General features: G+C 48.6%; 53 protein-coding genes and 2 tRNA genes (2 of these 55 cut by a window edge). 27 read left to right on the top strand and 28 right to left on the bottom strand.

The window, feature by feature from the left end:
- Positions 1 to 909: the 5' portion of an acetyl-CoA carboxylase carboxyltransferase subunit alpha gene (locus HF324_RS06715; protein WP_192023237.1), read on the bottom strand. The gene continues 45 nt to the left of window position 1, outside the view; 909 of the gene's 954 nt are visible here — the first part of the coding sequence; its start codon is at positions 907 to 909; its stop codon lies off the left edge, out of view.
- Positions 910 to 1081: 172 nt separating this feature from the next.
- On the opposite strand from HF324_RS06715, the gene HF324_RS06710 reads away from it, so the two are divergent.
- The 12 genes from HF324_RS06710 to HF324_RS06655 all read left to right on the top strand — a co-directional run bounded on the left by HF324_RS06710 (position 1082) and on the right by HF324_RS06655 (position 12848).
- A tRNA-Asp gene (locus HF324_RS06710) sits at positions 1082 to 1155 on the top strand.
- A 154-nt stretch (positions 1156 to 1309) separates the two neighbouring features.
- Positions 1310 to 2077, top strand: coding sequence for an AraC family transcriptional regulator (locus HF324_RS06705; RefSeq protein ID WP_168862168.1), 768 nt, complete (start codon positions 1310 to 1312; stop codon positions 2075 to 2077).
- Between the two features lie 39 nt (positions 2078 to 2116).
- Positions 2117 to 2755, top strand: a complete 639-nt coding sequence (locus HF324_RS06700) for a hypothetical protein (protein WP_168862167.1) — start codon at positions 2117 to 2119, stop codon at positions 2753 to 2755.
- Between the two features lie 87 nt (positions 2756 to 2842).
- Positions 2843 to 3442, top strand: coding sequence for a SpaA isopeptide-forming pilin-related protein (locus HF324_RS06695; protein WP_168810680.1), 600 nt, complete (start codon positions 2843 to 2845; stop codon positions 3440 to 3442).
- Between the two features lie 9 nt (positions 3443 to 3451).
- Positions 3452 to 4210 carry a leucine-rich repeat domain-containing protein gene (locus HF324_RS06690; RefSeq protein ID WP_168810678.1) on the top strand — a complete coding sequence of 253 codons (759 nt, stop codon included), beginning with the start codon at positions 3452 to 3454 and terminating at the stop codon, positions 4208 to 4210.
- Positions 4211 to 4417: 207 nt separating this feature from the next.
- Positions 4418 to 4615, top strand: a complete 198-nt coding sequence (locus HF324_RS06685; protein ID WP_168810676.1) for a hypothetical protein — start codon at positions 4418 to 4420, stop codon at positions 4613 to 4615.
- A gap of 115 nt (positions 4616 to 4730) precedes the next feature.
- Entirely contained in the window at positions 4731 to 5285 is a 555-nt protein-coding gene (locus HF324_RS06680) for an RNA polymerase sigma-70 factor (RefSeq protein WP_168810674.1), read from the top strand.
- A gap of 89 nt (positions 5286 to 5374) precedes the next feature.
- Positions 5375 to 6388: a FecR domain-containing protein gene (locus HF324_RS06675; RefSeq protein ID WP_168862166.1), complete on the top strand. Its 1014-nt coding sequence runs from the start codon at positions 5375 to 5377 to the stop codon at positions 6386 to 6388.
- A 110-nt stretch (positions 6389 to 6498) separates the two neighbouring features.
- Complete coding sequence (locus tag HF324_RS06670; protein ID WP_220100691.1) at positions 6499 to 9966, top strand: TonB-dependent receptor; 3468 nt, start codon at positions 6499 to 6501, stop codon at positions 9964 to 9966.
- Positions 9967 to 9994: 28 nt separating this feature from the next.
- Positions 9995 to 10780: a hypothetical protein gene (locus HF324_RS06665; protein ID WP_168810670.1), complete on the top strand. Its 786-nt coding sequence runs from the start codon at positions 9995 to 9997 to the stop codon at positions 10778 to 10780.
- 13 nt (positions 10781 to 10793) lie between these two features.
- Positions 10794 to 11588, top strand: coding sequence for a hypothetical protein (locus HF324_RS06660; protein ID WP_168810668.1), 795 nt, complete (start codon positions 10794 to 10796; stop codon positions 11586 to 11588).
- Positions 11589 to 11756: 168 nt separating this feature from the next.
- Entirely contained in the window at positions 11757 to 12848 is a 1092-nt protein-coding gene (locus HF324_RS06655; RefSeq protein ID WP_220100690.1) for a serine hydrolase domain-containing protein, read from the top strand.
- 55 nt (positions 12849 to 12903) lie between these two features.
- Here the strand turns inward: HF324_RS06655 and HF324_RS06650 are convergent, their stop codons facing one another.
- From HF324_RS06650 to HF324_RS06635, 4 genes are all read right to left on the bottom strand, one after another.
- Positions 12904 to 13731 (bottom strand): hypothetical protein, encoded by an 828-nt coding sequence (locus HF324_RS06650; protein WP_168810666.1) that lies wholly within the window; start codon positions 13729 to 13731, stop codon positions 12904 to 12906.
- Between the two features lie 174 nt (positions 13732 to 13905).
- Complete coding sequence (locus HF324_RS06645; protein ID WP_168810664.1) at positions 13906 to 14499, bottom strand: HI_0983 family protein; 594 nt, start codon at positions 14497 to 14499, stop codon at positions 13906 to 13908.
- Entirely contained in the window at positions 14489 to 14935 is a 447-nt protein-coding gene (locus tag HF324_RS06640) for a DMP19 family protein (protein WP_168862165.1), read from the bottom strand. Before HF324_RS06640 ends, HF324_RS06645 begins: the two co-directional genes overlap by 11 nt.
- On the bottom strand, positions 14928 to 16025 hold the full coding sequence (locus tag HF324_RS06635; protein ID WP_168810660.1) for a hypothetical protein: 1098 nt from the start codon (positions 16023 to 16025) through the stop codon (positions 14928 to 14930). Before HF324_RS06635 ends, HF324_RS06640 begins: the two co-directional genes overlap by 8 nt.
- Positions 16026 to 16216: 191 nt before the next feature.
- Here HF324_RS06635 and HF324_RS06630 point away from each other — a divergent pair, with 191 nt between their 5' ends.
- Positions 16217 to 16768 carry a carboxymuconolactone decarboxylase family protein gene (locus HF324_RS06630; protein WP_168862164.1) on the top strand — a complete coding sequence of 184 codons (552 nt, stop codon included), beginning with the start codon at positions 16217 to 16219 and terminating at the stop codon, positions 16766 to 16768.
- 103 nt (positions 16769 to 16871) lie between these two features.
- Here HF324_RS06630 and HF324_RS06625 read toward each other — a convergent pair whose 3' ends face one another.
- The 4 genes from HF324_RS06625 to HF324_RS06610 all read right to left on the bottom strand — a co-directional run bounded on the left by HF324_RS06625 (position 16872) and on the right by HF324_RS06610 (position 22612).
- Positions 16872 to 17210, bottom strand: coding sequence for a hypothetical protein (locus HF324_RS06625; protein WP_168810656.1), 339 nt, complete (start codon positions 17208 to 17210; stop codon positions 16872 to 16874).
- Positions 17211 to 17212: 2 nt separating this feature from the next.
- Entirely contained in the window at positions 17213 to 21325 is a 4113-nt protein-coding gene (locus HF324_RS06620; protein ID WP_168810654.1) for a DUF6531 domain-containing protein, read from the bottom strand.
- 114 nt (positions 21326 to 21439) lie between these two features.
- Entirely contained in the window at positions 21440 to 22180 is a 741-nt protein-coding gene (locus tag HF324_RS06615) for a c-type cytochrome (protein ID WP_168862163.1), read from the bottom strand.
- 168 nt (positions 22181 to 22348) lie between these two features.
- On the bottom strand, positions 22349 to 22612 hold the full coding sequence (locus tag HF324_RS06610; RefSeq protein WP_168862162.1) for a UBP-type zinc finger domain-containing protein: 264 nt from the start codon (positions 22610 to 22612) through the stop codon (positions 22349 to 22351).
- Between the two features lie 81 nt (positions 22613 to 22693).
- On the opposite strand from HF324_RS06610, the gene nfi reads away from it, so the two are divergent.
- Both nfi and HF324_RS06600 read left to right on the top strand, forming a co-directional pair.
- Complete coding sequence (nfi, locus tag HF324_RS06605) at positions 22694 to 23383, top strand: deoxyribonuclease V (RefSeq protein WP_168810648.1); 690 nt, start codon at positions 22694 to 22696, stop codon at positions 23381 to 23383.
- Positions 23384 to 23494: 111 nt separating this feature from the next.
- Positions 23495 to 23568, top strand: a tRNA-Asp gene (locus tag HF324_RS06600).
- A 332-nt stretch (positions 23569 to 23900) separates the two neighbouring features.
- Here the strand turns inward: HF324_RS06600 and HF324_RS06595 are convergent.
- From HF324_RS06595 to HF324_RS06560, 8 genes are all read right to left on the bottom strand, one after another.
- Positions 23901 to 24917 carry a serine/threonine-protein kinase gene (locus HF324_RS06595; RefSeq protein ID WP_168810646.1) on the bottom strand — a complete coding sequence of 339 codons (1017 nt, stop codon included), beginning with the start codon at positions 24915 to 24917 and terminating at the stop codon, positions 23901 to 23903.
- Positions 24914 to 25369, bottom strand: coding sequence for a hypothetical protein (locus tag HF324_RS06590; protein ID WP_168810644.1), 456 nt, complete (start codon positions 25367 to 25369; stop codon positions 24914 to 24916). Before HF324_RS06590 ends, HF324_RS06595 begins: the two co-directional genes overlap by 4 nt.
- Positions 25370 to 25459: 90 nt before the next feature.
- Positions 25460 to 26452 carry a DUF4407 domain-containing protein gene (locus HF324_RS06585; protein WP_168810642.1) on the bottom strand — a complete coding sequence of 331 codons (993 nt, stop codon included), beginning with the start codon at positions 26450 to 26452 and terminating at the stop codon, positions 25460 to 25462.
- Positions 26453 to 26463: 11 nt separating this feature from the next.
- On the bottom strand, positions 26464 to 27030 hold the full coding sequence (locus tag HF324_RS06580) for a hypothetical protein (RefSeq protein ID WP_168810640.1): 567 nt from the start codon (positions 27028 to 27030) through the stop codon (positions 26464 to 26466).
- Positions 27031 to 27037: 7 nt separating this feature from the next.
- A complete protein-coding gene (locus HF324_RS06575; protein ID WP_168862161.1) occupies positions 27038 to 27442 on the bottom strand; it encodes an HNH endonuclease in 405 nt (134 codons plus the stop codon).
- A gap of 306 nt (positions 27443 to 27748) precedes the next feature.
- The gene (locus tag HF324_RS06570) at positions 27749 to 28414 is read right to left on the bottom strand and encodes a response regulator (RefSeq protein WP_168810636.1); all 666 of its coding nucleotides are present in this window, start codon (positions 28412 to 28414) and stop codon (positions 27749 to 27751) included.
- A complete protein-coding gene (locus HF324_RS06565; RefSeq protein WP_168862160.1) occupies positions 28411 to 30087 on the bottom strand; it encodes a tetratricopeptide repeat-containing sensor histidine kinase in 1677 nt (558 codons plus the stop codon). The genes HF324_RS06570 and HF324_RS06565 overlap by 4 nt, the downstream gene beginning before the upstream one ends.
- Positions 30088 to 30185: 98 nt before the next feature.
- Positions 30186 to 30335 (bottom strand): hypothetical protein, encoded by a 150-nt coding sequence (locus HF324_RS06560; protein WP_168810631.1) that lies wholly within the window; start codon positions 30333 to 30335, stop codon positions 30186 to 30188.
- A gap of 361 nt (positions 30336 to 30696) precedes the next feature.
- Here HF324_RS06560 and HF324_RS06555 point away from each other — a divergent pair, with 361 nt between their 5' ends.
- Positions 30697 to 31617, top strand: coding sequence for a flagellar basal body-associated FliL family protein (locus tag HF324_RS06555; RefSeq protein ID WP_168810629.1), 921 nt, complete (start codon positions 30697 to 30699; stop codon positions 31615 to 31617).
- A 148-nt stretch (positions 31618 to 31765) separates the two neighbouring features.
- Here HF324_RS06555 and HF324_RS06550 read toward each other — a convergent pair whose 3' ends face one another.
- Together HF324_RS06550 and HF324_RS06545 are read right to left on the bottom strand one after the other, a co-directional pair.
- Positions 31766 to 32995 (bottom strand): DUF4236 domain-containing protein, encoded by a 1230-nt coding sequence (locus HF324_RS06550; RefSeq protein WP_168862159.1) that lies wholly within the window; start codon positions 32993 to 32995, stop codon positions 31766 to 31768.
- A 6-nt stretch (positions 32996 to 33001) separates the two neighbouring features.
- A complete protein-coding gene (locus HF324_RS06545; protein ID WP_168810625.1) occupies positions 33002 to 33211 on the bottom strand; it encodes a hypothetical protein in 210 nt (69 codons plus the stop codon).
- 185 nt (positions 33212 to 33396) lie between these two features.
- On the opposite strand from HF324_RS06545, the gene HF324_RS06540 reads away from it, so the two are divergent.
- The 4 genes from HF324_RS06540 to HF324_RS06525 all read left to right on the top strand — a co-directional run bounded on the left by HF324_RS06540 (position 33397) and on the right by HF324_RS06525 (position 38759).
- Positions 33397 to 35139: a hypothetical protein gene (locus tag HF324_RS06540; RefSeq protein WP_168810623.1), complete on the top strand. Its 1743-nt coding sequence runs from the start codon at positions 33397 to 33399 to the stop codon at positions 35137 to 35139.
- 436 nt (positions 35140 to 35575) lie between these two features.
- The gene (locus HF324_RS06535) at positions 35576 to 36778 is read left to right on the top strand and encodes a hypothetical protein (RefSeq protein ID WP_168810621.1); all 1203 of its coding nucleotides are present in this window, start codon (positions 35576 to 35578) and stop codon (positions 36776 to 36778) included.
- Between the two features lie 166 nt (positions 36779 to 36944).
- Positions 36945 to 37664: a P-loop NTPase family protein gene (locus HF324_RS06530; RefSeq protein ID WP_220100689.1), complete on the top strand. Its 720-nt coding sequence runs from the start codon at positions 36945 to 36947 to the stop codon at positions 37662 to 37664.
- Between the two features lie 45 nt (positions 37665 to 37709).
- A complete protein-coding gene (locus HF324_RS06525; protein ID WP_168810619.1) occupies positions 37710 to 38759 on the top strand; it encodes a PDDEXK nuclease domain-containing protein in 1050 nt (349 codons plus the stop codon).
- A gap of 68 nt (positions 38760 to 38827) precedes the next feature.
- Here HF324_RS06525 and HF324_RS06520 read toward each other — a convergent pair whose 3' ends face one another.
- Together HF324_RS06520 and HF324_RS06515 are read right to left on the bottom strand one after the other, a co-directional pair.
- Positions 38828 to 39847: an endo alpha-1,4 polygalactosaminidase gene (locus HF324_RS06520; protein WP_168810617.1), complete on the bottom strand. Its 1020-nt coding sequence runs from the start codon at positions 39845 to 39847 to the stop codon at positions 38828 to 38830.
- A gap of 144 nt (positions 39848 to 39991) precedes the next feature.
- Complete coding sequence (locus HF324_RS06515) at positions 39992 to 42085, bottom strand: tetratricopeptide repeat-containing sensor histidine kinase (protein WP_168862158.1); 2094 nt, start codon at positions 42083 to 42085, stop codon at positions 39992 to 39994.
- 368 nt (positions 42086 to 42453) lie between these two features.
- Between HF324_RS06515 and HF324_RS06510 the strand changes: the two genes are divergently transcribed.
- Positions 42454 to 43566 carry a TIGR03118 family protein gene (locus tag HF324_RS06510; protein WP_168862157.1) on the top strand — a complete coding sequence of 371 codons (1113 nt, stop codon included), beginning with the start codon at positions 42454 to 42456 and terminating at the stop codon, positions 43564 to 43566.
- Between the two features lie 122 nt (positions 43567 to 43688).
- Here the strand turns inward: HF324_RS06510 and HF324_RS06505 are convergent, their stop codons facing one another.
- The 5 genes from HF324_RS06505 to HF324_RS06485 form a co-directional block, all read right to left on the bottom strand.
- Positions 43689 to 44171, bottom strand: coding sequence for an anthrone oxygenase family protein (locus tag HF324_RS06505; RefSeq protein ID WP_168810611.1), 483 nt, complete (start codon positions 44169 to 44171; stop codon positions 43689 to 43691).
- Positions 44172 to 44285: 114 nt separating this feature from the next.
- A complete protein-coding gene (locus tag HF324_RS06500) occupies positions 44286 to 45884 on the bottom strand; it encodes a RagB/SusD family nutrient uptake outer membrane protein (protein ID WP_168810609.1) in 1599 nt (532 codons plus the stop codon).
- 14 nt (positions 45885 to 45898) lie between these two features.
- Entirely contained in the window at positions 45899 to 49291 is a 3393-nt protein-coding gene (locus HF324_RS06495; RefSeq protein WP_246269438.1) for a SusC/RagA family TonB-linked outer membrane protein, read from the bottom strand.
- Positions 49292 to 49321: 30 nt separating this feature from the next.
- Positions 49322 to 50323, bottom strand: a complete 1002-nt coding sequence (locus tag HF324_RS06490) for a FecR family protein (RefSeq protein ID WP_168862156.1) — start codon at positions 50321 to 50323, stop codon at positions 49322 to 49324.
- Positions 50324 to 50369: 46 nt separating this feature from the next.
- Entirely contained in the window at positions 50370 to 50960 is a 591-nt protein-coding gene (locus tag HF324_RS06485; protein WP_168810605.1) for an RNA polymerase sigma factor, read from the bottom strand.
- Positions 50961 to 51165: 205 nt separating this feature from the next.
- Between HF324_RS06485 and HF324_RS06480 the strand changes: the two genes are divergently transcribed.
- Complete coding sequence (locus HF324_RS06480; protein ID WP_168810603.1) at positions 51166 to 52230, top strand: ArsO family NAD(P)H-dependent flavin-containing monooxygenase; 1065 nt, start codon at positions 51166 to 51168, stop codon at positions 52228 to 52230.
- Between the two features lie 46 nt (positions 52231 to 52276).
- Here HF324_RS06480 and HF324_RS06475 read toward each other — a convergent pair whose 3' ends face one another.
- Positions 52277 to 52654, bottom strand: coding sequence for a c-type cytochrome (locus HF324_RS06475; protein WP_168810601.1), 378 nt, complete (start codon positions 52652 to 52654; stop codon positions 52277 to 52279).
- 157 nt (positions 52655 to 52811) lie between these two features.
- On the opposite strand from HF324_RS06475, the gene HF324_RS06470 reads away from it, so the two are divergent.
- Positions 52812 to 53237: an SRPBCC family protein gene (locus tag HF324_RS06470; protein WP_168810598.1), complete on the top strand. Its 426-nt coding sequence runs from the start codon at positions 52812 to 52814 to the stop codon at positions 53235 to 53237.
- Positions 53238 to 53281: 44 nt separating this feature from the next.
- On the opposite strand, the gene HF324_RS06465 is transcribed toward HF324_RS06470, so the two are convergent.
- Positions 53282 to 54040, bottom strand: coding sequence for a patatin-like phospholipase family protein (locus tag HF324_RS06465; RefSeq protein ID WP_168810596.1), 759 nt, complete (start codon positions 54038 to 54040; stop codon positions 53282 to 53284).
- A gap of 134 nt (positions 54041 to 54174) precedes the next feature.
- On the opposite strand from HF324_RS06465, the gene HF324_RS06460 reads away from it, so the two are divergent.
- From HF324_RS06460 to HF324_RS06445, 4 genes are all read left to right on the top strand, one after another.
- On the top strand, positions 54175 to 54891 hold the full coding sequence (locus HF324_RS06460; RefSeq protein WP_168862155.1) for a response regulator transcription factor: 717 nt from the start codon (positions 54175 to 54177) through the stop codon (positions 54889 to 54891).
- A complete protein-coding gene (locus HF324_RS06455) occupies positions 54875 to 56233 on the top strand; it encodes a sensor histidine kinase (RefSeq protein WP_168810592.1) in 1359 nt (452 codons plus the stop codon). Before HF324_RS06460 ends, HF324_RS06455 begins: the two co-directional genes overlap by 17 nt.
- Positions 56234 to 56342: 109 nt before the next feature.
- Positions 56343 to 56831 carry a hypothetical protein gene (locus HF324_RS06450; RefSeq protein WP_168810590.1) on the top strand — a complete coding sequence of 163 codons (489 nt, stop codon included), beginning with the start codon at positions 56343 to 56345 and terminating at the stop codon, positions 56829 to 56831.
- A gap of 19 nt (positions 56832 to 56850) precedes the next feature.
- Positions 56851 to 57671, top strand: partial view of a bestrophin family protein gene (locus HF324_RS06445; protein ID WP_168810588.1) — the 5' portion only. Its footprint extends 97 nt past the window's final position; the window shows 821 of its 918 coding nt (coding positions 1-821); the start codon lies at positions 56851 to 56853; its stop codon lies off the right edge, out of view.

Below are 57671 nucleotides of genomic sequence, written 5' to 3'. Positions count from 1 at the left end.
CTGTTCTATGCGTACATCAGGATCTATTTTCTTCAGTTCAGCCAGTGTTTCTTTGATTTTAGTCTTCAGAATGGCGGCCATTTCGTCCGGGTTTACGTGGGCGCCGCCCAGCGGTTCACGGACAAGGCCGTCTACCAGGCCAAACTGGCTCATGTAGTCGGAAGTGAGTTTCAGCTCTTCTGCCGCTTTCTCTTTGAAGTTCCAGCTACGCCAGAGGATGGTGGAGCAGTTTTCCGGCGAAATAACGGTATACCAGCTGTTTTCCAGCATTAACACGCGGTCGCCGATACCGATGCCCAGTGCGCCACCAGAGGCGCCTTCACCGATGATAATGCAGATAACCGGCACGCGGAGTTTCACCATTTCGAAGAGGTTGCGGGCGATAGCCTCTGCCTGGCCTCTTTCTTCCGCTTCCAGCCCCGGATAAGCGCCGGGAGTATCAATGAGGGTTACAATGGGCTTGTTGAATCTTTCCGCCAGTTTCATGAGGCGGAGCGCTTTGCGGTAGCCTTCAGGGTTGGCCATACCAAAGTTCCTGAGCTGGCGCATTTTAGTGTTCACCCCTTTCTGCTGACCGATAAACATCACGGTTTCTCCATCCAGGTCAGCAAAGCCACCGACCATGGCTTTGTCGTCTCTCACATTCCGGTCGCCGTGCAGTTCCATAAAATTGGTGCACATTTTTTCGATATACGCCAAAGTATAGGGCCTATCCGGATGGCGGCTGAGCTGCACACGCTGCCAGGCGGTGAGATGGGTGTAGATGTTGAGACGGGTGTCTTCAATTTTCTGCTCGTATTCCTTTACAGTAGCAGAAACATCTACCCCGGATTTTTCACCATTCTCCTTCAGCTTCGCCAGCTGCTCATATAAATCCGCGATAGGTTTTTCGAAATCCAGGAATTGCATAATTAGTTTAATTGGTTAAAGATCGGGTGTAAAGATAGTGCTGAAAATTTTTTTTAAAAAAGATTTGCTTAATTGGGAACTTTGTTGCTATCTTTGCAATCCCAAAACGGAACAACACAACGTCTTGGGACACAAAAAGATAGCTGGTCAACAGCAGTTTTTTCTTTGGAAAGGATTGGTAGTTCAGTCGGTTAGAATGCCGCCCTGTCACGGCGGAGGTCGCGGGTTCGAGTCCCGTCCAGTCCGCAGAAATGCAAAAAAGCCTGCTCTATGAGCAGGCTTTTCTTTTTTAGCCAATTCCCGGGCGTACCCCGGTACGGCCTGGGTAGAGATGTTACCGCTGTTTGCCTGATTCCTGTACTTTTATCGCAAGTTGTCCATTCAGCTTAACTTTCACCACATGAACCAGCCCCTGTTATTTTTTTCCACCGGATACTTTATTTACATAGGCCGTGCTGTCGATACCGTTGTTCATGAACACCATGCGCTTCAGATTGCCATCAGTTTTGAAGACGAAATAGAAATCGTCTCACCGGGCTCAATGATCAAACACAGGGCTGTTATCATCGGCTCCGACGAACCACACGAATGCAGGACTTACAACAATACCTTTTTGCTGATCAACATCGATCCGGAATGTACCATAGGAGCCGGTCTTAAAAAGATCTGCCTGTCCGGCAAAAAAATAGCAGCCTTGCCTGATGCCATCGTGGAAGAATTGCTGGAAAAGATAAAACCACTGCTATCCGACATTACAGCCGCCGACAGCATTTTTAACAATATGCTCCGGTTTCTCCGGGAACTTTCGCATACGGGAGGACATAAAGATATGGACGACCGGATCGCCAGGGTCCTGGAAATGCTTAAACAGCCGGGAGAAGCACCATTCAAGATCAAGGATTTAGCCGCTATCGCCTATCTTTCTCCCAGCCGGCTTATCCACCTGTTCACCACACAGGTCGGTATTCCTGTAAGGAAATATATCCTATGGGCCAGGCTTCTGAAAGCACTGCAATATATCATTGATGCCAGGGACCTCACAGATGCCGCTCTCGAAGCGGGCTTCTCCGACGCCCCGCACTTTAACCGGACGTTCAAACGGATGTTCGGGATAGCACCTTCTTATTTATTGAAGAATAGCCAATTCATTCAAGCCTTCGTAAAGTAACAGCGGGATCTTTGCATAAAATAATCCAAACTTTATTTTATGTATGCCATTAATCACGCCGCAACAGCCTTATTATTAAGAAAAAAGGAATCAAAGCTGCCACTGCTTCCCCTGCTGATATCCGTGCAGTTTGTAGAAATATTATGGGTGCTTTTCAACTACCTGGGCTGGGAGCATTTCTCTGTTTCCAACGGCAGCATTCATCTCGACTATCTGCCTTATTCACATTCCATTTTTTCCGGTGTTGCTGCTGCCGCGCTTTCCTTTTGTGTGATCAACCTGGGCTATCATAACAGAAAACTCGCGGTCGCTTTTGCTATCGGCGTTTTGTCCCATGTGGTCATTGATCTGATCTTCCATGAAAAGGACATCCGGTTGTCGCCGTTCTTCCCTACTCCTGTCTGGGGATTTGGTATTATTGACTACCCTATGCTGAATTTCGTTATTGAGTTTGCCTACGGTATAGGCTGCTGGTGGTATTTTAAGGGAAACAAGGCATTACTTTGGGTGATCATTATATTCAATATAGTTGATCTGCCGATCATGTTAGCACACGGGGATATGCTGACTCCTTTTGTACATTATCCGTTTCTTTTGCCATCGGTTATATTGTTCCAGATACTTATTACCTGGTACTTCGTTTACCGTTATGCAAATCCAAAGAGAAACAAAAAGTGATTGAATCCGGGTCCTACCTAAAATAGCTGTTTTCAGCCAGCTGTATCTCGCCAAATAATATCTATTTTTAACCGGAAATCCGATGTCATGAGAAACAAATTTTTTGTACTGTCGGCCTGCTGCCTGCTCTGCTCCGGCGTTCTTCTCCGCGCACAGGAACCTGTACCCGTTTTCCCTGCTGCTACCTTTAACAGCCAGCAGGCAGATGAGATGCTGAATAATGGTACCGCCACGTTGCGTGGTGTTGTCAAAAAGAAACAACGAAACCCCGACAACACCTACCTGGGTATTGTGGTAACGCTTTTCCCCTGTACGCCTTATTTTAACGAATGGTATGAGCTGCAAAAAAAGAACAAAAAAGGGAAATCTATAGCCATGATGTCTCCGCAAGCCTACTCCTATCGCATAGTTACCAAAGCCTCTGATAAGGACGGCACGTTTGAATTCCGGAACTTAAAACCCGGGAAATACTACCTGCAGACCATGGTACGCCAGGGAAAAATGAAAGAGATGTGGAACCAGGTGGGCACCGCCACCTCCGTTGGCTATAACGTCTACGGGCAAGCCGTTACCTCCTACTCCCGGCCTATCTACGAAGATTTTAAGTTGTTCTACGAAACCAATGACCTTGTAAAAGACTTTGTGGAAATTACTTCAGAAGGTCAGACTGTAAACGTTAAGCTTTAAACTATCCCCATGTTATATAAATTCTTGTTGGGCTGCGTCTTGCTATTGCTCGGCCTTTCCTGCGCGGAAGCCCAGGTCATACATTTCCCCGATCCCAATTTCAAGGAAGCGCTTCTCAGAAAGAAAATAGACACCAACAACGACGGGGAGATACAGGTAACGGAAGCGCAGAAGGTTACCAAATTGTACCTGGAGGAAACCGCCTTTTCTTCTATGGAAGGCTTGAAAAGCTTCAGCCACCTGGAGGAATTCGGCACCTATAAAAACAGGATCAGGCAGGTGGACCTGCAGGGGATGCTGAGCCTTAAACGCCTGTATCTTGTGGGTAGCGATATCGAAAGCCTGAACATTAAAGGCTGTTCGAATCTTGAACATTTGTCCCTCACGGGAAACAGGCTTACCGGTATCGATATTTCCGAGTTCAGAAAACTGACCATGTTAAGCCTCAATTACAACCAGCTTACCAAAATAGAGATCAATAACTATCCGGAACTAAAAGAACTCAATCTCTCAGACAACAATATTACCGATTTTAAGATCAGCGGTTGTCCGAAACTGGAATCGCTGCTTCTCAGGAAAAACAGGATAGCGGGAAGCTTAAATCTCACGGAATTTCCGCAGCTGGTTGCTTTCTCCGCGGATAACAACCCGCTTTCTGCCGTAAACATCCGCGGGCTCAGGAAGCTGGAATCTTTCTCCTGCCTGTATTGCAACATCACCACGCTGAACCTGAGCGGCGCCGAAAGCCTGGCAGACCTGATATGGTGATGAACTTCTTAAAATATTGCTGGTTTTGCGGGTGATCATTCCGGGAAACAGGTATTAATAGTACAAATGCATTCACTCATTTGTCAACTATTAATATTTATCACCATGAAAAAACAAACAAAAATTATTCTGTGCCTCGTTTCCGTCACGCTGATGGGCTTCTGCCTGTATCATTTTCTAGGTTAATCCAGGTCAAAATCAGTCACCATGAAGGAAAGCATCAATGTATGGGGCATTAAGGAATATGAAGGGGATGGCGCCAGTTGCCCCATTGTACCTGTCAACCTGCCCTGGTATAAAAAAGCGGCGCTTACTTTTTTCAGGTTTGGGGTGTGCCCGGCCTGTGTTATTATGAGCCTGAGTTATAGTGTCCGTAAACGTTTCAGTGACAAAAAAACAAGATAACCAGATTTTACCTTGTAAAACGGGTAATGCCTCTCACGAAAGGCATTACCCCTATTTCTTAATACTCCCTTAACACAAATTCTTTTTCTTTGCAGCCAACAGCATCATGTACAACATGCCTCATGAGGACATTTCAGGCCCGGTAGAACGTTGGCTGCAGGGAGATGATACCGCTTTCGAAGCGGTATTCCACTATTACCGGCAAAGACTGCTGCGTTACACTTTCCGTTACCTCAAAAATGAGACGGACGCAGAAGACCTCACCACGGAAATACTGGTCAAAGTCTGGCAATGCAGGCAGTCCGTCACCAATCCCGCCACTTTCGAGAACTATTTATTCACCATCGCCCGCAACCGGGTGATTAAATCCTGGCAGAGAAAAGTAGACAGCCTCTTGTCTTTTGAACCGGGCAACGAGCCCGCTGTTCCTGCTGAAACGAACGATCCCGTATTATATGGTGAACTGGTACGTCATTACCAGGAAAGCCTCGCCGGCCTTCCCGAACAGCGCCGCCGGATATTCCTGCTGCACCGGGAACAAAACCTCACTTACAAGGAAATCGCCCGGCAGTTAAATATCTCCCCCAAAACAGTAGAGAACCAGATCTCCGCCACACTCAAACAGCTACGCACCCGGCTCGCCCAACATCTGGCCTCCCTGGTCCTGTAACCGCAGTCAGTATTAACAAATTGTTACGCCATAGGGGAATACCGCAGCAGAAGGATATACAACAGTAAAAGCATTAAACTCCTGTCTGTATGCGGCAACTACCCGTTGACCAAACACTTATCGAACTATATATTAACGGCCGCTGCACGGCAGCACAACTGGCCGAGGTACGGCAGTACCTGCATGATCCTGCCTACCGGGAAAGCCTGCAGGAATGGCTGCACCAGGACTGGCAGCAGCTCTCCCGTGAAAGTTATGCTCCCGAAACCGGCGCCGGCGACAAATACCGGCAATTCCTGGCGCTGGTACAGCCTGCGCCTGCCACACCTGTAAAGCAGCTACCTACCGTTCGCTGGTGGAAAGTGGCCATTGCCGCGGCATTCACCGGCATGATCGCCTTTGCCGGATGGCGCTGGCAGCAAAGTCTCCGCCAAAGGGCTTTACAGGAACAGCAGTGGGTACAGCTGCATAATGAAGCCGGCAAAAGAACCAGGATCACCTTGCCGGACAGCTCGCAGGTATACCTCGATGCCGCCAGCAGCTTGCAATACAACAAAAACTACGGTATTACCAACCGCAATATCGTCCTGGAAGGAGAAGCCTACTTTGAAGTAAAACACGGCGGCGCCCATCCTTTCAGCGTACAAACCGGAAGCCTCACTACCGTTGATGTCGGTACCGCTTTCAACATCCGGTACCGCCATACCGAACCTTCCATTAAGGTAACCGTTGCCGAAGGCATTGTAAACGTCATGGACCCTACGCGGCCACAAACGGGCGTGCTGGCACGCCTGACCCAGCAGCAACAACTGCACTTTGACAAGGCCACCGGCAAAACCATCGTTCAAACGCTGCCCGATGCCGAAAGCATCGGCGCATGGCGGCATGGCATACTGATATTCCGGCAGCAACCGCTGAAAGCCGTAGCGGCAGAGCTGGAACGGCACTATGGCATCAGCATCCGCTTTGCCAGCCAGGAAGCCTCCCGGGGAGTCATCACCACCATTCTTCATCATTCAACAGTAGACGAAGCGCTGGATATCGTTGCCATGACAGCTGGCGTCAGCGTGAAGCGATCCGGGAAAGATGTATTGATCAAATAAAAAACCGCTCCTGCAACGAGGAGCGGCAATGAGTAATGTGCGCTATGAAGCCGCCGGGGACGGGAATCCAGATGGCGGCCATTTCCATAACACAAACAACAATTAAAAGTATGAAAAAAAACCGAACGGGGCATTTGAGACGAATGCTGCCCGGAAAAACGTTGCGTACCATTTTACTTGGATGCCTGCTGCTATTCAACGCTATGGCCTCCGGACAGGATGCCCGTAAAATGATATCCGTACAATTCAGGAACACCCCGTTACGGGAGGCATGTACCAATCTTGAACGACAAACAGGTTTTAGCTTTTCCTATTCTGAAAATGCACTGTCTGCCTATGGCAAAAATGTTACACTCTCTTTATCAGATGCGGCATTAACGACCGTGCTGACCAGGATCTTCGATAAAAGTCCCGTTACCTATACCATCAAAGGCAAACTGATTTTCCTGGTCCCGGACCCTGCTTACAGAGCAGCGTCCGACCCAGCTAAAAAAGGCCCGGGGCGTGTCACCGGGAAAGTCATCGACGAAGCCAACGGCGACCCGCTGCCCGACGTGACCATCCGCATTGGCGACAAAGGCACTACTACCGCGAAAGACGGTTCTTTCAACATTCCGCTGCCGAAAGGCACCTACCAGGCGGAAGTATCTTCTATCGGCTATCTTGCCAAACTGGTCACAGACATTGAAATAAAGGACGATCAGACTTTCGAGGTAAGCATCACCCTGAAAAGAGAGAAAAAAACACTGGCAGGCGTAGTGGTCACATCCTCCGTAAAAAGAGAAAGCGTAAATGCGCTCTATACCCGTCAGAAAAATGAAGCAGGCATCTCCAACGGCATCAGCAGGGAACAGATTGCCGCACTGCCTGACAAAAACGTGGGCGAAACCTTAAAAAGAATTTCCGGTATCAGCACCAACGACAACCGTCGTGTAGTCGTACGCGGTATCGCAGAGCGCTACAACCTCGCCATGATGGACGGCGCCATCTTACCCAGTACAGATGTGCAGGTGCGCGACTTCGAATTCGACATCATCCCCAGCAACCTGATCGACAACGTGATTGTTTCCAAAACCTCTACCCCCGACATGAGCTTTGGCTTTGGCGGCGGCCTGATACAGGTAAATACCTTCGCTATTCCCCATCAGAACTTTATCACCATCGGCGTTGGCAGCAAATATACTTCCGGCAGCACCGGCAAGGAATTTTTGGGCTATGGCCGCGGCAGCAAGGATTACCTGGGCTTCGACGACGGTATCCGCGAACATTTTCCCGATGAGCTGATAACGTTTAACAATCAAAACTATAACCCTAAAAACCCCAACGCCGCTCCCTCTCCGGGCGTTACCATGATAACACCCGCGATGATCGCCGAACAAAATAAAAGAATAGGCGGGCTGGAGAGAATGGGCACCAGGGTTTACCGCGCCGCCCCCGGCCAGAGTTACCAGTTTAGCCTCGGACGTAATTACCAGCTGAAGAACCATCGCCTGGGCTTTGTAGGATCTGTCAGCTATCGTAATGAACAGTCAATCGACGACATCCCTCATTTTGAACGGGGCGACTGGGAAAAAATAGGCACACCGCGCTATAACGCAGAAACAGGGGAAGAAATAGACCCTACTTCCGCCAAACAATATAACTTCAATACTACATGGGGCGCACTGCTTAATATGGGCTGGAGCACCCAAAACCATAAACTCACCTTCCGTAATTTTTATTCCCGTGTGTTTAACAACCAGTTTTCACGCATCGTAGGCTGGGGCAACGAAATTGGTTTTGAACAGCATCCCGCCGTCAGGGAATATGACCGCCCCAAATTTATCGACCTGCTGCAAAACCGCCTCAACGGAGAACACACCTTCGGCGCTTTTAAGTTCGACTGGAGCCTCTCCCGCAACAAACTGACCAACCTGGAAAAAGACGCCGTGGAAGCCTGGCTGGCTCCAACCACTACGCTCAACAGCACCACCTATAACGTAGTGCCCAGCGGCGTTACCAACCCGGGCAACGGTACCTTCAACAGAGCACAGTACCGGTATGATGAAACCAATAAAATAGCAGAAGCAGCACTCAGCTATCAGTTCAAATTACTCGGACAAAAACAAACAGCCAAAGGCGGTTACCAGTTTATGGAACGCCGCGGCGCATACGACTGGATGGTGCTGCCCATTGGTACCGTGGAAACAATCGGTAACGTTTATCCTTTTGTGCCGGTACAGGAATGGAACAAATACCTGGAATTCAACAACCCGCTGAGAGACCTTATGTACTATCCCGCCTCTTTCTCCCGGAACAGCTACGAAGGGAAAAATACCAATCAGGCGGTTTATGGCATGCTGGACAACCGCTTTACCAGCTGGCTTCGCCTGGTATGGGGTATCAGGGCGGAATACTATCAGTATGAAAGGCTGAAAAACGGCTCCAACGATCTTGCTATCACCACCATGATGGAACAGGGAGAAAGGATCAAATACGTTGATCCGGAAACGGGGAAGATAGTATCCCCTTTTGCAGATCCTACCTCAGAAGAAAAAAAATGGCGTTATCTGCCCTCCGCCAGCCTTACCGTTACCCCGCTGAGAGATTTCAACATCAGAGCCGCCTATGCACAGTCTGTGGTGAGGCCCGCGCTGATTGAAAACTCCCGCATGATCCGTTACGACCCTGCCATCGGCGCGTACCGCCGCAATGAAGGCGTATTGTCCACACTTATCGATCACTATGATTTCCGCCTGGAATGGTATCCCCAACCAGGTGAAGTGCTCTCCGCAGGATTCTTCTATAAATATTTCGACAAACCGGTAGAGTTGTACCGTATACAACCAGATGCAAGCGGAAGGGTATATGTGGTCACCCAAAACTCAGAATGGGCAAAGGTTACCGGCTGGGAGTTTGATGTGCGCAAGCGTCTCGGATTCATCAACCCCGGTATAAAATGGCTGAATAATATCTTCCTGAGCGGCAACCTCACCCTGCAAAGCTCGGAAGTACAGGCCAGCACCTTCCTGGGAAAAAGCATGACGGAAGACAAATACGGCAAACAATACGAATACCGCACCAAAGTACTGCAAAAAGAAAAAAGACCTTTATACGGACAGGTGCCCGTGCTTTACAATATCGGGCTGCAATATGCAGGTAATCGTTTAGGCGCCAACGTTGCCTTCAACCACATGGGTTACAAGACCTTCACTGCCGGCATGACACCCAATATTGTTGAGTATGAACGTCCCCGCGACCAGCTGGACGCACAGTTGAGCTACGCTTTCCTGAAAGATAAAAAGCTAACGGTAAGGCTGAATGTCAGCAACATCACCAATACTCCTTACCGCTTCTATATCAACAGCCTCGACACCTACAAATACCAGGATAAATGGAACGGCCTTTCCCTGTCTGAAATTCCGGTCACCGAATGGAGCGACATCTATGAATGGAAACCAGGCTTTTCCCGGAAATACGAAGAAGGACAATATGAAACATCCGCAGACGGAAAAACAAAAACCCGTATCGGAGACAAAGAGACTTTTATCCGTAAAGTAGGTACTTCTTTCAGCCTGTCCGTTTCCTATTCTTTCTAAACAATGTCTGATCCTCTAAAAAAGAAAAATGAAACACACAAAAATATTAACACTGATAGCGGGCGCTTTTTTACTGGCTATGACAGCCTGTAATAAAAAAGATGAATTCTTCTATGAAGGCGGCATGATGCCTATCACCGTCAAAGGATACAACGGCGGCGGCGAAGACCTGGAGGTAAAAGTGGATACCTTTACCTTCAAAAACTTTCTGAACAGCGGCAGCTTTAACCAAAGCGAAGCCTACACCTTCCCCAGCGGTCAGCCTGCTGTAAAGCTGACTATCGCCGGACGGGAAACAGGAAAAGTCATCCTGGAAAAAGAGTTAAAAAGAGCAGAAGGTGCTACCACCATCAGCTTTTTTTATATGAACGGACAAGTGATGAACATGCCGGAAAAACAGGCTAAGGAAGAGGGGAAAATCAAACTTTCCTACATGTTCATGCCTACACTTACCCATTACAGCGGACCGGTGGATATCGTATTGGGGAAATATTATTTTACCCCGAAAGTGTTCGAAGAAATCACCCGTATTAAAAACGTAAAACCCTATGAGTTCAGTGAAACCGTGACGATATCCACGTTTCCAACTACCGGTCAGCAGTACAACGGGCAGAATACCCCCGTGCTGTTCAAGGCTTATATCTACAAAGCCGGCACCAACGAATATTACACCCAGGGAACGGTATATACCTGGCATCCCACTTCATCCAGCGCCCCCACCCCATCGGCGCCCAATGCATCCTCCACTGTTTACATCTTTAGTGAGAGCGACGCCAACAACAGCATAAGGTTTACCAAAAATCTGGAGTTATAAAACACAACAAATCATGAAGTTCTTTAAACAACATATCACCATTATGGCGGCGCTGCTTGGTATACTTTTCAGCGCCTGCAACAAGGAAGACCAGGAGGTGGCCAAAGCCATGCAAGTAATCATTAACGGTTACAATGGCAGCGGGCACGCGTGGCAGGTAGCCATCGACACGACCGTTTACGATGCGTCCTCCATGCATGGAAAGTTCATCATCAACCCTGGCGCTCCCATCAACTTCAATGCCGTATATACTTCACCGTTAAGTCAGCAGGCAACCCTTACCCTTACTGATACCTCCACCCAGACGGTCCTCTTCAGGAAACCGCTGCCGGCGAGCGGCACCAAAGCGCTTTTTAATTTTATCTATTTCGACGGTAAAGAACTGGAAATCACGCAACCGGCAGCCGATCCCGCTACCAACAAACTGGGATTTTATATCCGCTATACCGCCAGCGACGCGCCCTTTGACATTTTCCTTTACCGGAAAGACGCCACCACCGGTATGGAATACCGCGTTTATATCACCAAAAATGCAAAACCCAATACCTGGATATATGCCGACTATATCCCCACTACGGACTTTGACAGCAAAAGCGACCTGGATGGCGCCGCCATTTGTTTTACAAAGGCGGGTACCACCGACCAATGGGCCTTTGGCGATAGCGAGGACTTCAGCAAAGTGCTCACTTTTGGCATGAACTTCCCGCTCGCCGGAGAAAAAGGGATCGTACTGCCGTACTTTCTGATGCCCGGCCCGGGCAAGCTGGACGTCAGCCGTTTATACTTTCATGCAGACAGACCCTGGTAGAGAATCCCTATACCTGCGAACGCCCCGCCTGTTCACCGGCGGGGCTTTTCTTTTTCATCACAAAATTCCGGGCTTTCGAACCAAATATGCCCCTTTTTAACCCGGACTGCATTCCTGGCATCTCTCTGCTCTTTACTTTTGACAGACATCAAAATCTATTTATCAGCCATGATGCATTTCAAACAATACTATCCCTTATTGCTGTTACTGTTGATCACCATCTGTTGCCCGACCCGGATTATTTCCGCCCAGCGCCTCGAAGCCCGTGCCGACAGCCTGATCTCCTCCCTTTTTAAAGATCCAAACGGCCCTGGCGGCGTCTTTATGATCGCGCAGAAAGGCAAACCCATCTACCGGAAAGCATGGGGAAAAGCCAACCTGGAACTGAACTCACCGCTCACCGCCGACAACGTGTTCCAAATAGGCTCCATGACCAAGCAGTTTACCGCCGTTGCTATTCTCATGCTGGAACAACAGGGCAAATTAAGCGTTAAAGACCCGCTGTCCAAATACCTGCCCGACTTTCCCAATGGCAATAATATCACGCTTCATCACCTGCTGACGCACACTTCCGGCGTGCAGGACTACCTCCGGATGAAAACCCTCCCCACCATCATGCAAAAAGAGATGACTCCTGAAATGGTCATCGACTTTTTCAAAAATGAGCCGGTAAACAGCGCACCCGGTGAGAAATACGCCTATAACAACTCCGGCTATTTCCTGCTGGGATATATAGTGGCTAAGGTTTCCGGGGTGACCTACCAGGACTTCATCCGGAAAAATATCCTCGATAAGGCAGGCATGCACGAGACCTGCTTCGCCAGCGACAGGCAAGTCATTAAAAACAGGGCATACGGCTACCATAAAAAAGACTCCGTTTATGTGAACAAAACGGTGATCAGCTATGACCTCGCCTATGCTGCCGGTGCGCTGATGTCTACCACCGGCGATCTGCTGAAATGGCAAAATGCCATGAACCGGCATCTGCTGCTGAATAGCGAAGAAACACAGAAAGCTTTTACCCGTTATAACCTCAACAACGGCGAGGCGCACAACTACGGCTATGGCTGGCAGTTTAAAGACATCAAAGGGGTAACCGTGAGAGAACACGGCGGCAGTATTTTCGGCTATAAAACGATGGGGGTATATGTTCCCGGCGAAGATATTTATGTACTGGGGTTCAGTAACTGCGATTGTAATTCCCCGACGAAGATAACAGAGGAGGTGGCAGCGATCGCGCTGGAGGAGTTAAGGAAGTGATAAAAAGAAACCGGCCGCTGTAAACGGCCGGTTTCTTTTTTATAAAGCAGTTTGTCTATTTCTGGAAAAACAATTTCCTGGGTGCTTCGGCAGTCAGCTCACAGCGGAGCGTGGCCCCATTGCCTGCCAGCCTGGTGATTTCCCCGGCGCCTTCCACCACGGTGCAAACGCTGAAGTGTTCATCCTCGATCCGGGAAACGATAATCTTTCCCACGGTTTTCTTACGGGTGATTTTTTTACCGTCGACGTTTACATCTACGGCCTCGTATACTTTAAACTCGTCGCCCTCCCGCAGGTCGACTGCCTTGCCGGCTGACAGCAGTACTTTTACGGCGTCGCCGTAGGTGTTTTTCTCTTCTACGGAAGCGATGGTGGCCGTCAGACTGAAGTTCTCCCTGACGAATTTATCGAGGCGGCCGCGGGTGCCGGCCAGTGCATCGTTGAAGCCGTTTTTGCCTTTACCGGTATTGGAGAAGTTACCGGCAGCGACCATTTCACCGGAATTCACATCCAGTACTTTCACGTTGAAGATTATTTCTGTTTGCTGGGTGACAGCATTACCAAATACCGGCAGTTTGGATTGTTTCTGGTCTTCCATGACGCTCACCACGTTACCCACCAGCAGATACTGGGCCTTCAGCTCTTTCATGGCCGAGAGCTGCGCGCTTTCCGTGGGCTGGGCTTTTACCTCATTGAGTTCATCCCGCTCCACGAAATCAAAACGTTTGGCACGCAGGAAGGCATCTTCCACCGTATTCCGTATGGCAGCCTGATGGCCGGTACTGTCAGTTCCCTTGAAGATAATACCAATGAGCGGTTTAGTTTGACCGAAAGCGCAGGAAGCCAGCAGCAAAGCTGCAGCCGTAATTATATTCTTCTTCATACTCTATAGGCCCGGAAGTTTTATGAACATCCGGATTATTTGTTGGCTATAAGTTTGTCAGTCTCAAATTTAGGTGAAAAACGTATAACCTAACCGGTTATTATACCGCCAGGCCACAGTACGGGAGGTAAAGGCAAATTTTAACATGCCTTTAAGAAGACAGGTAACGCATCATTATTTGACACTGATCACCGGCACTTTATAGGCAGCTACGGCATTGACCAATTTCATTTTATCGGTCTTCAGTTTTTTCAGAAAGGCTTCAATACCATCGCCATAGGCCCTCTCGCTGGCAGCCAGCAGTAAAATGCCGGGCTGTTGCGGATGGGTGTTTTGCTGGTAGCGGTACACATTCCTTTCCACCACTGCGATGGCTTTGCCGTCGGCGGTATTCTGGCTGATCAGAAAGTCCAGTATGTACTGCTGATCTTTCTCATAGACGTTGTAGTTCACCAGGGGATTGGCGGCCTGCATTTTCTTCAGTTCTTCCACTTTCTGGTTTACCAGCGCCGCCACCTCAAAGCTTCCCTGTAAAAAGTCGATCGTCACCAGTGAGTGGAATTTCTCCAGGCTCTCTCCCGCCACCAGGTATTCCTGTTTGTAGTAGTTATTGTTGGGATGTGCAGACCAGGCCAGCTGAAAACTGGCGTCATTCAAATGCAGCGGTCCCGGCACATTCAGATAGTCGGTTGCTTTTGTTTGCGCCATAGCGCCAGCCGCCCACAGGGCGAAAACCAAACTTAACAGTACTGATTTGTTACGCATCATGTTTCAGATAATAGTTATAAGCTAGTAATTGCAAGTCATCCGGGTTTTCCCAGTATTCTTCATCCAGTTCGTTGAGCCGTTGCTGTTGTTCCTCATCGAGATATTCGTCGAGGTATTTGGGGATATCCCACAGCTCCTGAATCCTGTCGTCGTCTTTTAGCACGGCGATCATTTTCTCACATTCGGTGATGATAGCCAGGCTTTTACCGGCACCTAACCGGGTGAGTATCTGTTGTGTTTTCTCAAAATTTTCAGGGCCCCAGTTACAGAAGTATTGCAAAAAGCCGCCATTATACATGTCTGCCTCCAGCCTCCATATCCGCACTACTTCCTGCTCTTTTTCAGACAGTTGTTCCATTTTACCGCCGTGTTGATCAAAGAGTTTTCCGGTTACAGCGAACGAATAATCTTCAAATGCCTGTCGTTGTTCATCCATTTCCATCTGTTGTGATTGTTCTGTTGATAATGATAAGTGTTTTTTCTTCTTTGGGTTTGTTTGATTTGGGATAGATGATAACAGCCAGCGCGTTTTCCCGGGTTTTATTCAGGCCGGAGATAATCAGTTTTCCTTCCGGGATGCTGATCAGCTCGTCCTTCACCAGGTTTTTATAGCCCTTAACGCCTTTACTGTAAAACAGCTCTGCCAGCTGATGGTTGTGGATCACCATCCAGCCGTTGCCGAATTCGGTATTAAAACGCAGGGCAGATGCGCCCGGCCCGATGGAGACCGGCGGCCAGGTGTTAAAAAGCGGATCGCCCAGATCCAACAAGGGCTTTTGAGTGACATTCCCTGCAGCGTCCACAATAGCCAGCTCCAGTTGACCCTCTTCTTCGGTCAAAAGGCAGGAGCCGTCATCGAAGGAAAGATGGATAATTTCCCGTGGGTATTTATCTGCCAGGGAAAAATGACGCCGTCTTAATTCCTCTCCTTTTTCATTGAGCAGCCGGTGTAGCCACTGCTCCCCGTCTTTTGCCAGGAGGTGGATCTCCTCTCCGGTAACATACACTTTATTTTGGGCCGGCGGCGGCACCTTGATATTATTTTTCTTTTTGATGATACCATCTTTAAAGACGATGGCGAGCATCCTGTCCGGCTTTTTGTCCCCGTCGTAAAAGAGGGACGTGTCCTTCACCACACCGATGAAGTCTCCGGTAAAAGGGCGGTTGCCTTTGGGTCTTTCTGTTTGTTCCCGGTTAAAAACCGGTATGCTGATTTCCAGTTCTTTATCCGGATGGTAGGGCACTACCGAGACGAAAGGCTCTTCGGTGGGGCTGTTAAACAATGTCGGCAGTATGCCGTCTTCTTCCTCATAGCTTTCGATGACTACGCCTACGGCGTCCATCAGGGTATACACCGTATCGTAGGAGCGGTCGTTATACACATAGTTGGCCATGAGCGTCTGGTCACCACAGTTGAGATTGTCTTTGTGGGATACGCCTTTTATGGCTGTTAAACGGGTTACGACGGCCGCTGTGGTGCGTGTCGTTTCAATTTGAAACGGTGCTACGGTTTTGTTATTATTCATGCTGGGTACGATTGTATTCCATCAGGCATGCACACTAATGGGGGTTACCAAATATGTTATAAATACGGACAGTCAATTCCGGATGAAAGATACAAAAAAAATTTGCACGGCGTGTCCTATTCCGGCAGGTTCAGTTGACATACAGGTATAACATTCAAAAAACATACTATCACCTGATAAAACGCATGTATATGGAAACTTTTCTCGCCCCTGTGGAGCATCCTAAAAGCCTGATCATGAAACTGGCTTATTATTTCACCCGTAAACAGTTCGGTAAAGTACTGGCGCCCCTGAAAGTACACAGCGTAAGGCTACCGGCAGCCTTCGGGATGTTTTACGGCAAAGTGAATAAACTGGATAAGAAGCTGACGCTGAGCAACGAAACCGCTATGCTGGTGCGCCAGCAGGTGGCCCGCCTGAATATATGCCTGTTCTGCATGGACATTGCCCGGTATGAGGTGATCCGTAGCTCTATGGACAGCGCCAAGTTCGACGCTCTGCCGGACTACAGCACCAGCGCGCTGTTCACGCCGGCGGAAAAAGCCCTGCTGGACTATACCACAGAGCTTACCCTGCATAAAAAGGTACACCCGGACACTTTTTCCCGTATGGCCATGTTTTATAACGAAACACAGATCTGTGAGGTGGTCTGGCTGATCGCCAGTGAGCATCTGTATAACATGACTAATATCGGGCTGAATATCCACTCCGATATGTTGTGCGATCTGCGCAGGAGGGGATAATTATCCGCAAAGCCTCAGCCGAAGCCCCGGGCTGTGATCAGGGGCGACCACAGCGGCGTTTGACAAGGCTGAAGCCCCGGACGGGCTGTCCGGGGCTATCCTGTTATGACCGTGCAAACAGCTCTCCGGAGAGAAATTGCTGTTGTAAATCCTCCAGTTCCGCCACGCGCCTCCGTACGAGCGCCTCATACTCCGGGGAGGCCGTTTTAAAGAACAACGGGTTGGTCACCATACCCGTCAGTTGTTTGAGACCGGTGGCAAAAAAAAGCGCTACAGGAACGGGCACCAGATAGTCATCTTTGTAGTCATTGATGACCGCCATCGTCAGCCGGATAAACTCCTGATAGGCGTCATCATCCCATTCTGCATCCATCCTTACTTTAAAGGAAAATTCTTCATCGGAATCCAGGTATTCCAGGTATTTTTTCAGTGATTCTTTCATATTTATACGCATGGTGGAGTATAACGGCGTACGACCGCATCGTTGGGGATCGTTCCATCGACCAATAGTTCTTTGGCGCCTTTGGCGTATTTATTGGCTTTATGAAGATCTGATCCCGGAGCAGCCCGTGACACATCGCCGAGATGTTCGAGGCGGCCTTCCGTTGTACTCAGGTCCAATTTAGTGTTATTTAGCTTATCAAGGTCTATTTCCGCTACTTCCGTGCCGCCTTTCCTGGCCCACCTTTCAGCAAAGGCCCTTTCCTTTGTCAGCGAAATGTACTGGTCGCCATAGCCATCGGTGGAGCCGTTGAGCACGTGGCTCATCGGCGTTTCCGAAGCGCCGGGATCTTTGGGGATGATACCGTTGCCGGCGTCGAGGGTAGTCATATCATTGGGATGCAGGGCCCTGAACCAGATATCTTCCCAGCCCCATACATCGATATAACAATTGGTATCTTTTACATAGGCGTAGCTGTTCCAGCCACCGGCGAAGCCGATCGGGTCCGGACTGATATAAACGCCCTCCTGCGCTGCGTAATAGCGGAACCGGTTATAATACAGCCCTGTTTCCACATCTTCATACTGCCCGGGGAAGCGGAAGGGAATGAAGTCCCTGCTGCCTTTGTGCTTCCTGATATTACCGTCTATGTCCAGCTCGGCGCTCCATACTTTTTGGCCGGCGCTGTCATAAGCCTCACAAGGCGTACCCAGATGGTCCGTTATCACAGACCAGGCCGTACCGGCAGTTATTTTTGCTGCCAGGCGGAAGGTATTTTCCTCCCACACCCAGGTGTGCAGCTGATCAGCGGGCGTAGGTTCAGGGTGACTGGCCTTCAGTTCTCCATATTCATCGATCACCACCCGGGGCTGTTCTTTTTCGGGGTACGACCATTCGTGCAGCAGTTTATGGCCATCCCATACGAAGCGGGTCACCTGGTGGTTGAAGATTTTCTTTGTTCTCCTGCCGAGGCCATCGTACTGGAAGGTGACTGTTTTGCCGTCAGGCCGTGTGACTTGTTTCAGCAAACCGTTGCCATACCATGCATACTCCCAGATAGCGCCTTCAACGATCTTCCGGATGAGATTTCCTTCCTCATCGTATACCAGGCGGGCCTTATCCGTTTCCAGCAGGCGGCCGCCGGTTTCGTATTTACGGTCCTTCCGGAGCGGTGTCTTAAAAATATTACCGGCTTTATCCGGGGAACGGTATTCGTAGTGCCCGTCATCATACTGCGCCCAGGCCAGGCTGCCTGTTTCATCATGGCCAAATTTCACAGTGCCTTCACCCTGGCCTTTGAGAATTTGTTTAAGCCGTGCGTTGGCTTCCCAGTGGTACCTGCGGCTGCGGAGGATAGCTGTGCCGGCGCTTACCGTATGTGCATCCGGTGTCTGGGCCAGGGCTGCGCCGGGATGGTAGGTCCATTCGCTGCGGACCGCGCCGGGCAGTTGCCGCAAGGTTTCTATCCCTAACAGGTTGTATTGTATTTCGGTTTCCCAGTCGCCGGCGCGGATGCCGGTGAGGTCGTCCATGGCATTCCATTGAAGCCGGATATCCGCACCCAGGCTGCTTTGAATAGCGACTCTTTTACCGTCGGCGTTGTACAGGCTGGAGACGGTGTGCTCCTGTTGTATTTCGCTGAGGACCGCACCGGCAGTATTCCGCACAAACCTGAGCATGTTGTCAGCGGTAGAGACTTCCTGCAGGCGGCCGTTACGGTCATAGCTGAAAGCTTCCCAGGTGCCGTCGCTGTATTCTACGCGGGACACCATGTTATTGACATTATACTCATACTTTGTCCATTTGTTGCCGGGCCGGTGTACTTTCAGCAGTTTACCGGCGGAGTCCCGCTCATAGTGCCGGGTAACGCCGTCGAAGCCTGTTTCACTGATGACCTCCCCATTGGCGTTACGGCGTATGCGCAGTGTGTCGCCGTTTCCATTTACCACACCGGTGAGTTCCTGGTCATTGTTGTACAGGAAATGGACTTTGCTGCCCTGTTCTTCCCGCATGCGGATATTACCGATAGGCGTATAGGCGTACCGTACCTGGTGTTGTTTATCTTCTGCTGCGATGATATTTTTATAAGCGTTGTATTGCAGCCTGATCACATTATCCGGCTGCCTGATTTCCGTAACGCGGCCCAGTATGTCCCGGAGGAAATGTTGTTCCTCACCCACTGCATTGCTTTTCCTGATACACTGTCCCCATGGGTCGTACTCCCATGTGGTTTTTCCGCCACCGGGAAGCGACATGGCAATCACGTTATGGTCTTCATCGTAGGAGATCAGTGTTTCGTTCTCCGCTTCGTCTTCTACTTTGCATACCAGCCCGTTTTTGTTGTAACGCAAAATGCGGATCCGGCCATCCGGCTCTGTCAGCGTATGCAGCAAGCCGGTATCGTTGTGATAGATAAAGGTACGGCTGTCTCCCGAGGGGTTAACCGACTGGAGCATCCGTCCGGCTTCGTCATAACGTGCCCTGATGGAGGAGCCGTCCGGCAGTTCTACCGCGGTACGGTTGCCCAGTTCATCATACGTATATCCGGTAACGTTTGCCTCGCTGTCAATCACCCGGTACAGTTCCATATGTTCCGTGTATTCAAACAGGGTAGCATTGCCCATGGGCGCCGTAATGCGGTTGACCACAAAATCGGGCGTATAATGCATGGTGGTGGTATGTCCCTGTGCATTGGTGATTTTATTATAGCCTTCCCGGGGGAAGTAGGCAATACGGCCTTCGAGGACGCCACCATCGCCCCGGGTGTGGATACAGCGTTTCTGCTGGTCGTATTCCCAGTAAAAGGACATGCCGTTGCGGTCCGTTTTTTTCACCATCAGGTGGTCGTGGTATTCCATCGTGGTGGTTTGGCCCAGTGCGTCGGTGATCGCAGACAGATCGCCGGCTTCGTTATAGGCATATTTTACCAGCAACCGCTGTGACTGCCGGTGCTTTGCGGTAATATCAGTGATCCTGCCGGCACGGTCTGTGGCGACCAGCAGCTGACGGCCGGCAGTATCAACGATACGCTGCAGCCTGCCATTACCATCGTGATGTACGCTGATCGTAAATCCGGCTTCATTGGAGATGCTGATCAGCCGGTACTCCGGCAGCCGTGGATGTATTTTGCGAAAAGTGCAGGTAAGGCGGCTTTCGTAGCTGAACAACGTATATTCTTCCGTGTTGGCCCGTGTCAGCAGCAGTTTTTCATGCCGGTTGTATTCGTTGTCCCCCGGGTAGGGCAATGCGCTGAAAACGGCGCTGCGGCCATCTTCCAGCAGCACCACAGCGGCGTCTTCACCGGGAAATTCCCGTACCTGCATATCGTAGCGGCAGTGCTGGCCGTAGCCCAACAATCCTTCGAAGGCGCTGTCGCTGTTCCATGAGCGTTCCCAGTTCAGCGGGATGATACCCGGCAGCTCGAAGTCAATGCCGTCATAGATAACGATGCCCTGCACCAGGTCCACCGGCTCAAATCCTTTTTTACACAGTGCTTTACTCAGTTTATTGCTGCCAATTTTGTTTTTCAGTGAATGGTTGAACTTAGTAAGTCCTTTTTTGCCCAGTTTGCCCAGTCCTTTCATGGCGGCGCCGAAGCCGAAGGACATGACGAGGTTGAGCAATACTCCGGCCCAATCCGGCACGAACGGTCCTCCCACATTCACCGGTTTGCCAAAAGACAACGGGATGGAATAAGAGGTAGGCAGATACAGGCTGGGAATGGGGATAAACTTCTTTCCGGGCGTCAGCGACAGCGGAATGCCGATGTCGTTGCAGGTCATCAGCATGTGTCCGGAAGGGCTCATCAGGTTACCTTCCACTTTTACTTTTTTACTGCCGAAGAAATTCACCGAATCGTGGCCGATCATGGGAGCCAGCAGAAAAGGACCGCCCATGGGGATATGAAACAGGAATATCAGTTTGCCGCTCGTATCGCTTTTTCCCCTGGGTACGTGGTTGATCCGGGTAGTGGCGCCGATGAACGGCACATAATCCATAGGATCTATCACCAGACCAATATATGGGTGCGGCAGGGGTATCGGAAATCCGAAAAGGATGACGAAATGAATATCCAGCCCGATTACCGGGATGAAGTGCTTATTGGTAACAAGCATATAAAGACATGGTTTGGGCGCCCGCAGGCGGGTTTAACAAAAACTAAAACAGTCAGCGAATATAAGTATAATTTAAAAGAGAAAACCGGACAAAAACATGTCCGGTTTTCTCTTTTACCTTATATAGCCAAGTATCCTGGTTAGTTCTATTTTAGTGAGTTCGGGAAATCTTATACATGTTACACTCCCTGCCCGCTTTTGGAAAGCGATGGTCAGGCTGTCTGACTTTATGGAATCCCTGTTAGTAAGGAACCGGTAAATCCATTCCTTATCCCGGTACTTAAATACTTCTGCAAAGGAAGGCCCTGTCATCTGTTTATGAGGATGATGACAGCTCGCACAATTGAACTTATACAGGCTGCGCCCTTGCATCACGCTACTGCTGCGATGAAACTTTTCCATGACAAGCGGCGGATTTATGGTAGTGTCACTATAGGGGAAGTAAATTGATTTGAATATTTTCAGTACCGTTGGTAAATCCTGCAAATCCTTTCCACTAATGAAGAATCTATTTTTCTCATCCTTCAAAAATATTTCCAACTCAGCGCTTCTGGTAGTCATACCTTCCGTTATTCCAATCAAAGCAACTAACCCGTTAATCGTGTCTTCCCGATATATGCCTGCCGAGTCCAGATCCACCTCTGGGCTATACCAACCATAGTCAAATGTAAGCGTATCTATCCCGTTCGTGAGGCCCCCCACATAACTATCGAATCCCTGCAATTTCATTTTCTTCCATTCTGGTGGCGCTTTCAGCTTAAACGGGCCAAAATCGGCCGACTTCCAATCCTGATTACCGGCAGTCTTACAGGCAAACAGCAGGCATATAAACAGGTAACAGATGATATATTTCATAGCGGAGATAACAGTTATTTTCTAAATTAGGCATCTTCAAAGAAACATTCGTATGCCCGTTCCTGTGATAGACAGGCATAATACAGCGATGTCCAAGCACAACGAAATATCAATATACCCGGATATCCAAAGGCCAAATCGTACGGTCCATCAGCTAATTAAAAAAAATCAGTATTCTGCAAAAACTCCGTCTTTGTAGCACCAGAGCCATTGTTCTCCCGGTTCAGCCGAAGAGATGACCGGATGTTCTGTCAGATGATAGTGCTGCGTCATATGTTTGGCGGGGGAATCGTCACAGCAGAGGGTAGCGCCACAGGTTTGACAGGTACGCAGGTGCACCCAGGTACCGTTTTGTTTAACGCATTCCTCACAAACGTGGTCTTTCGCTGTTTTGATTTCAGTGATAGCTTTTAGATGAGAACAGAGTGTCATGATACAATGATTTATGCAGATAAAGCGATATGGTTATTAAATATACAAATAGTTAATATTGCAGCGAAAAAGCAGCAGTAAATGATTACACCCACCGAGGCCATTACCCTGCAGGAGCAGCTGAGGACGCAGGTCATCGCCACCGATGCGCTCCCGCATCCTATACGTACCATTGCCGGCACCGATGTGGAGTACGACAAATCCACCAATCTTATTGCCGGCAGCGTAGTAGTACTGGACTACAGCACCCTGTCCGTATTGGCCGTTGCCTCTCATTGCATGGAGGTAAGCTTTCCTTATATCCCCGGACTTTTTTCTTTCCGGGAGATGCCACCCTTGCTGGAAGCCTACCGTCAGTTGACAATCACCCCTGACCTTATCATCTGCGACGGGCAGGGACTAGCCCACCATCGCCGTTTCGGGCTGGCCTGCCACCTGGGCGTAACACTGGACATACCGGTGATCGGTTGCGGTAAAACCCGCCTTTGCGGCCAATACCAGGACCTGGGTGAAACCCGGGGCAGCGTAGCGCCGCTGATAGCCGAAGAAGACCAGGCTGTTATCGGCAACGCCCTGCGTACCCGCGACGGTATTAATCCGGTGTTTGTCTCTATAGGTCATAAAATCAGTCTGCCTACCGCTACCGGCATCGTTCTGAAGATGGCCACCCAATACCGCCTTCCGGAGACCACGCGGCTGGCCGATCACTATGCGCGGCTGGCGTTACTGGAGTACAAGACCGGATTAAACGAGCCACCAGTAAGCATTTGAAGATTTATTCAAAATAATCTGCATGATTATTTGGTTGATTCAGATAAATATCTCTATATTTGCAACCCCAAACGGGGCCAACGGTTTGGCGTAAAAGCCCAACAGTAGCGAGGATTGGTAGTTCAGTCGGTTAGAATGCCGCCCTGTCACGGCGGAGGTCGCGGGTTCGAGTCCCGTCCAGTCCGCAAAAAAGGGACAAATCATCAGAAAGATGGTTTGTCCCTTTTGCGTTTTCCCGTGTATTACGTAAAAGACGCGCAATTAGCTCAAAATGAAATTGGTTATTTGTTTCAAAGTATCCGATTTGCAATCCTATAAATACTACCCGAAATAGCAAATTTTGAGACCCCCTCTTTATTCTTATTGCAGCCAAAATCGTATTAGTAAACAGCTTCTGAGAAAGATTACAAATCTATAGTTACTCTTAAAGGCAGCACTCGAATTTCCTAAGATCATTTATCTCAGATACAAAGTAAGGAAGTAAAAATACGCCTGGCTACATGTCCTTCTCATCCGTTCAGATCAGGTTAGTGCTTTTGATGATCTTAAAGAATTCTTCATCGGCTTTATTATCTGGGAGGGAGGATAAGCAGCATCCACTTCTGCGTGTTCCATTCTTCTTAAAGTCAATTACCCAACCTGTCCTTTTCCTGTATCTATGCAATGTAAAAGTGTCACCATTGTTGCGTCCCATCCAATTGTCATCATCTACACACACCCAATCAATATTAAAATTCAGTTTCTCGAGTGCTTGCCGAAAATCTCTACAGGATTGAAATCGGGTAGTTGTTGATTTATGTATAGCCCTGTTGAGTACTTTCAAAACTTTCTCCGGAATGTGGTCCAAATACCGCCTCGGTGGAAACTGATCTTTACGAACCGCTTTTATCCATTCGTCTTTTGAGGTAAAATTGAACTGCAAATTATTTGTATTATTCAGGAGCCGATATAATGTTATACCAGTCGCATAGATATCGCTTTGCCTATTCATCGCATTTCCTTCGATAACTTCCAATGGTTGATGTGGGATATAGCCAAAAGTACCACCCAGATCAGAATGATAGTTAATAGCCAACCCAAAGTCAGACAATTTAGCCTCCCCATTGTCTCCAAATAGAATATTGCCAGGTTTTACATCTCTATGCAAAATGTTGTTGTTATGGGCATGTTCCAACCCTAATAGACTTTGCTGAATGATCCTACACGCCTCCTTAACCGATATAAACCTTTTCTCAATATGCTTTTGTATAGCCCCCTTTGAAAGATACTCCATTACTATAATTACAACACGTTCTTCCCTAAATTCAGTGACTCGTACATCTTTTACATCAACAATGTGCTTGTGTCTGACTAAATCAAGCGTACGTCCCTCTTTAACTGCATTTACAAACTCCTCTGGACTGGGCACCTTGATAACTTTAACAGCTATCTCCTTTTGCAAATATGGGTCATAGCACAAGATGACCTCACCAAAAAAACCACGTCCTAAATGGTCTACTATTCTAAATTTATCAATATTTGTTCCTTTCATCATAATAAGTTAAACCAAGCGACTAAAACTGCTTCTTTTGTTGCTACGTCCCAATATGGAGGGTGCTTGCCAATAATCGGATCTATGTAAGCAAAAACATCCGTCTTTTTGGGCTGTCCAAACTTAGTAGCGTTAATAGCTTGCGATGAATAGCTATTTATGGGGATACTCTTCTTTTTAGAAAGTAGATTCAAAATTGCCTGAGGGTAACAGGAGGACCTAATCTGGTCAAGTGTTGTTAAGTTCAACGAAATCTTATGAGAAATCTGATTGGGACGATGCTTATCGATAATTAGTGAAAGCTGCGTTTCAAACCATTCCATTAAGTCTTCGACATCCATATTATTTGGATGAACAATCTTGCTCTTTTCAATAATCCTTGGTGGATTCGTCCGTCCGTCAAGAGCACAAAATCTGAAATCATTCTTAGTAAAATTAAATCCAATTACTTTCATGCGTTATAGTTTAGATATTACACAACTGAATAGCCGTGTCTTATTAAGCGAAATCATATTTACTCTCTTAAAGTAACCTCAGAAATTTCCTCACTCAAACCCCTTCCCCAACGCATCCAACCTTCGTATCTGCAAATTCATATGATGTAACACTACTTTCTCATAGTCATTAGACTTATCTCCCTTCTTGCTAACCAAGACCAGCATCTCGATAAAAAAGAAAAAGAAAATCCACAGGAGCCAGAAAATCAATGCAACGTACGATGTGGATAACAGCTGGACCATAATCTTCAACTCGTCCAAAAATCCTGTACTCGCTTTCATCTCTTTTTCAAGTGCCGGTCTGATATGGAGCAATTCATCTTCCTTTTGGGATTTTTGTTGCCGCATAGCGCCAATAGCAGAATCCAGCGACGGCAGCAAGGCGATTTTGGGGTTAGGCACCAGCGCGGATGCCACCGTAACATCTGTGACCGTCTTCCAGATGGTCGTATCCCTGCCCGAAGCGCCTACAGTTTGTACAGGTACCCGCCTGGTGGCTGTTTGCGTGGTGGTAGCCGTGGTGGTAGTACGTTTACTAATGTCCTCCACATACTTTTCCTTCTCCGCCTCCTTCTTACTGATTGTCGTGTCCAGCGCGGCAATCTGCTTTCTTAGCTCTTCTGTTTTTGAAGGCAATATTCTGTCTACCTTCGCCGAAACGTAGGATATCTTTTCGATTTCAATATCTTTCTCGAACAACAACTGATCGATGATCACAGCTCCAAGGATAGCCATCATAAAAGCCAGGCACCCCCTGAAAAACAGTAACATCCGGCTTGGCTGAATGGACAGGACAATCTGTTTCTCCACCTGCACTATAATTACTGTTGAGAGCACCCCCGCTATGATACAGCCCGGCAGGCTAAGCGAGAGATAACGATGCGCAAAAGTAAAGCCGATAAAAAACCACAGGATGCAAACAATCAGCATGGCTGCGGTATACTTCTTGACAGACTTAAAAGCAGCTTCGCTGCAGTTTCGCAGGATATTATAGTTATACCCGGTCAGGAAGCAGCCGAAACGAACCCATAGATGTTTCATAACGCCTGGTTTTAAAAGTTTTTATTCAGAATGATATGACTGGAAATTGCTGCAAGGCCATTCCTGAAACCACGGCTGTAGCTAATGATAATGCCATGCCCTACGCCCTCGTTGGCCTTTGCCTGCTCTTCGATTTCTTTCACCTGGAGAATGTGGCTCTCAGCAATTTCTTTCTTGATGGTAAGCTCTTCCACGGTATCTATCATTCCACTTCTGCTCCTGCTGGAAATATGGAAATTTATTTGACGGATAAAGTCTTCGTAGAAGGTCTTCACCTTCCGGATAGATCGCTCCAGGTCGTTCTTCAACGCAATCACATTTTGGTCCAGGTGGGTGGCATCAGGATTTATCAGCGCATCGTTATAACCTTTGGATTCGTAGTTTTTATCGAGGAATTCGTACAACAGATGTATCCCTCCGTTGAGCGGCGCCACCGCTTTTTCTTCAGGCTGCTCCTGTTCGGGAGCTTCCTTTTCGATGAAAGTAGTTTCCGGAATATCCGGTATGGTGCTGCCGGTTTCCATCGCATGTTGATGCCCGTTCAGGCGTTGCCGGTTGAAAATATTAAACAAACTCATACCTGCTTTATTTGATGATGATTGTTGGAACTTTAAATTTATAATGCCCTTTGCTATGACAGGATTCGCAAAGCGTAATGAGCAAATGGCCGGGATAATCCCAGGGAAGGCGGAACCTTTGCTTTTCTGCGATAAAATGGTATTGGCGGTGATGCACCTGCAAATCCCTGTCGCTACGGCAGTGTACACATCGATACCCATCACGCTGGAGAACTTCTTTTCGTCTGGCTTTCCAGTCGGGGTGGAACAAAAGCGCACCGTAACTGCCATGCGACTGCTCGTTTAAAAAATTATGCTCCTGAGGTTTAGCCAGCGAGCGTTTTGCATCGCCATCCTTTTGGATATACCTGCGGTATAATTGGTCACTTTTAAACTGCAGGTACCTGTACGGCGGATCATTTGGAGTTATCATGGTAATTGAGGTTATATTTTATAGAAACAGGTTAAAGCCAGTTCATTGCTCCCACTTACAAAGCGTCCTGGTCTCCATTGCTTTCTCAAGGGGAATACTGATAATCTGATGTTTGCAATTGCTTAATCCACGGCAGTTCGACTTATAATGGTACCGGGCAGCGCTTTTGCTGTCACAGACATACACCATTACCTGGTTGCAATGAAGATGGCTTATTAGCAGCCAGGCATATAAGAGTTTCATAAAACAAAAGTATACTCGTTTATTCTGCCTTTTTTACGGGAAACCGTAATGTTCCCGGACCGCTTATATAACACCTATGTCTTTGCAATAAGCAACCAGCTGCTCATTTTTACTAAAGCCAAGTACGGATTTCATCTGGCTGAGTTTTTTTTCTATACTGCTTAAGCCGGACGGCGTTATTCCACTCCGCTGAAGATGGGCGGGAATGTCTTTCTGCAGTACTCCCTGTGCCAGTAGGGTTATGATGGTGATGTCCACCTCAGAAAATGAGTAAGTGTTCTTTTTTTCGATCAGCTGTTTTACATGGCGTGGAAAATAGCGCCGGTGCCGCGCTATTTCCTGTATGGCCTCTTTAAGCTCCCGTGCGTCGTTTCGGGCCTTTCGTACAAAACCGTCGATATCATCATTGTTGCAAAGCTGATCGATAGCCGCAGGCCTGTTTTCTGCAGAGAAGACAAGGATCTTCAGGTCAGGCTGGGCTTTCCTTGCCGCGGCAATCAGGTCCATGCCGCCGGACAGCTCTTGCTTATGGCCGTCCGGTTCGAAATACAAATCAGTAATAAGAAGATCAAAAGAACTGTCAGCTTTAGCCGCCTGGATAATCCTGTTCAAGGCATCATCGCAATAGTAGGCGTATGCTATATTGGTAATCTCCAGATCTTCCAGCGTTTTCTGCACGGAGATATTGGCGCTTTCGTGATCTTCAGCAATAAGGACCTTTGTAATCATGATAAACGATCTATTGGAAAGGAAATATGAATTTTTACTCCTTTATCAGGATGCTCAAATGTAAGCTTCCCGCCAATGCTCCTGATACGGTTTTCCGTATTCCGCAGTCCGTTCCCATACCTAACTTGTGAAGAAATACCGATACCGTTATCGGTATATATAATTTGAACCCGGCCATTTTGACGTTCAAACTTTATCATCACGGAATCGGCCTGGCTATGTTTTTTCATGTTAATCATCAATTCCTGCAGAATATGTTCAACTTCATGTTGTATTTGCGCATTGACCAGCTCCCAGACCACAGGGCTATTGCTGACGACCAGCACTTTGACATGGTCCGAGCCAAAGGACGCCAGCAAATCATCTATTTTAACATAAAACGGGGCTTGTGAGCTGACAGGATCGTCGTAAGAGATATCGCGGGACCGCTCATACAACACCTCAATCTTATCCAGCAGATCCTCCTTGTCCATAGCTGTTTTATGCTCAAGGTCTGTCATAATGCGGTACAAGCCATTGGCCACCACGTCATGCACTTTCTGGGAGGTTTTCAGCTGATTTTCCTGTATTTCCCGCTGGGAAGCAATGGCCATCTCCTGCTGCCGCCTGCGGTGGCGGAGGATTAAAACAATTCCGGCGGTCAAGAAAAACAGGACGGTGAGGACCAGTATGAACCGTTGTATCACCAACTGGGTTTTCCTTTGTGCATTGTCCTTTTGCAGCTGTAGATTGTCGGCCTTGCTCTTGGCGGCTTCGTACCGGATTAATGCAAACTGGTTCTTGGCGGCGTTCTTTGCCGTCTGGATACTGTCCGTCAGGTATTGGTAACGGATAAAATAAGGTTTCAACAAATCGGTGGGACTAAGTGTAATAAGTTTTGAAAGCGCTTCCACTTCGTCGTCCGGGCTATTCATTTCCCTGGCTTTCTCATACCTCTTACCGGCATAATACAGCGCGGAATCAGGCCGGGATTGCGAATAGTAGTCTGACAGGTGCGCATAACTGGCATTGAGGCCCCTGATGTCGTTTGAATCCCTACGGATCTTCAGCGCCTGTTGCAGCTCAGGCCCGGCTGGATAAGTGGAATCTTTCATCCATTTAGCCCTGGCATAGTTAGAGAGTATCCGGGCGTATTCTATTTTCTCGTCCTTACTCTTAACCAGCAGGGACTTGTATATGTCGATCGCCTGGTCGTAATCGCCTTTCTTCTGGTAAGTAACGGCTATACCATTCAGGGCGATGGCCTGATCACCCGGCGGTTTTAGAAGTGTGAGCGCTTTGCGATAGTAATCGATCGCGGCCTCATAATTTTTAAGATTAAGGCAGACATTGCCCAATTCGTAATAGTTTGAACCGAGACATTCCTGGTCTTTCTCTTTGCGTTCATCGAGATAAGTAAGGGATTTCAGCAGGCTTTCCTGCCCACCATAGTGATCTCCCTCGTATGCCTGGATGATACCCATATAAGTATAGGCCATGGCAACCTCCAGGCTGTCTGTGGCGGTGGTCGCCACGAGATTAAAATAATAGAAAGCAGAGTCGTTATTCTTATTAAAGAAGGATTCACCTTTCTTCAATGTGGGTACAGCTATTGGCTGGGGGTGTTCCCGGTAGGAATTGCAGGCACAAAGACTGCCGAAAAGGATAAGCAGGATGATGTTTGAGGGACGCAAGAAGGGTTATTTTTCTTAAAAATATCGAATTTCTCAGTTTTGATGAATTATTGGCTATAAAAAAAGTGAGGCAAGACGAATCTTGCCTCACACGGTGCTTATGGATTGGGTTTCCTTGGAGGAATTGTTCCGGTTTCGCCACCGGTATCGTCCAAAGTAGTGACCTGTTCGTTATTGTTATGATGACCGTTGTTGGAGTGGCCGGGACCCAGACATGCCAGGAAGAAGCCTAATATAATGTAGAGCATTGGTTTTGTTGTTTTGAATTTTGAAGAATAGGCTGCCGGTTGCCGGAGCTGCCGGCAGCGGATTTGGAGATTTTTGAAGAAGCGCTTCTTGCTTTTTGGGAAGTGTGGGTGAGGATTACGGAAGCTGATGATCGCTTCCCAAGCCGGTAACCGGCCTCCGCTTTCTTTGCCCAGGGGTGCATCGGTCCTGTACAGAAAACCTCTTAGCTAAGGAGGTGTTACCCGATTGCAAAACAAAGATAGATTGAGGTAAGTGGTTGATTTACAAACAATTCCGATAATTCCAGTATTTCCTGGTGTTCCGATTATAATTCCGGGAATGCGGGTCTGATTCCGATTATTCAGCTCTATATTTTCATTTATGGCAACACTTTATGTCGACTACCAGCAGCTGGTCATGCAGGCATATGAACAAAAAAAGGGAAACAATATGCTTCCCCACGGCCTGATGCATCTCACGCCCGCGAATCTTAAAGATGAATGCGTGAAGAAATGTACTATGGACGTAAACAGGCGGGATGAAAAGATCATCCGGGATTTCTGCGGAGACCTGAATGAGTCGAAAAGCTGCCAGGTTATCCTGCAGCGATGCGAGACCGATAAATTCAGGCCATTGGTAAATTATCTGAAAGGAAAGTCTGAAAATACGGATGCGAAGAATATAGAACTCCTGGCCTGGCTTCTCGACTTTCCCGACAGGCCCTGGGTAATGGGAAAAGTGATTTCAGGGATGGATCAACCAGCGGAAACGCCCATCATTCCGGAAATTCCGACAATTCCGGAAATTCCGGACAGTCAGAATAGTCCTGAAAGTTCTTCAATTCCGGTCCGGATGAATACTTTTAAGGAGGGAGAAAATACCGGTAAACCAACTGCAATCGCCCCTGCCGGGAAAATAACGAGGAAATCCACGAAATCGCTGGTGGCCGCTATCATGTTATCGCTGGTGGCAGGAACAGGAGGCATGTGGTGGTGGATGCAGCCGCCTGCCACCGGGGACTGCATGTATTGGCACGAGGACCGCTACGAACCTGTGGCCTGTAACCAAAGAATACCGAATGCGGTCATCGTACCACGGGATACATTGAGACTGAAATACTTCAGGAAGATCACCAGGCCGGACACGATCACCTACCGGGCCATCGGAAAAGTCTGGTATTCCAAGATCAAAGGGGAAATAGAATTCTTCACATTACCCGGTGAGCATCCGGTCGTATTTGGCTATCAGCTGCGGCCACTTACAATTTATATGATCAAGACACGCATTCTCCAGAAAAACTGACAAGAGAGGGCAAACAAATGCCCCCCTCCCCCTGCAAAAACAAAAAAAAGCCTCCAAGTCAAACGACCTGAAGGCTTCTCCACTCGCGAACCATCTGCGGATTCCGGGTTCTATCTCTCCGGAATTTCTCCGCAGGACATATCAACCGTTATTGTAACACCCCTCCCATTCCCGCCTGCAACATGCCAATCTTTATAATAAAATCTGCAAAATCATCCATCGCCGACTGTTTCGATGTAGCGATGATTTCAAAAATCCCGGTATCTGATGTAAATGTATATTCAGAATAAGCACATACCGGAAGCTTCCGGTTGTTGTTAAAACGCCTGTCCGGACCTCCCGACCTGTTGACATACTGCCAGGTATAATCGACCACCCTGGCATCGGGCGGCAGCATCTCCGATTCAACAAAATCAACACGGTGGCCCTTCAGCCGCAAATTCTTATAAAATACCGCCGCAAAGGCGCTACCACGCTTTATCAGTAACCGCTCCGGCAAAAAATACAGCTCCATGTTGTTCAAAGCGATCCAGGGAATGGCCACATTCGTAACAAAATACGGTGTGGGCATCCTGTTCTCCGACAAACCCCGGATGCCCGCTCTTCTGATGATCTTACCCGCGCCGGCATTTCGCTTGTAATCTGTCGTTCGCTGCGCATTCAGATACTGCCAGACTTTTGAAGACCGGGAAAATGTAACAAAATGGATTTTGAATTGGTCATACACTTGCCGGTACTTATCATCCATGTCATAATGAAGTTCCATGGTAAGCCGCTTTCTGTCCAGTTTCTTCAACCAACGGACCAGCGGAATGAAACAAACCATACAAAGGGCGAGTTCATATACCAGGTAGTCGCTCTTAATAACCCCCTCCTGCCTGTCGAAGGCAACAGACAAAAACGCTAAAACAACCAGCAGCATCGGTAACATCGCTCCTTTGGCATAGGAAACCTGTGTACTCTTTTTGTTCAGCTCTTTTATAAATGTCTGTGAGTCGGTGTCTGTTAACATATCCACATCGGCCGAAGCAATATTATTACTTTCTTCAGCAGGCATTGGCGCCGGTCCGGGAGAAGGCGGGGGATAAACAGGCCTTGCTATTCTCTGCCGGTAATTGATACCGTGGATATTTAAGTTGACATATGTCCCCCTGGGCCCCAGGTTGATACGTGCCCCCTTCACACCCATGGAATAACTTACACCACTTTTGGAAAAATTTACTTTGAATAATCCCGAGCTTACAGATTTACGAAATGACCACCCCATAACAAACAGATTTTTTGGAGAAACGATTGAACGGTTCCATAAGACAGATAAAACGAAACATACACAGTAAAACAATGGCGAAAGGAAACGGCGAATTATGCCGGCTGCCATCAATGGCTACCTGGAATGGCATCCCGGAGAACATATCCGGCAGCCATCCGATGTTAAATAAACTTTCCTCGCTGCCCTCAGGGCATCCTGACAAGTATAGAATTCTCCCAGGAACAACCGCTCTTCCGGTTTGGGCAACACCCTGCACGCCTGGCTGTGCACTTCATGATCTCCATTGTCCTGCGGATCCAGGGAGACATAATAATTCATCTTCATAAAACGAAATTTGGTTAAGTCTAAATTCATAAACACCTTTTAATAACTTCATATCAAAACTACAGAATGAAAAAAGCCGGATCTTACGGAAAACCGTATACGTAATTTTTTACTGAAACTTTTAAGCGAAGCGTATAAAGGCATATATTTATAGGAATTTTTAGATCCTTATACCAAAAAAACGGATGATGAAACGTGTTTACCCGCTCCTGTACCTGATGCTCTTCAGTACAATAACCCATGCCCAAAAGACAGTCATTAAATGGGGGGAAGAATTTAAACTCCGCAGAGGCAGCACCGATCTGAGAGTAATATCGGCCGACAATGATGGCGCTTATCTTGAGGAAAGCCACGTAGCTATGAAAGCTTACTTTGTGGTGGGCGCCTCCTTCAGGGAATCGGCGTCTCTGGTAAAAGTGGATAAGAACTTAACCGAAGTTTACCGCAACGATTTTAACAAGGAACTGAGGGGTAAAGAATTCGTGCAATTTTTCGCCTGCCAGGAGAAGTTGTTCCTCTTCTCTTCTGACTACAGTAAACGCGACCGGACACTGGCCCTGTATGCTTCTGCTGTAAATAAAAAAACCGGGGAACTGACGGGAGAATGGAGAGAGGTGGCCACCTTCCGGAAAGATGAGAAAAGAGATGACATTGATTTCAAGATCGGCTATAATGCTGACAGTACAACCATGCTGATTGTAAGCAGCGTGGAAGGCTCTGAGAAAAACGAATACAAAATACAGGAGCTCGATAAGAACCTGAAAGCTACCGCGAAACCACTTATCCTCAGCAACGAGTTTGAACGTAAAAAGTACCAGCTGGAAGATGTGCTGTACACAAACGATCGTAAAATAATACTGGTAGGCCGTATGTTCGAATACGAAGAAGGCAAAAAGAAAAAAGAGAAATTCCTGGACTTCACCAACTATAACATCCGCATCTACAACAACAAAGGGAAGCAGGAAGCGGAGATCAATACCGGTATCAACGGTAAATGGCTCTCCAGTACCAAGCTGGTACAGGAAAAGAATAAAGACCTGGTCCTGGCGGCATTCTACAGCAATACGAAAAAAGGCAGGACCATCGACGGCCTACTGGTACAGCGCATCAACGTGACCGACGGAAAAGTGATTTCCACCAGCGACAGGAAAATCAACAACTCCCTGCTGTCAGGCGATCAGGACAAGGAAGACGAGGACGATACGGAAGATAAAGACGAAAGCAGGGAAGAAAGGAAAATGAGAGCAGAACTGGGGAAAATGAAAGATGAAGGAGAAGGCTTTTCCAGGCATATGCAATTCCGGAAGATTTTTTATACGGCAGACGACGGACTGGTGATCCTGGCGGAACAATACCGCCACTATATCACCACCAGTCAAAGCTACACCCCGGGCTCCTATGGCTCGCCCAGTCAGTGGAGATCCAGCACCTATGCACACTATCTCTCCGGCGACCTGATGATGTGTAAAATAGATGCGGCCGGTAACATCGGATGGCTGCAGATCCTGCCAAAAGATCAGCGGGAAATCATCATGATGAATAGTTCATCAGCACCCACCGGTGGAATTTACTATCATTCCAGTTATTTTAACGAAGGAAACAGGCCCTTTTATTCTGGCTTCGGCGCACTGCAGGCCAACGGTTCCATCCAGCTGCTGATAAATGACCATGCCAAAAACCATAACGTCACCCAGGCCGGACAGAAAGCAAAAGCCATTGCCCGTTATGCTAAATCCAACTGTTACCTGGTAAGCATCGACGAAACGTCCGGCAAAGTGACGCGGAAAGTATTTTTCTCCAACGATGATATTCCCACCGCTATGCCACGGTTGGGCGCTATTGTCGGGAACGATATGTATATCGTTGGAAAAACCGACCGGATGATGGGCAAATCAAAAATCGCCATCGGCAAAATTACCTCCAGGTAAACACCACAAACGACGCGTAGGCAACAGGCCTTACCTGTTCCGCTGAACGGCATGGCCTGTTGTCACGTTGTTGCCTTACTCCCGCCCACCCGATATCCGAAGCCTCTATCGGATCCACCCACCATTCCCCTTCCAACCGATTGAAAAAATTACTGAACATCTTAATATCTCACTCATGTTTACCTTCATGTGGCAAGTAAAACTGTCGCGTTTATGCCCCCTGGTATAGCCGTTGGCGATACCAGCTAGCAAATCTCTATCAAATGATATATTCCATTTCTTAACGCCTGATTAACAAACGTAATTGCTCCTAAAGTAGTCTATAACGAACCACATGCTTTATATTGCAAGCTTCTTTTATGTATATGGATTATGTAGCAGCCATAGAGTAAAAATCCTAACCGGCATGCTTATATTCAATTTAAAACCCAATCTGATGCACCAACACTACCTATTGTCGCAACTAGAAAAGCTCGTACGCGTAGACCTTAAAGAACTCATCCTGCAACAAAAGCAGATCGACAAAAATTATTTTTCCTTTATTACTAACGATGTCATTTCGCAGAAGAGAGAAATATTAAGTTCTTTCAGACAACATTTTTATGGTATTGACAATCAACATCAGGCAGTCTGGTATGTCCAGCAACACCAACATCAACTGATAATGCTGCTGGATCAAATTAACACGTACCTTCCCCAAGATACAGCCACCAGTAAAGACACTCCACATCAGGAAGCAACATGGGAAAATCTTATTGAGATCATCCACAACAACATCAGAGAGCTCTTAACTTTTATAGAACGAGATTTCAAACGTTATCTGGATACCGATTTTAAGATTCCAGACTCCACACTACTTTCTGAACAAACGCTAATTGCAGGCAGGGCAGACTTTATATCCAGTGAATTTAAAAAATATGGTATTGATGAAGGCTTACTTTCAATCATACTTCTTCCTTTTGAGAATTTTATGACAGTTGATTACCGAAATAGGCCCATCAGTTATCACCAACTTTTTTATCTTCAGGATTTTGAACGTAATCTGGTGCAGCTGCTGGCCTATTACAAGGGGGACGCGAATATCACAGAAAAGCTGAAAGATATGTTACATTATCTCAACTTCAATAATGTATGTTATTTTCGTTATTGGGCGGATTCAATTGGTGCCGACCTTAGAGAGTTACAGACCACCCGGGAAAAGCGAGACTGGCTTTTACTCATGAAAAAGAAATTAAACCAGAAACCTGTAAAACCTGACATTGCTTTTTCTAAAAAGAACCTCCCATTACAAAACCAACTCGATACGTGGTTATCTATCGAGATAGACTATCAAACAGAAAAAGAAACATCAATCAGTTACGATCACTTACCTGATGAGTTAAGACGCTGGAAAGATTTTAAGATAAAAACGCCCCTTTCGGTTGCTCAATTAGCAAACCTAATTAAACTATTTGTAGATAAGCGCATCTTTGTAAACGAGAACAAGAAGGAAGTATTAGATTTTTTAGCGTTTTTCTTTAGTTCTACCAAACAAAACAACATCTCCCCAGCCAGCCTTCGTAAAAACTTCTACAACGATGATGCAGGAGTATCTAAAATAGTAAGAGGGCTTCTGATAGACATGGCACATAATTCATGAGTACCAACCGTTTTGGCGAAAGCGCCAGAACATACATTACAAAATAAAATATTTAAATAATAACAATTTAATTATCAAATAGTTACAATGGGTACCGCTACCCTTGTAACTGTTCTCGTATTGATTATTTTTTTTCCTTTGATACTGACAATAAATATCTGCTGTTATGCAATTCAATCATAACAGTTTACAATATCCATTATCAAAAGAAAAAATGGCAGCAGCACCAAACAAGTCTGGTTTTATTTCAATGAAAAACAAATCTATCTTTCCTCCTTATGATTACCCTCAACTCATACGGCATCTTGAAACAAGCGGAAAATCCATCTACGGTCCAAATTTTCAAATTGATGAGATAGACCGACCGGTAGTGTACAAACTACTTCTATATTTTATACGGGACGAAACAAACGCATCCAACGAAGGAATAGACCTTCAAAAAGGAATTTTACTTACGGGAAAAATCGGTTGCGGAAAAACCTCGCTAATGACACTCATGCAGACATTTTGTGCAGATGTATGTCAATATAACATTGTTTCCTGCAGGGATATCAGCTTTGAATTCAGCAAAACAGGGTTTGATATCATTGGTAAGTATAGCCGTAATGCATTCCACCGCTTTTCAGAAATACCGAAGGTGTACTGTTTCGACGATCTGGGACTTGAAACCAACATCATCTATGGTGGGAATTCCTGTAATATAGTAGCAGAAATCCTGTTATCCCGCTATGATCTTATTCTCAGCAATAAGACGCTTACACATGTAACGACTAACTTAAACAGTCAGAGCCTGGAAGATACCTATGGCTACAGACTGTCCAGCAGGATGAGAACAATGTTTAATTTAATCGCATTCGACACCAATACAAGAGATAAGAGACAGTAAGCATACAATTCCAGTATTTTGAAAGAATTAAAACGGACCTCATTTATGACCGCTAACACATCATTGATAAAGCAGGCTGTAGGTCTGTTAGAGGCAGCCAGGCATCAGGCTGCCAAACAAACCAATAGCCTGATGGTGCTCACCTATTTTTATCTCGGATATCTAATTGTCGAGCACGAACAAAAGGGGCAATCCAAAGCCACTTACGGGGCATCGACAATCAAACATCTGAGCAAGGTACTTTGTAAAAGGTTTGGCAATGGGTTTTCTGAAAGAAACCTGGAGCAGATCAGAGCCTTCTTTTTAATATACAAAAATCGCCAGAAACAAGTGGCAATTCCGCAGACAGTGTCTGCGGAATCTGCCATTCAATATAAAGTCCAGCTGGAAAATCCTGCGCTGACGGCTTTTCCGCTATCTTGGTCCCATTACGTCCTGTTATGCAGAATAAAAGAAAAAAATGAACGTTCATTCTACGAAATTGAGGCTACACATAGCAACTGGGGCGTAAGGGAGTTACAACGTCAAATCAACAGTAGTCTCTTTGAAAGGCTGGTTCTGAGCAAAGACAAAAAGAAAATACAAGAACTCGCCCGGAAGGGTCAAATAGTCGAAAAACCGGAAGATATTCTAAAAACTCATTATATATTAGATTTTTTAGGGCTGGAAGGAAAAAGTAACTATACAGAGTCTGATCTGGAAAAGGCTATCATCGACAAAATTGAACATTTTCTGCTTGAGATGGGAAAAGGTTTTCTTTTTCAGGGCAGACAAGTCAGGTTTTCTTTTGATGAAGAAAATTTTTTTGTAGATCTCGTTCTATATAATCGTCTCCTGCAATGCTTTGTATTAATTGATCTGAAGATTGGAAAGCTACGACATCAGGATATTGGTCAGATGCAGATGTATGTAAACTACTACGATCGATATGTAAAAGTTGTACATGAAAAGCCAACAGTCGGCATCATTATCTGTAAAGATAAAAGTGACGCAGTTATTGAAATTACTTTACCCAAAGACAATAAGACCATTTTCGCCAAAGAATACAAATTATACCTGCCAACAAAAGCCGAACTGAAAAAAATAATCGAATGAACACTGTCAGCATAACGGTCATACTTCCGGATTGTCGCACCTTTGCCGGCATTCATCTCTTTACTGTCCTACTCCGGATTCTCCCAATATCCCGACGCATCTACCGGATCTAAATAAGTACCGTCAAATCCGGCATTGATTATCTTTTGTGTATAGGAGTTGGCATTGCCATAGATAAGGGCCTTCCATTCCGGCATCCAGTAGCGGACGTAATAGTTGCCTTCCCAGTCACTGTCTGTAGGGCCCAGCCAGGCGGGTTTATTCTTCAGCCAGTCCGGGTTCCAGTACCAACGGTAATCTTCCGCCTGTCCCATGCTCATATAGGCCAGCACCAGCCTTTTACCACCATTATTCTTCACTTTAAGGGAGTTGATCTGGCTGGGAGTCCAGGTATGGGCGCCTCCCTCCGGCGGAAAAGCGTCGATCACCAGCACGTCGTAGTTGGTGGCTTTCAGCTGGCTGATATACTGGTCGTTCGGATAGATCAGGTAAAGGAAATTCCTGGCCTCTGCCAGGGTGTTGATATTATTGGCATTTTCCTGGTACGGCGCACCGGCGGGGATGGTCTGCAGCTGGCGGCTGGGGGTGGCAAAAGAAATAAATCCATTGTCTTCATTTCTTTGATAGGAAGCGGTCATATAGGCGGGAGTGCTGCAGTAATCGGTGGCCATGACCGTAAGGTGGTTGGCGACGGCACGTTTTCCAAACCGTACCCATTCGGTGGTCACATCATCGGGTGTCATGACATTATCATGATTCTCATATCCATAATACAGTTCTTCCCTGCCGATGCCATCGAGGGCATTGAGGTAATCCGGCATCACCGGATCGGCGGTATCGCCGGTGGTCGTCAGCAACTCGGTACTGTTTTGCGCCACCACGATAAAGCCGGGTTTACGTGTGCGGGCCCAGCTGCTGATTTCCTGGATGAAGTTGCGCAGTTCATCCCTGTAATTAACTGCACCCATTACCGGAGCAGATGTATCGCAACCATAATTAGTACCGCCCGGCTGCTCGCTTTTGCTGCAGGATGCAAAACTGAACAGCCCAATCAGGACAAAGGTGAGGATACAATATACGGTGCGCATGGTGTAAAGCCTTTAGGTTTTCCTGATATATAACGTGGAAAACCGGCAAAACCCTCTGTTCCCGAAAGGTATATTTTTCGACAGGATAAAAAATAAAACCGTGCAACATCAATACAGGTATAGATAAAAGGCAGAGAACGACAGCTACCGGTGATTCGTTTCATCATATTTCTCCAGCTCCACAACAAACTCCGTTCCTTTCCCCTCTTCGCTTTCAAACCATATCCTGCCGCCGTGGGCGTCTACAATCTGTTTGGAAATTGCCAGCCCGAAACCAAAGGACTCTTCTCCCATAGTACCGCGGCGCTTTACATCCTGAGAGAGATTAAAAATACTTCCCTTCAGATGATCGGGTATACCGATACCATTATCACGGACGGTAATACGGACAACGGCGTCCTCCTCTTCCATGGACACTTCCACCACACCGCCGACAGGACTGAACTTCACCGCGTTGGTAATAAGGTTGGAAAATACCCGCCATATTTTTTCGCGGCTGGCCCATACTGTGGCCTGGAATAGATTCACAACGATCTGCTGTTGTTTTTCCCCTGCTTTTGTTTTTACCAGGCCGATACAATAGCGCAGGGCTACGTCCACTTCTACCTGCTCTTTCCTGATATCTCCCCGCACATTCATATACAGCAGGTTACTGATCAGCTCCAGTGCCATGTGGCCCGACTGGTGGATGAGATACAATGCTTCTGTATTCTGCGGATCTGTGATATTGCCGTAACTTCTCAGGAAATCGGCCATGGATATCATATTCCCTACCGGGTTACGGAGATCGTGGGCTACTACTTTCAGCATACGGGTATTGTCCTGCTGGCTCTGTTCCAGTGCCCGCAAGCTTTTTTCGAGATGCTCGTTCTGCCGGGAGATCAGCCGGTTCAGACTTTCCAGTTTAGCCGTCTGTTTCCTGGACCGCTTCCAGTTCTGCCAGATAAGTACCACGATGATTACCACCATCAGCGTAAAAAGCAACATGATACTCAGGTAGGTGTTCTTTATTTCGTTCTGCTTTTTCAGCAGGTCCAATTCCATCTCGCCCGACAGGTAATTGACCTGCGTATTCACATCCACCGCATGAAAAGGGTCTCTTGCAATGTTCAGCGAATCTTTCATGCGCCGATGGTTGCGCAGCAGCACCAAAGCATTTGTCAGGTTGCCTGTTGCCTCGTAATACCTGGACTGCAATTCCATCCAGGATAACTCAGAACCTTTATCAGGTACTGCCTCAATCGATGCCCGCAGTTTTTGCAACCATTCCTTCGCTTCCGGAAAATCTTTCTGCGCCAGTTTTAGATCGATCAGATGCGCCATGTTGATCTGCGCGTTCTTCGGCTCTGCACCGGGCACCAGGTTCATGGTAACGCTCTTTCTTAATAACTGTTCACCGGCGAGCGTATCCCCGTGCCTGACCAGCAGGTCGCCCTTATTACCTAACACCACCCCTTCTGCAGCCATTGAAAAAGCAGCCCAGCTATCCACTTTCAGAAAAGGTTTTTTATGCAGGTTGATATAATTCAGTGCGCTGTCGTAGTAAAACAACGCGCTGTCTTTGTTGTCCAGCCGGTCAAAGCACAGCGCGATATTGTCCAGCTCTCCCTGCTGATAACTAAACCGGTAAAATGTTTTCTCCCGGCAGGCCCCCAGTTCGGCAAACGCGTTTTTGAAATAAGGGATGGCCATGTCGTACTTGCGTTGCTGATAATACACCATCGCCAGCTTGGCGCTGTATTCTCCCAATGCACAGGTATCTTTGGTGCGTTCAATAAACGTCCTGCCTTCGTAATACAATGACAGCGCATTGTCCAGTTTACCTTCGTCCCTGTTGATATCTCCCAGAAAAATCAGGGCCCTGCCATATTCAGCGGCATATCCCGGCCGGTTGGTTTTGCCGGAAAGCACCTTCAGGATGCTGTCTATATATATCCTTCCCCGGTAGCGGTCCACCTGGTTCATCCAGTAGTAATCCAGTTTGTACCTGTACTTCCATACCAGGTCCAGAGGACCGGGATCAGGGAACTTTGCGTAGATGGAATCCAGTATACGAAAAGCGGCAGGACCGGGCACCAGCAGGTCCGTTCGCTGAAAGACAGGTTGAAAATAAGCGGGGTGATCTGCGTTACCATTGCCGGTATGGTTACATGCCAGCGGCAAAGTCAACAACAATGGGACTAACCAACACAGTATGTTCTTAAAACACTGATCACAGGACACAGAAAAAAAACGCATTAAATAAAATTAATATACTTATAAACACCTCTGCCAGTCTGATTCGTCATAAGCCAGGGGGAACAACCTCTGTAATGTCTTCCGAACATTCGTTACCAAATATACTGCTGACGGCAGACATTCACAACTGGGATATTATTTAACCGCTCCCAACCTTTCGCGCTAATTTTTTTTATGTTTTATGCAACATTTCCTACCGGTAAATCCTTATTTATTCATCTCACCTTTTTTAGAAAATCGTCCCCCGAAAAGCCGTGTTTGGTATTGATGATCGCTGAGACTGGCAGAAAACCCCATTCACAGAAGGTTGTCCTGCGACACCCTTTCATTCCCTTGCTATATTCTTTCACTTCTAAAAAAGTATCAACATGAGTGCATTGTTTAAAAAACAGCCGGCAGCGGCAAAATCTGCCGGAACACCCCCAAAATTTTTTCATGCCGGCATGGCGGCCACTGTCATCAGCTTTCTGCTGACGGTCACCAGCTGTCATAAAGGAGATCCCCATCAGGCCTGCGTTCAGTGCGACTGCCTGGGTAACACCTATAAACAAACCAATCTCGTGGCGGACACGAATGGTTACAATGCCGGACGTATAGACCGGCGTCTGCGCAATGCCTGGGGCATCGCTGTGGGTTCCACCGGCGCTTTCCGGATTTCCGCTGCCGGCAACGGCGCCAGCGTGGTCTACGATAAAAACGGCGCCACTCTCAGACCACCGGTATTTATCCCTTCGCCCCTGGGCAAAAATCCAGGCTCTCCCACCGGCGTGGTGTTCAACAACACTACCAGCTTCAAAGGGGCCCGTTTTATTTTTGCCACGGAGGATGGCGCCATCGTATCCTGGACATCCGGCGACACTGCGGTGATACAGGCCAACCGTGCGGCTTTCAATGCCGTTTACAAAGGCATCGCGCTGGCATCCGACAGCGGCAAACAATACATCTATGCCACCAATTTCCACAACGGCACTATCGATGTATTTGATTCCGCTTACCATTATATCAACACCAAACCCTTCCGCGATCCGACGGTCCCTGCAGGTTTTGCGCCGTTCAATATCCGGAACATCGAAGGCGTGCTTTTCGTTACCTACGCAAAACAGGGCCCCGGCAAAAAAGAGGATCAGGCAGGGCCGGGCTACGGATATGTGAACATCTACAGACCTAATGGCACCCTCGTCAGAAGGTTCGCCTCCGGCGGCACCCTCAACTCACCATGGGGCATCACCCAGGGCTGCTCCGGCACATGGCCGTTCAATGACGGCGTAATTCTCATCGGTAATTTCGGCGACGGTCATATCAATGCCTACAGCGCAGGAGGAACTTATTTGGGACAGCTGCAGAAAGGCAACGGCCCTGTTATCATAGACGGTTTGTGGGCACTGGAAAGCAACCTGCCCTCCGCTCCCAACCAGCTGTTCTTTACAGCCGGCCCCGATGATGAGAAACACGGTTTGTTTGGTTATCTCCGGAAAAACTAACATCCACTTATATCAGCACAGCGACGAGCAACTGCAACGTCAGCAAAAAGCCGGGCGTATTTCTGCGCCCGGCCAAACTATGATAGCCATGATAACAACTGGTTTGCCCCTATACACGAAAATTAAAGTGAAGCCTTCAAACAGGCAACGATCACCAGCGTCACCGTAGCAATGGCACACACCGTACGAACGGTATTCAGCCGGTTCCAGGGACGCTCAAAACGCTCGCGGTGTGCGGCCAGCGCAGCGCTGTCTTCCAGCGCCACTTTGTCCAGCGCATTGTTCAACGGCACATTGCCTCCCATCGTCACGCCGAAAACACCCAGCAGGTAAGTCACCGCAGCGGCCAGCAACCACCATCCCGCCGGCGGCGTCCCCTCCCGGAACACCAGCCAGGTGCTCAATGGCAGCAAAAATACCGGCCCCATAAATCCCACGAAAAACACCGGGTTGAGAATAGCCCGGTTAATAGACTGCATCGCCGCCAGGTAAGCAGCATCCGGCAAACGGCCCAGGCCGGGATTGACCGAACAGGAGTAGGCGTAAAACAGGCCCGCCATCAGCGCGGCCGTCACGGCGGTTATGACCAGTAGAAAAAATAGCATAGTAACAGATCAGGTGATGCCTAAAGATAGGCAACCTGCAAAAACAGACAGCGGAATTTTTCCGCTGAAAGGAAAAATTCCGCTGTCTGTCGTCATGACATGGTAATCGCGGGATTACCAGCCGGGTGTTTGTTTGTAGAGACCGTTGGTACGGGCAATTTCATCCGGGCTGATAGGCCATGCCATATGGTTGGCCGGATTAAATTTACGGGCAGGCCAAACCACCTGTATGGTATAGGGAGAAGCAGGGTCCTGGCGGTTGGCATGGATACGGCCGTGCAGCGGTGCATTGATCTTGTCATAGTCGCCCCATCTCTTCAGATCATGGAAACGGTCTGTCCATTCACAGGCCAGCTCCACGCGGCGTTCATGCTTCAGATCGGCCATCGTAGGATTCGCGATAGCAGCCAGGCCCACACGGGCCCTTACCTCGTTGAGCGGCGCAGCAGCTTCACCACCGCGGCCCAGCTGGATAAGCGCTTCTGCTTTGAACAGCAGCACCTCCGCATAACGCATCAGCGGCAGATTGAGCGCCGTGGTAGGATAATCCGGGTTAGAGCTGGCAAATGTATTGCTGGCCATATCGCCGTTGGAACCGTAGCCATAAGGCTCCATGTATTTATTGATCTGGAAACCTGACAAACTGTTGGTGGAAGAATACTTCATCTTCTGGCCGATATAGGTGAATTCATCGCCGAATTTCAGGATGGTCACTTCGCGGCGCGGATCGTTGGCTTCATATTCGTCATACAGTTCTTCTGTCGGCTGGAAATAGCCCCAGCCATTGTATTTACCCCAGCCTTTGTTTTCCAGGATCACGCCCGGGAATTCAGAGCCGCCCTGGATGCTGGAGTTAACAGACCAGATGTATTCAGAAGACCAGTTGTTGGCCACCCGGAAAACAGCCTGGTAGTTTTCACGGTTGGTAGCTTTTCCGGTGATGAGCGCGCGGTGGCCTTCATCGCGGATCTTATCGCACAATGCCGGTACCGGCTGCCATTTCGATTTATCAAACTGCGCCCAGTAAGCATAGGCTTTCACCATATAGCCCCATGCAGCCGCTTTGTGTGCGCGGCCTTTATCGGCGTCTCCATACGTTTCAAACAACGGCAGCATGTCTGCCGCTTTCTGCAGATCGCTGATCACCTGTGCATAGTTGTCTGTTACAGAGCGCAGCTGCGGTGGTATACGTTTGCCAAATTCCGCATTTTCCGGTCCGTCAAACGGAACGCCCTGGTCTTTGTGACCGTACATATAGGCTAACCAGAAATGCGCGAAACCACGCATAAAATAAGCTTCGCCGAGGGAACGTTTCCGTACTTCATCTGACACATTGATGGCCTTCGGGATATTTTCAATGGCCTGGTTGGCCCTGTTGATGATCTTGTAGAGGTCCTGCCAGCCAGAGGTCAGGTAACCTTCACGGCCGCTCGGGATGAAGTTCTTGATATTTTCACCATCTGCCTTGGTACGGCCTACGATCAGGTCGTCGCTGGCATCCTGTACCCAGAACAAGTCACGGCCCCAGGTACTTTCGTTTTTCATTTCCACGTACATGGCGGCAGTAGCTTTACGCAGGTCGTTATCGCTCTGCCAGAAGAAAGCGGTAGAAGGCGCGCCGTTAGGCTTGGTGTCCACCCATTTGTCTGCGCACGAGCTCCAGCCGGCCATCAGCGCCATCAGTGCGGGTATATAGATGTATTTCTTTTTCATGATTGTCAGTTTGATCAGAATTTAACATTAAGGCCCAGGGAATAGGTACGGGAAACAGGGAACTGTCCGCCATCGAGGCCGATGCCGCCCACTTCGGGGTCCATACCGGTATACCTGGTGAAGGTGAGCAGGTTGTCACCGCTGAAGTATACACGCAGACCGTTGTTCCAGCGCATCTTGCCGAAAGTGTAACCGATCAGCAGGTTTTTCAGGCGCAGGTAGTTACCGCTTTCGAGGTACCAGTCGGATGCTGTCTGGAAGTTTTTGTTGGAATCATCCGCAGTGATACGCGGGATGTTGGAACCGGTATTTTCCGGTGACCATGCATCCAGGATTTTGTCCCAGCGGTTATAACCCTGCTCGGCGCCGTTCAGGGTGGATTGTTTGAAGGCGTTGAACAGTTTCACGCCGCCCACGCCCTGCAGGAACAGGCTCAGGTCAAAGTTTTTCCAGGTAAGGTTAGCCGTGAAACCGTACGTCAGTTTCGGGAAAGCAGCGCCCATGTATACGCGGTCGCCATCATCGATTTTACCGTCGCCATTCTGGTCGATAAATTTCAGGTCGCCGGCTTTGGCGTTCGGCTGGATTTTCTGTCCGCCTTTCGTATAGCCATTCGCTTCTGCGTCTGACTGGAAGATACCGGCAGACTGGATCAGCCAGTAGGAATAATAAGGCTGTCCTACTTTTGAACGATAAGGCGAGAGCACTGTTCTCCAGTTGTCGCCGTGTGTCCATACCGCATTGGGGTTTTCGTCAATTTCCAGCACGCGGTTTTGCAGCGTGGCGATATTGGCATTCAGGTTATAGCCTACCTGGCCGATTTTATCCTGCCAGCCCACTGCTACTTCAAAGCCTTTGTTCCCGATTTTACCCTGGTTGATCAGGGGAGCGGTCAAACCAAAAGTATTGGGCCAGTAAGTGTCCTGTTGTTTAATGAGGTTGTAGGTCTGTTTATCAAAATAGTCAGCAGTGATGGTGAGGCGTTGTTTCAGCAGGGCGATATCGATACCGATGTCTGTCTGCTGGGATGTTTCCCAGGTAAGGGTGGGATTAAACTGTTTGTCGATGAACAGTGCGTTGGACAGCGGAGCGCCGTTGCCCACCTGGTAGGTATAATCGTTCTTCAGCAGCGGGTAGCCATAGTAGCGGTCCACAGAGGCGATGTTACCGATGCGGCCCCAGCTGGCCCTGATCTTCAGCAGGTCTACAGCAGGTATGTTGAAGAATGGCTCTGAGCTGATTTTCCAGGCAGCGGTCACGCCGGGGAAACCTTTATCACGGAAACCGGAAGGGAGCCTGCCGGCAATATCATAACGGTAACTGCCGGTCAGGAAATAGCGGTCGGCCCAGCTATAGGAAACTCTTCCCACGTAGGAAACGTTCCTGTCTTTCCATTCTACGTCTGTCGGGCGGTCCTGGTCAAATATAGAGGCCAGCGACATAAACCGGGCCCAGTCAGCTTCGTTTTCGAAACCTCTGGCAGCGATTGCGAAGTTGCGGTTACCGGCTTCCTGTCCTGTCATGGACAGCATGGCGCCGATATTGTGTTTCTTAATGATCTTGTTGTAGTTGAGGGTATTTTCCCACAGCCAGTTGTAGTCTCTGTCGGTAGAATAAGACAGTTTGTTCTGGGCATTGGCTTTACCCGGTTCCAGTCTTCTGGGCTCGAAATTTTTCCAGAGGCCGTTGGTTTGCCGGTAAGAGAAGCGGGACAGGTAAGTGAGGCCGGGAATGATGTCGGAGACGGTCAGTTCGGTCACAGACTGGAGATCGCTTTTCTTGTTGTAAGGCTGGTTACGCAACAGGGTGGCCACAGGGTTTACCACGTCGCCATGGATACCGAGGTATTTGGAATCTACGGGACCTACGCCGCCGAAGGAGCCGTCCGCATAGTAAGGGGTGGCAGAGCGGGGCATATAGATAGCGGAGAGGATAACGCCGGTATACCCGCTGGAGGTTTCTGCATCGCGGTTATCGTTGTTGTTCCAGAAGATGTCCTGGCGCAGTTTTACATGTTTCGACAGTTCATAGTTAGCGTTGAAGCGAAGGGAAATGTTTTTGTTGTAGGTATTCAGCAATGTTCCTTCTTCGTTTTCGTAGCGTGCCTGGAACAGGGTGGAGAATTTGTCCGATCCGGCGTTAACGCTGATGTTGTGACGTTGCATGATACCGGTGCGGAATATTTCCTTCATCCAGTTGGTGCGCGTCACTTGTGCATAGGGGTTGAGAGAAGCGTCCCATCCCGGTAACGGCGGTTTCCCTGCGTTGGCATAGGCCAGGTTGGATACTTTGGCTTCATCTTCCGCGCTGAGCGACTGGAGCGTACGCCAGGCCTGTTTAGCGCCGACAAAACCGGTGTATTGTACCTGTGGCAGCCCTTTGGCAGCCTGGCGGGTAGTGATGAGGATAACGCCTGCGGCGCCGGCAAAAGCGCCGTAGATAGCGGAGGAAGCGGCGTCTTTCAGTACGGTGATAGACTCCACGTCAGCCGGGTTGTAAGGCGCGTTGGGCACGCCGTCTACTACATACAGCACGCTTTCGTTGCCGCGGGAACCGACGCCGCGGATCACCACTTTATTGGCGTTGCTGGTATGGCCGCCGTTGCTCACCACCGTGATGCCCGGCACTTTACCCTGGATCATGTTGCCCACGTCCATTACAGGGCGTTCCTTGATTTGTTTCATATCCGGCACTGTTGCCACAGCGGCGGAAAGGTCACTTTTTTTAGCGGTACCGTAACCGATTACCACCACTTCGTCCAGCGCCGTGTTCCCGTTTTTCATCACGAGGTTGAGCGTATTGCCGCTGCCCGGTGTGAGCTCGGTGGTCTGGTAGCCCACGTAGCTGAAGCTGATGACAGGATTTTCGGTGTCGATGGTGAGTTCATAACGTCCGTCTGCGTCGGTGATGGCCCTGTTTTTAGTGCCTTTCACCCACACGGTGACACCGGGGATAGGTTCATTGTTCTCCGTTGTTACGCGGCCGGTGATGCGGCGTGCTACCACCTGTTTACCGCTCTGTGGTGCGTCTTGCTGATGTTGCGCGCGGCGCAGCAGGATCGCTTTGTCATTTACGCTGTATTCAATGCCGGACTGGTTCTGAAGCAGGTGCAGCGCTTCATTCAGGGTGATGTTATTGGCTTTGAAATCGCGGATCATGATGTTGTCAAAATCCTGTTTGACATAGTTGAAGGTAAAGCTGCTTTGGTTACTTAATGCTTTTAGCACCTGCGATAAAGAAGCGTTGGACATGTCCAGCTTTACTTTTTCGTTGAGACTGTTTTGCCGGCCGAAACCGATGGTGGCAGGGAGCAGGCAGCAGCCCAGCAACAGGAAGCGTTTCATCCCTGACATGGCAAGCCCGCCGCTGCGGACCCGATGGTCCGAGACTGTAGATTTCCTTTTCATAATAATTGTTTTTCGGAGTGTTGTAGCTTTTTAAAAAATGGTCACCTCTCTACCTGAAATTTTATACTGTTTACGACTGATATAACAAATGTTGTCCAGCATTCCGGTGAAACTGTCTGTTTTGAACATCACAGTAATATTTTTATCTATCCCTTGTTTGTTTTTCCAGCTGGCGGAATAGCCGTAGCGCTTGCAGAGCCTTTCCACTGCATCTTTCAGCGGAATATCGGCAGCGGTGAAAGCCCCTTCTTTCCAGGCGGCCACTTTGGCGGCGTCGGTTTCGCTGACCTGCAAAAGGGTATCGCTGGCGTTGCAGGCGGCGGCATAGCCGGGCTGCAGTATCAGCGGACGTGCATTGCGCGGATGTGCTTTGACCTGCACTTTACCCTGCAGCAGCGACACGCGGGTGTTTCTTTCGCTGGCATAGGCTTCTACGTTGAACCGGGTGCCCAATACCTGGATGGCCATATCGCGGGTGTATACCACAAAAGGGTCTTTTGCACTGGCATATACCTCAAAGAAGCCTTCTCCGGTGAGGGTGACGCTGCGTTCCCCATGATTAAAATTTTTCTTCCAGGCTATGGAAGCATGCGCGTTTAACCATACCTGTGAACTGTCGGGCAGTGTGACCTGCCTGATGCCGGCTGTTTCGTTGGTGACGGTCACCATACCTGCCAGGGCAGGCAGGAGGGGATGATCTCCCTTTTGTTGCTGCCATAACCAGCCCGCGCCGGCCAACAATGCGATGCTGGCGGCTGCAGCCCATCGCCACCAGCCCCGGGACCGAAGCCGCAGGGTGGCTTCCGGCGCAGGTGGCTGTGCGGGCGCCTGATCTGCCGGCAGCGTACTCCGGAAACCGGCCAGGAACTGCTGCCGCCGGAGGTCTGCTTCCAGGCCTTCCAGGTCCACAGGCGTTCCCGCTCCCAGACCGTTATACCATTTGTCCAGGACCGCCAGTTCTTCAGGGGTGCATTTCCCTGCATGAAATTTTTCTAACAGGGCCTGTGCCCCGGGATAATTTTGCGGTGTCATCTACTGAAGAATACCCGATGCGAAAGAAATGTTAACTCAGCCAACGTTAAGAAATTGTAAACAACATCCAGGCGGATATGAGGCTGACGGACAGGGAAGGATTAGCCTTGATATGTGTCTTTACCTGCTTCAGGGCGCGGCAGTACAACACACGGGCGGAAGCGGCGTCTATATCGAGGATGCCGGCGATCTGCTGATAGGAATAATGATGACGGACCCGTAGCGTCATCAGCTGCTGCTGGCTGGGAGACAGGGTGTCCAGCGCTTCGTTGAGAATGGCTTGCTGCAGGCCGTACAGCTCTTCCTGGGCGAAAGTGCCCGGTGTTTCCAGCGAATCATTCAATAATGTTTCCAGCTGTTTAAGATGCGCCTGGTACCGGCCTGCGGTACGGTAATATTTAAATATACGAAGCTTAAGGGCATGCAAAAGGTAATACTCAAGACCTTCATCTTTAGGAGCGGTTTCCCATTTCTCCCACAGGGAGAGAAATATGTCCTGCACAATATCAAACGCGTCGTGTGCATTGGTTTTGGCCACAGCAATGGCCAGCAGCTTGTTCCAGTAAACACCCACAGATTGCTCAAAATCGGCCACGGCGCCGGCTTTACAGGAATTGATTGGTTTATGCACGGTCATAACTAGTGAATATAACAGTCTCTACAAAAGTAATCGTTCAATATTACGTGGATATTAATTCTCTCAGCAGGACAGGCTTTTCCCGAATATATGTTATAACACCTGCTTTTTTGGTTGACATGTCGTTGTATCGAATATAATCCTGTTTTTTGAAAAAAGAAATACCCTTTTAGCCGGTTATCTTTATTATTGTAAACTACACAGGATGGAATACGACGTAATTATTATTGGTGGCGGCCAGAGCGCGCTTGCCGTAGCTTATTACCTGCGGCGCACCTCCCTGCGTTATCTCCTGCTCGACGGGGAAGCGCATCCGGGCGGCTCCTGGCAGCATGGCTGGCATTCGCTTTCCCTTTTCTCCCCGGCGCTATGGAGCTCCCTGCCCGGCGTACTGATGCCCGGCGGGCAACAATATTACCCTACCCGCGACGAAACGATTCAATATCTGAAGGCGTATGAAGACCGCTACCGGTTTCCCGTACAAAGACCGGTGAAAGTGCTGGCAGTGGAAAAGGATACCGATGGCTTCCGCTTACAGACGACTGCCGGCGACTATCGCGCCCGCGCGGTGGTGAGCGCCACCGGCAGCTTCGTCAACCCTTACCTTCCGGACATACCCGGGAAAGAAGATTTCCGCGGCGCGCTGCTGCACTCTTCCCGGTACCGGTTGCCCGACGCCTTCCGTCACCAGCGCGTGGCTATCGTCGGCGAAGGCAATTCCGGTGCACAGATACTGGCCGACCTGGCGCCCGTCGCCGATACCCTGTGGATCACCCGGCAGCCTCCCTCCTTCCTGCCGGACGATATAGACGGTAAATACCTTTTTGACGCCGCCACCATGCAATATGAGGCCATGCAGCAGGGCAGGAACTTCCAGCGGCCCTCCCTGGGCCAGATCGTGATGGTGCCCGCCGTAAAAGCAGCCAGGGACAGGGGCGTTTATCAACATTACCTGCCTGCCTTCGATTATTTTTATGAAGACGGCATAGCGTGGGAGAACGGGCGAAAAGAAGCCGTCGACACCGTTATCTTCTGCACCGGCTTCCGGCCCGCATTGGAACACCTGCGGCCATTGGGTATTATACAGCCCAACGGCAAAATCAATACCCGTGGCACCATGGCCACGGACATACCGGGGTTATGGCTGGTAGGATACGGCCAGTGGACCGGCTTTGCCTCCGCCACCCTGATCGGAGTGGGCAGGACCGCACGGAAAACGGTGGAAGAGCTGAATGCCTGTCTGAACGACGCTTCCGCGCAGCGAGAGTAACGTCCTATAAAAAATAAGAGGCAGTTTTCCACCGCCTCTTTCCTTTTTATAAAGATTTCACATACCCCAGGAGTGCGTCCAGTTCTTTTTTCTTTAACGACTGATAAATAGGATGTGCAATTTTATGCCATTTCTCATGCAATGCGATGGCTGTTTTATCACCACTCGCCCGCAATGCAGGTTCGTTGACAATCACTTTATACAACCAGGCATCACTTCTGCGCTTCGCAACTCCGGCCAGCCTCGGGCCAACGAGGTCTTTATCTGCACGGTGGCACATCGCACAGTTTTGCATAAATAACAGTCTCCCTTCCGCCGGACCAACATTGGGCACACCTTTATTTTCCGGTGTTTTCACCTCCTGCCCAAAAGTTATGCAAGTATGCAGGAAAAGCAATAAGACGGTAAAAAACAACTTTTTCATAGGTATAAACAGGGCTTTATGTCATCAAAATAAAACAAAAAAATGAGGTTGGCGCAAAATGCCTCCTGTTTGCCGTTATCACACACCATCCATCCAAAGAAGTCGCCGTAAGTTTGTATCGTCAACAACAAACAAAAAAAATCTAAAATACTATATCATGACAACCGCAAATCAGACTACCATTACCGTAGAAAGCACTATCAACGCCCCTATTGAGAAAGTATGGCAATACTGGAACGCTCCGGAACACATCACCAAATGGTGTGCGGCATCCGACGACTGGCACGCTCCCGAAGCATCCAATGACCTGCGTACCGGTGGTAAATTCAGCACCACCATGGCAGCAAAAGACGGCAGCTTCAGCTTCGATTTCGGCGGCGAATACACTGAAGTGAAAGAGCACGAACTGATCGCTTACCAGCTGGGCGATAACCGCCGCGTAAAGATCATCTTCAACAGCTACGGCGACACTACGCATGTCACCGAAACTTTTGACCCCGAAAGCACCAATTCGCTGGAAATGCAACAGGCCGGCTGGCAGGCTATCCTGGACAACTTCCGCAAGTACACGGAAAATAGCTAAGTACCCATATACCAGGCCGGGGCACAAGCGCTCCGGCCTGACTTTTAATCGTTCGTCATCGCCGCCAGTAATTTCCGCGTATAGTCGAGACCGGTAGTATAGATCGCATCGAATTTGCTGAAGTCAAACATCCCGAACTTACCCAATCCCTCCGGCTCAATAAAAAATTCGCATTGTTGCCTGCTCTTCAGCACCGGTTCGCGGATAGCCATATGCAGCGTACGTTCCATATTTGCCAGAAAACCACCGGCAGGATTGTAAGGCACCAGCGGATTTACATGCACCCCTATTACATGAGCATATTTCCCCAACAAGGGCTCCACCGGTAAATTACCTGAAAGTCCACCGTCTACATAAGGTACCCCGTTTATCTCCACCGGCCGGAACAGCATCGGAATAGTAGAAGCAGCCAGGATAGCCGGTATCAGCGGCCCGCTGTTAAAAATCGTCTGTTCACCGTTAGCAAAATTAGTCGCCGCCACGTACAACGGCAGCGGCAACGACTCAAAGGTGGTATGACGCAGATTTTTCTTTAAAGCCTCCTCCACTTTCTTCAGCGACAGAAAACCGGCGCGCCAGTTTTTCCACTCCATGGATAACCCCAGTTTTTGCTGCTGGAATATTTCCCGGACTTCATCGGTAGAAAAACCGTCGCAGATAAATGCGGCGGCAATAGAGCCGGCGCTGGTAGCGGAGATAACTTCCGGGAAAATCTGCCGTTCGGAAAACGCTTTCAGCACACCTAAATGGGCATACCCACGGGCGCCTCCCCCGGACAATACAAACGGACGTAACACAGGCATACGGGATGCGGTTTGATTTATGGCTTCAAGATAACCAAAAAATAAACGCAGGGAAACAGGACCCTGGCCGGAATCAACCACAAAATATTTTCCCGGAGATACGCTTTAACCTACATGTCCTATATTTGTCGTGTATGAAATTATTATTAGTAGAAGACGAACCGGCGGTAGTATCTGTGATCACGCGCGGTTTGGCGGAAGCCGGCTATGAAGTGAGCGTTGCGCCGGATGGAGCCAGCGGCCTGCGTATGGCGCTGGACAACCCATCGTTTTTACTGATCATACTGGACGTGATGCTCCCCAACATGAACGGGATAGAAGTGTGCCGCGCCCTGCGCGCCGCGCAGGTAGCCACGCCCATCCTCATGCTCACCGCGCTGGGCACGACCGAAAACATCGTTATGGGGCTGGACAGCGGCGCAGACGACTATCTCGTAAAGCCTTTCAAGCTGGCGGAACTGGAAGCCCGTATCCGCAGCCTGATGCGCCGTAAAAATAATATAACCGCCCCCGTTATCTCCCCGGAGCAAGGGCTGCTGCAGCTGGGCGACCTGGAACTGAACACGGACACCAAAGCGGCCAGCAGACAGGGGAAAACCATCCAGCTTACCGCCACGGAATACCGCCTGCTGGAATACCTGATGAAAAATCCGCGGAAAGTATTGTCCCGTATGGAGCTGCTGGAACAGGTGTGGGGTATCGATTTTAATATGAACACCAAAGTGGTGGACGTCTATATTAACTATCTCCGGAAAAAAATCAATAAAAACAATCTCCCCGAACTGATACAAACCGTAACAGGACTGGGTTACATGTTAAAGGAACAAACGGCGGATGAAAATACGCATTAAAATACTGCTCATCTTTGCCGGTATCACCATTTCCACGATCATGGTGATGAGCGTACTTGTGTACTATTTTGCCAATCAGCATTCCTTCGAAGATTTTTATAAACGGCTCGAAATACGCGCCTACCTTACCGCCCGGGCCTCCCTCCCCTATTACGAGGCTGACTCGGTGATCTACAACGAGATCCGCGACGAGCACCTGGAGAAACTGCCCGCCGAAAAAGAATACCTGTTGCAGGTGACCGGCAACGGCAACGTACAGCAGGACAGCTCCCTGAAACTGCCCGTCAGCTTCTACCAGCAGGTACTGACCAACAGTAAGGCCACCTACCGCCAGGGCAACCGCTTCTATGAAGGGGTGCTGTACACAAGCAAACAGGGGCTGTATATCGTGATCGTATCTGCCATCAACCAGTACAGCGCCGATTACCTGGCATGGCTGCGCAAAATCCTGCTCATCTGTTTCGTGGTGTCATCCGCCATGCTGATCGCAGTGGGAACTTTCTTCTCCCGGTATATCTTCCGCCCCATCCGGCATATCATGCACCAGGTGAAAAGCATCAGTTCCCGCAACCTCCACCTGCGGCTGCATGCCAAAGATAGCCAGGATGAAATCAACGAACTGGCCACGACGTTCAACAATATGCTGGACCGGCTGGAAACCGCTTTCGAGACACAGAACAACTTTGTCAGCAACGCCTCTCATGAACTGAGCACCCCGCTCACGGCCATCATCGGCGAAGCGGAACTGGCGCTCAATAAAGACAGGACTCCTGAAAATTATACCGCCGCCCTGCGCAGCATCCTTAGCGAAGCCGGCCGGCTGGAACATATTACCAAAAGCCTCCTGCATCTTGCACAAACCGGCTTCGACGGCAAAAAGCAGGACTGGGGGAAGGTTCGAATGGATGAGCTGTTGTTCACCATCAAAAGCACGGTAGATAAAATTCACCCCGGCAATAAAGTGGAAATAGACTACAGCCTTTTTCCGGAAGAAGAAGAAAAGCTGTCTGTCAACGGCAATGAACAACTGCTGGAACTGGCGCTGAGCAACATCGTGATGAACGCCATCAAATACTCCAACAACCAGCCCGTTTCCATTGCGCTGGCTGCTACCGACCTTAAAATACTTATTAATATCAAAGACCAGGGTATCGGTATTCCTCCCGCCGACCTGCCCTATATCTTCTCTCCCTTCTTCCGTGCCTCCAATACCGGCCTTTTTAAAGGATATGGCATCGGGCTGCCACTGGCCATGAATATCCTCCGGATGCACAAAGGAGATATCATCGTAGAAAGCCAGGTAAACGTCGGGACCGAGATCAGGGTTGAACTTCCACTGTAGCGGCTGCTTTTCTTACCGTTTTCTTACCACATTCTTACCACCTTTTAACCCCCTTCTTACCGCTTACTAACCTGCGGCTGGTAGTTTTGTGATCATAAAAGCAACAGCTATGAAAAATATACTCATTCCGACCGATTTCTCCATACGTTCACTGGGATATGTGCACAGCGTTGTAGCCCACTACCCCAACGAAGCTGTGAATATCATTTTTATGCACGCCCTGCATATGCCCGATTCATTGTTTGACCTTATTACGTATACCCGTAACAGCAGGCATATCGAACTGATCACCGCCGACTTTAAAGATGGTTGCGAGATCATCCGTAATAAATATGCCTCTTCTGTCAACAAGCTGAAAGTGGAATTTTTCCATGGCAACACCAGGGTGGCGTTCCGCAACTTTTGCCTTGCGCAGAATATAGATGTGATCCTGCAGCCGACCGACAACGATTTTGTTTGTCCTTCGAAAAGAAGCTTCAATCCGGCCAGGCTGATCGCTTCTTCCAAATATCCACTGATTAAAACAACGCTGACCGGATCTACCCGGAAAATAGTAGCCAAATCCACTATTTCCGCGCTGCTGATGGCTTCAGAATAACGCTTAAAAACAGGGTGCTATGTTACTAAAGAAGAATATCCCCTTAAAATATGTATTCGGTAAAATCAAATACGAGATGTTGCTGGTAGCGGTGTATACCATGGCCATCAGCGTACTGTATTTCCAGTTTGATTTAACCTTTATCAGTATTCCGATAGCCGTGCCCATGGTGCTGGGCACCGTATTATCACTGCTGCTGGCTTTCCGTTCCAACCAGGCGTATGACCGCTGGTGGGAAGCACGGACCATCTGGGGCGCTATCGTAAACGATTCCCGTACCCTGACAAGGCAGGTCTTGAGCCTGATGGATTCCACCTACCCATCAGAAGAGATGCAGCACTTTCAGGAACGGTTTGTAAAGCGGCAGGCAGCCTGGTGTTACAGCCTTGGGCAGGCGCTAAGAAAAACAGATCCGGTAAAAGGGTTGGACAGGTTAATCACCAGAAGGGAGTTAAACCATTTGATGAAGTATGATAATGTACCGGCTGCCATGTTGCTTTTACATGGTAAAGACCTGAAGGAAGCGCTGAACAACGGCTGGATCAACCAGTACCAGCAGGTGTGTATGGACGAAACTTTGTCACGCCTGTGCGATTCCATGGGTAAATGCGAAAGGATCAAGAATACCGTGTTCCCGGCCACTTACAGCCTGTATACACACTTTACGCTGATCTTTTTTATCCTGCTGTTGCCTTTTTCCCTGGTAGATGTACTGGGTTTTATGGAGATACCGCTGGTGATCGCCATCGCTTCCTCTTTCCTGCTGATAGAGAAGATGGGCATCAACCTGCAGGACCCGTTCGAAAATAAACCTACAGATACGCCGGTAACCACCATCGC

Source organism: Chitinophaga oryzae (assembly GCF_012516375.2).
In the GTDB taxonomy this organism is placed as follows: Bacteria; Bacteroidota; Bacteroidia; order Chitinophagales; family Chitinophagaceae; genus Chitinophaga; species Chitinophaga oryzae.
This window is presented reverse-complemented; position numbering and strand designations above follow the sequence as displayed.

Excerpts from the sequence above, each read along its gene's own strand:
- HF324_RS06705 (WP_168862168.1), top strand. The coding sequence starts at position 1,310 with ATGAACCAGCCCCTGTTATTTTTTTCCACCGGATACTTTATTTACATA.
- HF324_RS06700 (WP_168862167.1), top strand. The coding sequence starts at position 2,117 with ATGTATGCCATTAATCACGCCGCAACAGCCTTATTATTAAGAAAAAAG.
- HF324_RS06695 (WP_168810680.1), top strand. The coding sequence starts at position 2,843 with ATGAGAAACAAATTTTTTGTACTGTCGGCCTGCTGCCTGCTCTGCTCC.
- HF324_RS06690 (WP_168810678.1), top strand. The coding sequence starts at position 3,452 with ATGTTATATAAATTCTTGTTGGGCTGCGTCTTGCTATTGCTCGGCCTT.
- HF324_RS06685 (WP_168810676.1), top strand. The coding sequence starts at position 4,418 with ATGAAGGAAAGCATCAATGTATGGGGCATTAAGGAATATGAAGGGGAT.
- HF324_RS06680 (WP_168810674.1), top strand. The coding sequence starts at position 4,731 with ATGCCTCATGAGGACATTTCAGGCCCGGTAGAACGTTGGCTGCAGGGA.
- HF324_RS06675 (WP_168862166.1), top strand. The coding sequence starts at position 5,375 with ATGCGGCAACTACCCGTTGACCAAACACTTATCGAACTATATATTAAC.
- HF324_RS06670 (WP_220100691.1), top strand. The coding sequence starts at position 6,499 with ATGAAAAAAAACCGAACGGGGCATTTGAGACGAATGCTGCCCGGAAAA.
- HF324_RS06665 (WP_168810670.1), top strand. The coding sequence starts at position 9,995 with ATGAAACACACAAAAATATTAACACTGATAGCGGGCGCTTTTTTACTG.
- HF324_RS06660 (WP_168810668.1), top strand. The coding sequence starts at position 10,794 with ATGAAGTTCTTTAAACAACATATCACCATTATGGCGGCGCTGCTTGGT.
- HF324_RS06655 (WP_220100690.1), top strand. The coding sequence starts at position 11,757 with ATGATGCATTTCAAACAATACTATCCCTTATTGCTGTTACTGTTGATC.
- HF324_RS06650 (WP_168810666.1), bottom strand. The coding sequence starts at position 13,731 with ATGAAGAAGAATATAATTACGGCTGCAGCTTTGCTGCTGGCTTCCTGC.
- HF324_RS06645 (WP_168810664.1), bottom strand. The coding sequence starts at position 14,499 with ATGATGCGTAACAAATCAGTACTGTTAAGTTTGGTTTTCGCCCTGTGG.
- HF324_RS06640 (WP_168862165.1), bottom strand. The coding sequence starts at position 14,935 with ATGGATGAACAACGACAGGCATTTGAAGATTATTCGTTCGCTGTAACC.
- HF324_RS06635 (WP_168810660.1), bottom strand. The coding sequence starts at position 16,025 with ATGAATAATAACAAAACCGTAGCACCGTTTCAAATTGAAACGACACGC.
- HF324_RS06630 (WP_168862164.1), top strand. The coding sequence starts at position 16,217 with ATGGAAACTTTTCTCGCCCCTGTGGAGCATCCTAAAAGCCTGATCATG.
- HF324_RS06625 (WP_168810656.1), bottom strand. The coding sequence starts at position 17,210 with ATGAAAGAATCACTGAAAAAATACCTGGAATACCTGGATTCCGATGAA.
- HF324_RS06620 (WP_168810654.1), bottom strand. The coding sequence starts at position 21,325 with ATGCTTGTTACCAATAAGCACTTCATCCCGGTAATCGGGCTGGATATT.
- HF324_RS06615 (WP_168862163.1), bottom strand. The coding sequence starts at position 22,180 with ATGAAATATATCATCTGTTACCTGTTTATATGCCTGCTGTTTGCCTGT.
- HF324_RS06610 (WP_168862162.1), bottom strand. The coding sequence starts at position 22,612 with ATGACACTCTGTTCTCATCTAAAAGCTATCACTGAAATCAAAACAGCG.
- nfi (WP_168810648.1), top strand. The coding sequence starts at position 22,694 with ATGATTACACCCACCGAGGCCATTACCCTGCAGGAGCAGCTGAGGACG.
- HF324_RS06595 (WP_168810646.1), bottom strand. The coding sequence starts at position 24,917 with ATGATGAAAGGAACAAATATTGATAAATTTAGAATAGTAGACCATTTA.
- HF324_RS06590 (WP_168810644.1), bottom strand. The coding sequence starts at position 25,369 with ATGAAAGTAATTGGATTTAATTTTACTAAGAATGATTTCAGATTTTGT.
- HF324_RS06585 (WP_168810642.1), bottom strand. The coding sequence starts at position 26,452 with ATGAAACATCTATGGGTTCGTTTCGGCTGCTTCCTGACCGGGTATAAC.
- HF324_RS06580 (WP_168810640.1), bottom strand. The coding sequence starts at position 27,030 with ATGAGTTTGTTTAATATTTTCAACCGGCAACGCCTGAACGGGCATCAA.
- HF324_RS06575 (WP_168862161.1), bottom strand. The coding sequence starts at position 27,442 with ATGATAACTCCAAATGATCCGCCGTACAGGTACCTGCAGTTTAAAAGT.
- HF324_RS06570 (WP_168810636.1), bottom strand. The coding sequence starts at position 28,414 with ATGATTACAAAGGTCCTTATTGCTGAAGATCACGAAAGCGCCAATATC.
- HF324_RS06560 (WP_168810631.1), bottom strand. The coding sequence starts at position 30,335 with ATGCTCTACATTATATTAGGCTTCTTCCTGGCATGTCTGGGTCCCGGC.
- HF324_RS06555 (WP_168810629.1), top strand. The coding sequence starts at position 30,697 with ATGGCAACACTTTATGTCGACTACCAGCAGCTGGTCATGCAGGCATAT.
- HF324_RS06550 (WP_168862159.1), bottom strand. The coding sequence starts at position 32,995 with ATGGCAGCCGGCATAATTCGCCGTTTCCTTTCGCCATTGTTTTACTGT.
- HF324_RS06545 (WP_168810625.1), bottom strand. The coding sequence starts at position 33,211 with ATGAAGATGAATTATTATGTCTCCCTGGATCCGCAGGACAATGGAGAT.
- HF324_RS06540 (WP_168810623.1), top strand. The coding sequence starts at position 33,397 with ATGATGAAACGTGTTTACCCGCTCCTGTACCTGATGCTCTTCAGTACA.
- HF324_RS06535 (WP_168810621.1), top strand. The coding sequence starts at position 35,576 with ATGCACCAACACTACCTATTGTCGCAACTAGAAAAGCTCGTACGCGTA.
- HF324_RS06530 (WP_220100689.1), top strand. The coding sequence starts at position 36,945 with ATGCAATTCAATCATAACAGTTTACAATATCCATTATCAAAAGAAAAA.
- HF324_RS06525 (WP_168810619.1), top strand. The coding sequence starts at position 37,710 with ATGACCGCTAACACATCATTGATAAAGCAGGCTGTAGGTCTGTTAGAG.
- HF324_RS06520 (WP_168810617.1), bottom strand. The coding sequence starts at position 39,847 with ATGCGCACCGTATATTGTATCCTCACCTTTGTCCTGATTGGGCTGTTC.
- HF324_RS06515 (WP_168862158.1), bottom strand. The coding sequence starts at position 42,085 with ATGCGTTTTTTTTCTGTGTCCTGTGATCAGTGTTTTAAGAACATACTG.
- HF324_RS06510 (WP_168862157.1), top strand. The coding sequence starts at position 42,454 with ATGAGTGCATTGTTTAAAAAACAGCCGGCAGCGGCAAAATCTGCCGGA.
- HF324_RS06505 (WP_168810611.1), bottom strand. The coding sequence starts at position 44,171 with ATGCTATTTTTTCTACTGGTCATAACCGCCGTGACGGCCGCGCTGATG.
- HF324_RS06500 (WP_168810609.1), bottom strand. The coding sequence starts at position 45,884 with ATGAAAAAGAAATACATCTATATACCCGCACTGATGGCGCTGATGGCC.
- HF324_RS06495 (WP_246269438.1), bottom strand. The coding sequence starts at position 49,291 with ATGAAAAGGAAATCTACAGTCTCGGACCATCGGGTCCGCAGCGGCGGG.
- HF324_RS06490 (WP_168862156.1), bottom strand. The coding sequence starts at position 50,323 with ATGACACCGCAAAATTATCCCGGGGCACAGGCCCTGTTAGAAAAATTT.
- HF324_RS06485 (WP_168810605.1), bottom strand. The coding sequence starts at position 50,960 with ATGACCGTGCATAAACCAATCAATTCCTGTAAAGCCGGCGCCGTGGCC.
- HF324_RS06480 (WP_168810603.1), top strand. The coding sequence starts at position 51,166 with ATGGAATACGACGTAATTATTATTGGTGGCGGCCAGAGCGCGCTTGCC.
- HF324_RS06475 (WP_168810601.1), bottom strand. The coding sequence starts at position 52,654 with ATGAAAAAGTTGTTTTTTACCGTCTTATTGCTTTTCCTGCATACTTGC.
- HF324_RS06470 (WP_168810598.1), top strand. The coding sequence starts at position 52,812 with ATGACAACCGCAAATCAGACTACCATTACCGTAGAAAGCACTATCAAC.
- HF324_RS06465 (WP_168810596.1), bottom strand. The coding sequence starts at position 54,040 with ATGCCTGTGTTACGTCCGTTTGTATTGTCCGGGGGAGGCGCCCGTGGG.
- HF324_RS06460 (WP_168862155.1), top strand. The coding sequence starts at position 54,175 with ATGAAATTATTATTAGTAGAAGACGAACCGGCGGTAGTATCTGTGATC.
- HF324_RS06455 (WP_168810592.1), top strand. The coding sequence starts at position 54,875 with ATGAAAATACGCATTAAAATACTGCTCATCTTTGCCGGTATCACCATT.
- HF324_RS06450 (WP_168810590.1), top strand. The coding sequence starts at position 56,343 with ATGAAAAATATACTCATTCCGACCGATTTCTCCATACGTTCACTGGGA.